Below are 57,671 nucleotides of genomic sequence, written 5' to 3'. Positions count from 1 at the left end.
TTACAAACTGGAACGGAGACGACCCCGTAGCTTCCAAGAACCTGGCGGAGTCCTACGGGCTTGAGGTCAATTTCGTAAAGGTCGGAAAGCCTGCGGATAATATAGGTATAATTAATGGCTGGATTGAAGCCACAGACGGGGAATACAGCTACACTGGTGTGGTCAAAAACTATAAAGGTGAAAGCTCAAACGTTGAAATAGAGACAGGAAGAGGAATTTCGGGAAATACTTCAAAGTCTTTCACTCTTTCTGTTCCAGCAGGCGGTACGAACCAGTTCACACTGGCAAACCTGAACCCAGGAATTACCACGATCAGTCTCAACGTTAAGGATGACCTGTCCGTTGATAATAAGGTTTACATCTCAATTCCGGATACCTCCGGGCAGCAGGTCCTCTATGTCACGGATAATGGGAAACTACCTTCAAAAACAGCGCTTTCCCTGCTCCCCAACAGTGACCTGAAAATCCGGGATTCCGTGCCGGCTTCTCTTGACAACTATACGCTTGTCGTGCTCGCCCAGAAAGAAACTCCGATTTCCAACGGTTCGGTGGATAATATTGAAAATTACGTGCGAAACGGGGGAAATGCGGTTTTCATTGCAAGTGAAGCCCTTGAACCCAATAAAACCGAGGTCGACCTTGTTAAGCTCCTGCCTATAAAACCTCTCGGAGTTGAGGTAGCAGAAGACGGGCTCGAGGTTGAAGAAGTCCTTCAGAGCAGCATTACGGAGGACGTGAAAACCGATGAGATCTCGGTCCGCAAATACCTGAACGCAACTGAGAGAACAGGTTCCACAACTCTCGTAGCTACGGAAGACGGGATTCCCATGCTCAGCTACTGGCAGGTAGGAAAAGGCACTATCTTCTATATGGGGCTTAACGACGAGCTCGGGGACGGGGCCTGGAACAATTTCCACAACCTGCCTGAGTACCCTGTGTTCTGGATAAAACTCGTTGAATGGCTCGGAGGCATAGGGGATATTTCGGAATATAACCTTGAAACCGGAACCCTGACTTCCCTGGCAAAGACCGAAGAAGTCCAGACGCCTTCAAAGACCCTGACAACAAACCGTTTGCTCTTTGACGAGGTCGGGATATACAGGATTTCGGACAAGGAAATTGCAGTCAACCTCTATGATGACCGGGAATCGAATACTACAGTAGATGCCTCGGAACTTATCAGCCAGGCAGTTGAAAATGACGGGTCAAGGCTTGTCCGGTCTGATACCTATACTGCAAAAAACGATATTACCAACTATCTTATAGTAGTCATGTTCCTGCTTATGCTGCTTGAAATCCTGATCATCCGCGGGAGGGGTGAACTGTGAACGTAGCCCTTGAGAGTCCTGAGATGCTCCTCCTCATTATTCCCGTGATTATTGCGGGTTTTTATCTCCTGCGGAAGACGAAAACAAAACTTGTGGAATGGAGAATGCTTGTTGCTTTCCTCCTTGTCCTTGCTCTTGCTGCCCCCTATACAACGGTTACCCAGACCATCAGTGAGGAAGACCCTTCACTTGTGCTTGTTCTGGACAGGACCGAAAGTATGAACCTTTTCCCCGAAGATACGGGGACCGGGCTGTATGAAGCCCTTACTGCCGATACTCCTACCACTCTCGTGCAGCTGACCGGAGAGAAGACCTCACTCGGGGATGCCGTGGTCCAGTATTCCGGGCTTGGCAACCAGATCGTGCTTGTTACCGATGGGAACAATAACGACGGAAAGGACCTTGAGGAAGCCCTGAGGTTTGCAAGGGACGCTGATACTCCAGTCTATCTTGTCCAGCCCGAGCTTGAGACAAACGATCTCAGCGTCGAGGTGCTCGGGGACAAGACCGTGGTCGTGGACAACCAGAACGAGTTTGAGATCGTCGTCCGCCAGGCTTCGGAACAGAGTGTCAGCTATTTACTTGAAGTTTCTGTGGATGGAATAGTCACACCCGAGCGGTTTTCGCAGGATACTCGGAATAATACCATTCTAATTAACCAAACATTTACCACGCTCGGAGCCCACAATCTGAGTGTAAAGATCACTCCGTCCGGCGAGGACTTCAATAAATCAAATAACGAATTTTACAAGTCTTTTTACGTAATCCCCAAGCCAAAAATCACACTTGTTACCGCGGACTCCAGTTCTCCTCTCGCCAGTATCCTGAGAAACCTCTACGAGGTTTCGGTTGTAAATGACTATCCCGGAGCAGGGAATATTACGGACAGCAAGGCGCTTGTGCTTGACGACCAGATCATAGGCAATTTTTCCGAGGCTGAGATGAAGGAAATCAAAAATTATGTCAGCAACGGGGGAGGGCTTATTGTCGTCGGAGGAGATAAGGCCTATAACTATGGAAAATACCTTAATTCTTCCCTGGAAGATGTCCTGCCTGTAGTTTCAAAACCCTCAGAATTTAAAGGAGGAAGAAAGCTGGTCCTGGTTCTTGATATCTCTCCAAGCACGGCTGCTCACGGTACTCTGGGAGATATCCTGTCAAATGCCATCTTTATCCTCAGGAATGATAACCTGAAAGATGCAAATGTTGGAATAATCGCATTCGGAAGTGTTGGATATGATGTTTCGGAAGGGTTTTTGTACATGGGGCTCCCGCAGAACCTTGCCCTTCTGGAAGATAAAATCGAGCAGCTGATCCCCAGCGAAGAGTCAGAAACCTCTCTGGACCAGGGGCTTGCTGTCACAAAGGAGATGCTGGAAGGCGAAGACGGTGAGCTTGATGCTATTATTATCTCTGACGGAGGGATTGAGGACTCGTATGACGCAAGCCTGGAGGCCGCAAAAGAACTGCAGGATATGGGCGTAAACCTGTACTTTGTCCATATCCGCTCTTCTGCTCCTTCCCAGGCCGATCAGACCAGAACCCTTTATGCTGAGAAGCTGATGCAGGAGCTGGGACTTCAAAACAATTATCTGCATATCGATATGGAGGAGCGGGCAAATATCGTGTTTGAAGATACGGTTGCGACTCCTGAGGACGAAGGAGAGGAACCGGAGGACCCCGGTACCTACATGCTTCTTGAGTACTCTCCCGACCACTTTATCACAAAGAGTGTAAACCTTACCACCAATATCACAGGATATAACCAGGTTACACCAAAAGCCGGGGCTGAACGCCTGGTCATTACGGTTACGGGGCAGCCTGTGCTTACCACCTGGCGCTTCGGGCTCGGGCGCGTTGCAGCTTTTTCCACGGATAACGGAGACGGAAATACTCGCTGGGCTTCTGCTCTTTACAACGGGTCAAACAGCAGACTTATTTCAGGCATGGCTAACTGGGCAATAGGAAACCCACAGGCAGAAGAAGGAGCTGTCGTTGAAGCTCTGGATACATGGCTTGGTACCCCTTCCGACCTCACCCTGATAATGTACGACGAAGGAATCCCTCAGCTCAAACTGGACGGAACCCAGATTGATCTTGCCCTTACGGGCAGGAACACTTATGAAGCAAGTGTAAACCCGGATGAAATAGGGATTCATGATATTTCCGGCTACCCGCTCGCGGTAAACTATCCGCTTGAGTACCGTGACGTCGGGCTCAATAATGATATTAAACCTCTGATCCTTTCCACCGGGGGAGAAATTTATACCGAAAAGGAGGCGAGAGCCTTTCTGCTGAAGGACGCAAGGCAGAATTCCGAAAGGGAAGCAACCGAGCCTGTGAGTCTGAAAGTTTATGTGCTTCTTGCAGCTCTTCTCCTTTACCTCGGAGAAGTCCTGGTAAGACGCATAAGGGAAATGAGAAAGCTTAAACAGGCCCAGGGTGAAACCGGAACAGAAGAGGCAGGTGCCTGATTCGGCCTGCCACTTTTTTCTTTTTTAGTTACCTTACCCCCTTCTTTCCCCGTGTTTCCGTTTATCCTTCTATTTTTTTTGCTGCTAATTTTTCAACTTCATTGTCCCTACTTCATTGCCTCTTTTTCTGTCTGCCCGTCCTCAGTTTGTTGACATTTTTAGCTCAAATGCCGGCTGCTGGCTTAAGCTCTGGCTTCTAACCCGTAAAACCTTACTCGCTTTATCGTGTCGTTCTTGTTCCCGCTCGACGCAGGAGAGCGGTCTTTCCCAAATAGACGAAAAGAACAAAGAAGGAATAAAAGCTAGCAAATAACAAAATTTTTCCGGGTTTTAAATACGGTTTCCGGGGTCAATAAAGGCATTTCTCCAACCGGCAGCTGGCTAGAATATTTTGTGGCGCAGCGAATATTGAAAGATACTTTTTTATGTCCCGGGACAGATCAGCCGATTGACGGAGCACCTTTTCTTGATTTATTACATATACATCAATAAAAACAGGGTCACCTGCCCGAAAAAACCGGAAAAAATCGGGATCACGAGGTTATCGTCTATCTGGTTTACTGCGGTTTCCGAAAGGGTTGCAAAAAAAGCCATGATAAGAGCCACAAAGGGATCTCCGACTATAAATAGTCCAATCAGCAGGTCAATAATGAATTCGGAAGCTGAACCTTCGAGGGATTTATCATTTTTAAAGACCTGTTTGAAAATTCTTTTTTTCCCGTAGAATTTTCCTATCAGGGCTGCAGCCAGATCTCCGAAAGTGGTCATAAGGACTGCGGCATAGGCGATTTCTTTGCTGAAGATGGAGATTGCTGCAATTGCGCCTAGGGCGAAGTAGATATGCCCTCCGCAGCTATCGGCTTCGTGTTCCCTGTACATCATATAGAAAAAGGGAATTTTCATGCCTTGCTCGAGCCGGAAGTATTCAAGGATGAGGACGGTTACAAGGAAAAGCATGAGCACCCAGAGGATCGTCTCTTTCCCGTAAAATTCGTAGATCAGTACTATCAGGATTGAAACCAGATGTACACTTTTTCTGAGGACTTCAAAGATGGCGTCTCTGGAGGGCATAGTATAAGTTTTTGCGAGAATTAAATATAAATTTATACTGGTTCAGGCACTGTGTTGGGGTTCAGCAGTCTCCCCTATCCATTTTTGTACAATTTCGGCGTCCTTGATCACTTTAAGGCTCATGAGCCCGCCTACTATAAGGTTCAGGTGGTAGGTCAGGGCTCTCCAGGCAAGCACGGTAATTCCCAGAATGGAAGAATCTACAAAAATAGAGAAGATGGATGCTGCTCCAAGTTCGGCAACTCCGCTTGCACCGGGAGTTGCGGGTATTACCATTATAACAGCCAGAAGTACCTGGGCTGCAAAGGCGGTGATGATCGAAGGAGTTCTCGAAAGGCCCATAAGGATCAGGATGAGCAGTGAAAAGTCTACGATCCAGAAGATAAAGGTATAGAGGATTCCCCAGAGCAGCCCTTTTTTTCCTTCCGAAATAAAGATCCGGACACTGTCATGAAAATAGTCTATTTCCCTGTCGATCTGTTCCAGAAGGTGTAAAACTGCAGCATCTGTTTTTTTACCTATGTAAGGGGCAAGCCGGTCTGTCAGCTTACGCATTAAGTATTTTACTTTTTCGGGTTTCCAGACCCCATAAACAAAACAGAAGAGAAGTACAAAGACCAGGGAATTTGCTGCTAAAAAAGCTGCATCAAATTCATAATTCGAAACAATGTCCCCAAGGATATAAAGGGCAAAAGGCAGGCAGGAAAAGATGAATAGGGCGTCAAGCAGGCGTTCTCCTACAATTATTGCAGTAGCTCTGCCCAGAGGAATTTTGTTCCTGTTCAGGCTGTGGATCCTTAAAAACTCGCCGCCTGCAGAAGAAGGGGTAATTCCTGCTACAAAAGTGCTTGAAATGACTATCTCTGTCACCTTCAGGACACCTATCCTGTGCCCCAGGGCTTTACAGAGAACCCGGGTCCGCAGCCCCCAGATTAAGTATGAAAAGATGTGGAGAAGGGCAGCTGCCAGAATGTACTCCGGCCTGATCCTTTTCAGAGCTTCAACGGTCTCCGAGTCAAAAGTCAGATATGTAACCAGAGCAATTGATACTGCGCTAATTACCAGCGACCCAAGGAGCCATTTTTTATACATGGTCATTTAAATCTCTGAATTTTTTTATTTACTGGGTGTGTTTATTATATTTAAGGAAACCTCTTTATCCAATATATAATGAACGGCACAAGAAAAGTTTGTTAGGTCGGATTAAACTGTTTTTGCATTTTTGAACATCTTTTTAAGAGTCTTCCAGCCCTTATAAGATCTTTACTTATTCTTAACAGATATGTACTTATTAAATGGCTTTGAGATGATGTCCGGACAAAAACCCTGTTGGGAGCAATAAAGGCTTAGAACCCATTAAGCCGGAGAATCCATAAGAATAGAAAAAGCAAAAATTCAGACCTCATTGAAAATTCGGATTGGCGTTGAAAACTTAATTTTTATAGGAAACTCGTATTTCCAGGTCACGAATTTCTTTTATTTGAGTCCGGAAGAATCCGGAACATCCATTCTGACAGGGAGTTATGCGATTGACCCGGAATACGAGTTTCGATCTAATATTCCATATGCAGATTTATTCCATATGCAGATTTCTGGTTCTTCGCTATTTCATGCGGGTAAAGCTTTTTTAACCCTTTTCAGGAGCCTTCATTCGTAGTATCATAGGCCGGGTTGACGACAATTTCTTTTATACTGGAATTCTTTTCAATCACGACTTCAGGCCAAATTTTTACTCCCGAATGTACGGTCGAATTGTTCCCTATCACGACTTCATGTCCGATTACTGTCCCGTTCTCAAGGTTGCACTCTTCTCCTACAGAGGTTTCATCTGCAACTACGGCTCCGGAGATGTTGGAGTTTTTACCTATGGATACTCCATCAAAAAGGTAAGAAGAGAGAATCTTTGAATTATTTTCAATAGTGCAGTTTGCTCCTATCACACTGTAAGGCCCGATAAGGACGTTATCGCCGATGACGGTGTTTTCCCCTATGACAATGGGCCCGACGAGTGAAGAATTCGAACCTATTGATACATTGTTTCCTATGGACAGGGGGCCTCGTATTCTTGCGTTCCTTGTTGTGAAGTTTCCTTCGATTGTGGTTCCGGGAAGAGCGTCAAGCATCCAGCGCTGGGCCTGCCTGTAAGCCGCCGAACTCCCTACATCAGTCCATTTTCCCCGGACAAGCATGCCGTTAATTCTCTTATCTGCTGCTAACAGGGCAGGGAAAAGGTCTTTTGCAAAATCATACTTTTTATTTTCAGGGATCCAGTTGAAGATTTCAGGGTCACAGATGTAAATGCCTGTGCTTGCAAGATTGCTGAAAATCTGTCCGGATTTGGGTTTTTCCAGAAAGCGGTGGATCCGGTTGTTTATATCCATATCGGCAATCCCGAATTCCCTCGGGTCGTCAATGGAAAGGAGGCCTATAGTTATCAGGGCTTCGTTTGCTTCATGGAAGCGGTACATTTCCCTCAGGTCGAGGTTAAGGACATGGTCTCCCCCAAGCACGATGAAAGGCTCGTTTTTCAGGTACTCTTCAGCATTTTTTACCCCGCCAGCTGTCCCCAGCTTCTCTTTCTCATACACGTAATTGATGTGTACCCCAAACATATGCCCGTCTCCAAGCTGTTCTTCTATGCGTTCTCCCATATATCCGAGGGTCATGACTATTTCATTGAACCCTTCCCTTGAAAGGTGCTCTATCAGGTGCCGGACTGATGGTTTATTGAGGATCGGTATACTCGGTTTCGGGTGCTTGAAGGTCAGCGGCCTGAGCCTTGTTCCTGCGCCTCCGCACATGATACATGCTTTCATATTTTCCCAAATGTTATTCATAGATATATGGTTAACGATCTGTTCTTCCGCTTTCAAAGCTTATTGATAACGGTTATTCCTGAATAATATTTCCTGTCTTCTACTTTTGTTTCAGGTTAATATCCTCTCGCTTTTCTACTTTATTTGAGGGTAACATCTTCTTTTCTTTCCACTTTTATCTCTTTCTCTCCCTCATACTCGGAGATGATACCTGTTATGCTGATGATGTCCCCCTCATTGATCAGGTCGTTCAGGGCTTCAGCCCCCACTGTATTCGGAATAAACACGCTCAGAACCTCGGAGTCAAAGTCCACTTCCAGAAGCAGGTGATCTCCTGTATAAGTAATTCTTTTGCTCAGGACTTCTGCTTCAAGATAAACTTTTTCCCCGACTCCGGACTCGTGGGTGTACTGCAGGGCTTTTCCTCCTGAAGCCTGCCCAGCCCCTGCCGTTTCCTGTCCGAAGAACAGGTATGCTGTCGAAAGCGAGAAAAATGCCATTACAAGCAGCACTACCACGACTTTCTCTTCCTTTTCCATTCCCAACTCCTTCAAATTTTGGTTCCTGAAATTAACTTTTAATGAATTTCATTAAAGATTAATTTATCTCCGGTTAAGTTCAAAGGACTGGTTAAGTTCAAAGGATCAGGTTAAGTTCAAAGGACCGGTTAAGTTCAAAGGATCAGGTTAAGTTTGAAGGTTGGGTAACAATGGAAACAAGTTTTATTTCCAGGGTCAGGGTTTTGCTTGCAAGCTCATGATTGAAGTCAAGGAGCGCGTAAGTTTCCGTTGAATCAAGTACTTTGACTTCCCTCCCTCCGGGAGTTATTATTTTTTTTCCCGCTTCCGGAGGCTCCTTGAGTTCAAGCCTTGCAAGAGGAATTTTCTGAACCAGATAATCCTTATATTCTCCGTAAGCCTCTTCAGGTGCGATTTTAAGAGTTTTTTCTTCTCCTTCGCGCATCCCAAGAACCCCGGCATCGATACCTTTTATCACCTGCCGGGCATCCGCCCTGAAAAAGAAAGGCCTGTATTCCTTTTCCTCACTGTGGATTCCGGCTTCAAGAGCTTTCTCTTTTAAGGTGGTATCGAAAACTGTTCCGTCATCAAGTTTTCCTGTGTAATCGATAAGGAGATAATCTCCCTTTTCCACGGTACGAGAGTTCTCCATTGTTCCTTCTCCTGTTATTCTTTTTCTTTAACGTTCTTCCGGTAGTCCTGAGTCTTTTCCCGGCTGCCGGTGGGCTGTTTTTTTTGCTGCTTCTTTTTAATGATATATAAACCGGGTTTTAAGCCGGTTTAACTTCCTCAAACTTCACTGTATTGAGATAATCTTTATATCGAATACAAGAGTCTTGCCTGCTAGTTGGTGGTTGAAATCCAGGGTAGCATGTGTCTCATTTACATCAATAACTTTAAACTGACCATATGGGCTTGGGAATGTCTGCCCTATTTCAGGCGGTTCCGAAAGCCCCAGCCCATCAAGAGGGACTGCCAGGACCAGAGTTTCGTTGTACTCCCCGTACGCTTCTTCAGGGGGGATGGTAACGGTTTTTTCTTCTCCTACTTTCATCCCGATTACTGCATTATCAAAACCCTCGATAACCTGGCCCGCACCTACTGTAAAGGTTAAGGGGACATAGTTTCTATTTTCTGTGTATATGCCCGCCTCTTTTGCTGTTTCTTCTACAGAAGTATCAAATACAGTACCGTTTTCAAGCTTTCCGGTGTAGTCCACTTGAACGATATTTCCGGTTTCCACAACATTTTCGTTTCCACTGTCCGCGCATCCGCTTACGAAAAGGATGCTTCCGAGGAGCAGAATGCATATTATTAAAGTTTCCCCCCTCCCTGCCCTCATTTCTTATGCCTCCAATGATACGACTTTTATTTTGAATATAAGAGTCTTGCCAGCAAGCTCATGGTTGAAGTCCACTATGAAGTTTTCCTTACCTACTTCAGTGATCTTGCCTCGAAGCCCGTTTTCCGTAGCAAGTTGCATCCCGATTTCGGGGGTAAAATTGACAGCATTTCGTGGGAGTTCCCTTACAAACTCTTCCATGTATTCTCCGTATGCTTCCTCTGGCGGGATTTCAAGAGTTTTTTCTTCCCCTACTTTCATCCCGACCACGCCCTCATCAAAGCCTTTAATCATCTGCCCCGCTCCCACGGTGAATGTCAGAGGTTTGTAGTCTCTCATCTCGTTGTATATCCCTGCCTCATTGGCTGCTTCTTTTTCCGAGGTGTCGAAAACTGTACCATCCTCCAGTTTTCCAACATAATCAACGGAAATAGTATCTCCGTTTTCGACTGTTTTGTCTAAGTTTTTAATTGTCTCTTCAGTCATAACGATCAATATGACAAAATGTGAGCATGTTAGATAAACGTACTGATAAAAAAGGCGCCAGAAACCGGTTAAATTGATTCTCGGTAATGAAAAATACAGGAATCTTTAAACCTTATTTTTTAAGTTTTGATTCCGAATTTCAATTTATCCTGGCTCTCTTTTTCAGCTTTTTCCCTTTCTCCACTCACTATTTTGTTACATTTCATTTTCTTTAAGTTCCTTCTGGTATTCAAAATATGAATAAACAACAGTAAACCCGGCAACCGAAATTACTGGTATGAGGATGAAATAAATTGCAAGTTCCGGAAAAAATCCCGCAGATTGCAGTTATCCCTGCTATCCCTAATTGAATCTTGCTTTTCATCCTTCTTTACCCTTTAAATGTATCTCTATGGCGAGAATATTTTTCAAGCTTCAGTTTTTCTGTTTCTGGAATCCTTATCCTGCATATGGATTATTTTTCCCGGACTTCATTCTAAACCCGCCAATCAGTGCTGCAATCCCGCCTATAACAAGGGAAATCCCATATATCCAGGGCAGGACAACGGCACCTGCCAGGGGGTTAACCAGCAGGAGTATCCCGATGACGATTGTCAGGACCCCGAGGATCGCCATTCCTATTCCTCTTCCTTTGAGGGCCCAGAAAAGTTTGATTGCCCCATATACAATACTCAGGATCCCCAGTATGACTACGAAAAGTGCCAGAATTACGAAAGGACTGTACGGGTACACAAATACCAGAATTCCGATAAGAATACCCATGACACCGGAAAGCAGTTTCCAGCCCATGTCCTCTCTGTCTACCAGCAGTGAAATGATTGAAATAACTCCTCCCAGAAACCAGAAGATTCCGAGTATCTGAACCAGTGTTATGGTTGTTGCTACAGGTGAGAATAAAAGAAATAAACCAATGATGACGGAAATAATCCCTTCAAAAACAACCAGCCACCAGGGGATCTGCAGTACCTCATACTCCACGACACGGTATTCTGTATCTGCCCGTTCCATATATTTGCCTCCAGAGTTGCTTTGAATCTCAAACCTGATGCTGTTGGCTACCCGATAAAAATTACAGGTATCGAAGATATGTCAGGCTTAAGTATGGAGTCCTGTCCAGCTTAATTCCAAAGCTTTGTCATAACTGAAGCACGAATTTTTTCCGGCTTAAGTCTGAATTTTTGTCCAAAATTAATTCTGAAGTTTCCCGACTCTTCAATACGCCCCCACTCAGGTAAGAAGAGCAATCTTTACTATGTGTTATATATCAAGTATTATATAAATTATTGATTATTTCTTTATTTTCTAATGTTTCTTGCCATATGCAGGTCCAAAACGGATCCTGCTCATAGCTTCCGAATTTTTCGAATTTCCCTGCGATCTCTATCTTTAATCTCTATCTCTAGTTTCTCCAGATACTGAAAAGTGGGGCTCAACCAGTTCGAAAACAGTTATTAACCTAACTTTACTAGAACTGACAATTATACAAACTGTTAATATGATCAAATTTATCGTCCATGCTTTAGAAGAGCTTAAATTTATTGTCTGTTTGTTCTTCTGTTTTTTCAGGACTTTGAGTTGTCATTAAAGTACAAATTCATCAAAATCTGGAACTATACCTTTTTGGCGTATTTTCTTATTCGCAGGAACAAATAACGACACAGTGGGGACTTTCCTCACCTGTGCCAGTCTTCATCTTCGGGCTTTGCTCCCACAACATTATAAGCGGAAAAACCTGTACTTCGCAGGCAGATCGAACTACGCGGCATGCCAGAGAGTTCGGGTTCGGCGTTCAGAAGGTTAGATCCCTTCTTCCCAAGATATCACCTTCTCATGATGGAAATGTATACCTGAAGTAATTGTTGGAGCTTGAATAACGAGGGAGCTACTTAAATGGGCTCCGTAAAATCAAAATCAGGGAACTTTTGTTCCCATTCATCTTCTTTTTTATCCTTTCTGCAGCCGCGAAAATATTCTCTGGATCCGGCAGTAAATTACGCTCTAAACTTGTTTGATGGTCCTCAGAAGCTTATATATGGATGGGATGTAGAGTTTTTATAGGGTCATAGAAACCCTGCGATAAAGGAGTGTGACTGACAATGGGTGAAATAGATATTAGTGAGATCGATCCAGCGTGTAGAAGTGCACCAACTAAGACGATGAAAGAGGATGGAGTAACAAAAATACTTCATAGTATTGATTCCTTTGTAGCAACCGGGATAGTACCAAAGGAATGGAAACCAAATCTCACTTTTGAAGATGAAATCGTCTGGAAAGGATGGCTCTATACCCTCCAGTACGAGGAAAACAAAAATGGTGAGATAACTAAACACTATGTTTGTCTGTATCCTAATGACTGAGGCTCTTTAGAGCCTCTAAAAAATCTGGTGTAAGGGAAATGAACATGCCAAAAGTACAGTCAAATCCAGAAACATCCCAAGTTGAGTTCCATTTTTCTACTTGCTGACTCTAACACATTGTGGAGCGATGAATATTTTGCTTCTACTATCGGAAATGTGAGTAAACAAACAACAATGGAGAAAAAACCGATAACAGTAATTAGCGACAAACAATAATAAGAGACACTGTGTGTTTGGGAAAAATTATATCGGATATGAAGAGATATTAGTTTTATGATATAACATTAAACCAATTAACTAAAATTAGGAATGTGGGCTAAAGAATAAAGCAATAAAATAACATTAAGTATTAAAAATATTATATATGAGAGATGCATAGTATAAATTGCGTTCTCATCAAACACCCCACAAACACCTACTTCAAAACCTACTTCAAAACCTACTCCACAATAAAGAGACGAATACAAAGCTCTCAACCCAAAACTCAAATACCTCAAACATCTTCCCAAACAAAAAAAATCTCTTAGTACCGTTCGGAACTTCCAGATATTTTCAGATGGGAACGCAAACTCATTTTAAAAACAAAACCGATTTTTAAAATTTTTTCACGTCCCTTTTCGTACTCCTTTCACAAGACCTCGATGTTTACAAACAGTCCAGAGTGCTCATTCTAATAAAATTCAATGCATATATCCATTTTTATTTAACCGGCACCTGATTCTTATATTTTTTATGTTCTTAAGGAATACGGAACAGCTGTTTTAAAAATTCGTTTAATCTCTCCATTTGAACCCCCTCTGTTGAAGTCTAAAAAGATTTTGAGTGAAATTGAATGAAAACCGGGCCTATCCACTTACAGACAACAGTTTACGGACAGCAGTTGTAACGGTTAGCGAGGAGTAGCATTTAATGAGGCGGATAAATTTATCAGGTTAAAAGAAGGGGACGCCGAACAGGAAAAAAACAAAGCCGAACTGCAGTGTGTTCACATTACGGCAATAATAAATTGAAAGAATATTGGAGGGAAAACCCAGAGGTTGCAAGCATCCGGAGTCCAGAGAAGGGGTCAAAGAATAATATTCCCGCTAATGAAATTACGTTTTGTTATACCTCTTCCTCCTCAGATTTCTAAACGATACTAAAACTAAAATTCATTAAAAATCAATATATTAGTCAATAATTATATTAAGTAATATCTTTTTTTTTAAAAAGATAAATATATATATATTTCTATAAATTGTTTTTTAAAGTGGAGGAGTCCACACACGAGTTATACAAATTCCGTGATTATACCTGTAATATAATGTTATATCAATAAACCAATAGATACACGGATATACTTATATTAGTTGTTGAAAATATTAAATACAGTTAGTGCATAGTATAAATTGCGTTCTCACCATAACGCCAAACCAGCAAACACCTATTCAAACCTACTTCAATATCTACTCCGAAAAAAACTACCCCACAATTAAAGAGATAGTATAAAACTCACTGCCTATGAGTCAAGTACCCCAAAAATCTTCCCAAATAAATAGCATCTCTTATAATATTCGGAACTTTCAGGATTCAGGTGGGAACGCAATCTTTTCTTCAAAAAAATAGTAATTCAGGACTTTTTGCTTATTTGTACCTTTATAAACAGGATACTATTTTGATTATTTATACCTTTATTAGCAGGACCTTTTCGATTATTCAGAAGTTTTCTTATTATTCAACACCTTTTTGAGAATTCAAGCTTCCTTTATTATTTTGAAAAAACTGGAAAGATACGGGCTTATCTTTCCAGAATCCTTATAGCTATCTCTTTTGTCCATCCAGAGCTTAATTTCCGGACCGGGAACGTTCCCCGGAAGCCTGAACTGGCCTTTCAACGGACCTTCCAACCGGCGACTCAGCTGATTTTTCTATCGGGCTCCCTGCCAAATCATCAGGTGAACCTGCAGCTGAACTCCCTGTCTGGACAGAGGAAGTTCCGAGTATTTTTCTGGTTCTGATGGCTGCAAGCAAAAATCCGTATGTGAGAGGGCCTATAATAACCCCTATCGGGCCGAGAACAAAGACCGGAGCTGCAAAGGCAACAAGAGTAATTGCCGGATGGATGGCAGCCCTGTTTCTGGCAAACCTTGGTCTCATGATAAAGTCAGGGATAATGCTCAGGAAGATGATTCCCAGGAAAATCAAAGCTCCTGCCGTAAAAAAGTCCTCTATGAGGACATAGTAAAGGGCAAGGAGACCGTAGACCGTGCCTGCACCTACAACCGGCAGGAGAGCCATTATGAAAGTTAGAATTCCCCAGATTAGAGAATAGGGCACTCCGAGGGCCCAGTAAAGGATTCCCCCGATTATACCGGTCATGAGACAGGTCAGGAAATAAACTATGAAGAGGTTATGGTAAATGTGATTGAGCTCCCCGAGAAATATGACCCCCACTTTCCTGTCCGGAAAGAGATTTGGAAGTTCGGTTGCAATAGTTTCGCTTTCTACAAGCAGGTAATAGGTCAGGACAACGATTACTATCAGCTCTATAATCAGGATAGAAAGGACGGTTGAGATCTGGAAGATGTTACTCTGAATTTGGGGTACATAATCCGTGACCAGGGAATTTAAGTATGCGCCGATGCTTTCAGTCAGTTTTCCGGGATGGGTCTGGATCAGAGGCTCAAAAAGCCCTACTATCCGCCTTAGATCCATATTTGCAAACCCGTTAAAGGTATTGGGAATTTCCAGAATTCTTGAAATTTCATTCATCAAAGCCTTCACTATCATAACACCGGAGGCCACTGTGATAAGAAAGATTGCACCAAGCGGGATCAGGGCACAGATCTGCTTGTTCTTTACGAACCTGATGCAAAAGAAGTACACAGGATGAATAATGTAAGCAAAAAGAGCGCTGAGAATAAGGACATAAAAAAAAGCGGAGGTGATATATAATGTATATAAAGACACCAGTGTAATTATAACTGCATAGAGAACCTTAACAGGGTCATAATTTTTCATATAATAAGATATTGAGGAAGTAGATAAATAACTTACCATCAATATAAATAAACTTATCTCTATGGAAAAATTAAATTTGTTTGCTTAAGTACATTGGAGTATATTTTGAGAGGAATAGTGAGAGGAATAGTTGAGAGAAATAGTGACCAGATCAAATTCGTGAACGAAAACTTGGTTGGAAAAAACAAAAATTAAAAACAAAAAGGTAGAGTATTTTAAAATTATTAATAAAGTATTAAAAAGAGAATTTAGTTACAGAGATATGACCTCTGCCTTCTGCCGTTTGAAAATTGCAGTTACTGTTCCTTCATCATCAATATCATCTTTAATCAGAATCAATTCCCAGCCTTCGTTCCCGATTTTTTCAAGGTCGTTCATCATTTGTGGCATATGCACACCATGAATCCTGCGAGAATCATATTCCCATAAATGTATCATTCAATACCCCTCCTAACAATAAAGAGAAACTTTGTGATGTAAATTATTGCAATAAAACTATAAATAACCAGAACAAAAAGAAAAAAACAATCGGGTTTCTGTGTAAACAGAGCCATCTCCGAACCTTAGACAGAGGAATCCAAGTTTCTTTTTAAGATCAATGTTTTTCATATTTACTTTGAGCTATTATTCCCCGTCACATTTATTTTTAGCTATTATTCCCCGAATCACGCAGTTCCGGGACTGCAGACCGAAAAAGGATTCCATTCTCGTATTTTATCCTCCGGATCCTCTCACGTGCCATGAAATCCAAAACAAGTTCGATATCCTCGGGATATCTGGCATTGGGATATAATGGAGTAAGAGGCTGGGAGTTTTGCCCTGCGACATAGAACATATCCTCCCCGAAATAGGCGATGTAGTCCAGCTGATACTTTTCGAATACGAGGCGAATGAATTTTTTTGAAAGAGGAGACTTTGCAAATTCAAAGTCCCCGTCGGTCATTTCAATGCCTGCTTCGTACATGTACAGGGATTGGCAGGATAGGATATAAATTCCGGGGAAAAGACCTTTCCTTTGAATTCCAGAGAGAAGATTTCATCTGCCCGAAGTTTTTGGCATCCTGACTCCGGGGATCAGGCCAATCAGTCTGCCCATGCGCCTGTAGCGTTCGAGCAGGTCCTGTTCCTGTCGGATGTCTTCAAGTTTTTCAAAAAAATACTGGTTTTCAGGCAGATAGGGAACCTGAGCCCTGAGGACGTTGAGCAGAGAATCAAGCTGCCTGTACAGCTCTTTTCGGTCTTTATCAATATCCTGGAAACCCCATTCTCTGACCTTTTGGCTTACCATACATGTAATCTTTTCCGTGGGAGTACCCTTTGCCTGAAGGCAGGCTGTCCTTGCTCGATACCGGATTCCGGAAAGAGTTTCTTTCAGCTTCTGTTCCAGAACTACATTTCCAATCCTGGGATACTCTTTTTTCATGGACTTCTGTACAAGAATAAAGTCTTCTTCCAGAGCATCCAGCATCCCTGAAGCCCTGTCAAAAACCGCTATACATTTCTCAAGCAGTTTTTTCTGGGCTAGCAGGTCTCCGGGAGTCAGATTTCCTGCAGCTTGAAGAAGCCCTGCAAGCTCTTCCAGAATTTCCAGAAGCTCCTGATTTTCTTCCAGATCCCTTATCTCATGAACCGCCTTTGAGAAATACCTCCCACTTTCGAGACTTGCAGTTCTCTCCGGGCTATCGCTAAAAAGTATTCGCAGAAGGCTCTCGTAAAATGGGGAATAGAGCTCGGGAAGGGACGTATCAACAAGAGTTTCAGCAGCTTCTTTAAAGTATTTGACAGCTTCCTTGAACCCGAAAAGATAAGCAGCTTCGTTTTCCGCCCTGAGTGCTCTCCAGAGGGAAGCTCTCCCAAGGGAACGGAGAGCATATCTGCGGACATAGACATAGGGACTATCGATAAGAGCCTGCAGGTCTCTCCAGGCTCGGGTTTTATCAGGCACATGGAAGAAAGCAGGCCCAAGTGCTCGAGTTGCAGCTCTCTGCACGAAACTGTCGCTATGATTTGAAAGCCTTATTAGATCACTCCAGACTCTCCCTTTGTCCGGAACATCTGCAAATCCGGAAGCAATGGCAAGTACTGCCCCTTTCCGGACTTCCCGGTCTTCAACGGAGCTTAGCCGCAAAAGATCGTTCCATGCCCTCTGCTTGTTATCTGTGTATATAAATGCAACGGGGAGAAGCTCTGCTGCTCTTTTCCGGAGCTGGGAGTCCTGACTTTCACTGAGTTTGACAAGGTCAAAAAAAACTCCGGACTTTTCTTCAACCTCTGGGAAGACATGAGAAATCAGCTCTGTGGCCCTCTTTCTAACATCTGTGTCTCTATCCCCTGACATTTTAAGAAGTTCGCTCCAGATATCCTGCACCCCGCCCGCCTTCCGGGAATAAATAGCCAGCAGAGATTCGATAGCCCCTCTGCGCATCTGCGGGTCCGGGTCCTGGATAAGGCTTAACAACTTTTCAATCACTTCTTTTTTGTCTGGCAGGTAAGGGTATGCTCTGGCAAAGGACTCTGCTGCATCTTTTCGTACATATCTATCTCTGTCTCCCGTCAGTTTCAGAAGGTTAAAAGCAGGCTCTCTAGTTTCTGTTTCCCTGCCCTGCTTACTTTCGATCTCCCTTCTTCCTCTCGCCTCTATTTCACCCTTTGCTTCTCTTTCTTCTCCTTTTCCAGGAAAGAAAGCCCCTAGAGAATTGGCGGCATCCCTTCGTACAAAGGCAGCTTTTTCCGAAGCCAGCTTGTAGAAACCAGCAGGTTTGCTTTTCTCTTCTTCTCCCCCCAGCTCTGTCTTTTTTATCTCATGCTTCCACTTCTCTGCCCCTTCCTCTTTCTCTTCAATCTCTCCTTCTTTATTTTCCTCTTCTTCCACTTCATTTGTCTCATACTTATAAAAGAACTGAGGGTAGACAGAAGCAAGCGTCTTGACAACTCTCCTGAGTACATAACTATCTTTCTTTTCAGTCAGCTGCACAAGGTCCGAATATGCCTGATTTTTGTCGGACACATGGGGAAAAACCTTACTGAGGGTATCAGCTGCAGCCCGCCTGACATATTCGTCTTCATTCCCTGTGAGTTTGAGAAGTTCTTCCCAGACCGAGTCTTTATCTTTCAGACCCGGAAACACAGCTGAAAGCGTATCTGCGGCCGTATCCCTGACGTAGTCGTCCCTTGCCCCGGTAAGCCTCAGGAAATCAGCCCAGACTAGTATGCTGTCTGGCATCTCAGGAAATACGGAAACAAGAGTATCTACTGCCTGCTTTCGCACAGCTCCGCTCTCATCGCCGGTTAGCCTGAAAAGATCTCCCCATGCCACTTTTTTATCAGGAACCGAAGAAAAGACCGAAGGTAGAGCGAGCAGAATTTCCTTTTGCATGGCCTGGTCCGCGGTTTTTCCTGCCAGTTCCAGCACCTCTTCCCAGGCTTCATCTTTCTTTTCCTCTGGTAGAACCGGAAAAACCTCTTCGATAGACTTTGCAGCCAGTGCCCTGACCGTTGAGTCCGCGGACGCATCTGCCAATTCCAATAATTCGTCCCAGGAGTCGTTTTTCTTATCCTCAGGAATCTCAGGAAAAACCATGCTTAAAAAAGAAGCTGCCTTTTCCCGCACATAAGAGTCATCCGAAACAGTCATCTCAAGCAGATCTTTCCAGGCCTGTTCCTTATTCGGAAGCTCCGGGAGCACATCAGGGAGCCGTCGGACAATCCCCCTGCTCACATCTTCCATACTTGATTTTGATTTTACCAGCCCGGCCAGATCGTTCCATGCCCGGGTTTTGTCAGGCATAAGCGGAAAAACAGCAATTAGAGCATTTACCCCCCTTTTCATTACCCTTTCCGAAGGATAAGCCGTAAGGTTTACAAACCTCTCCCAGGTAAGTTCCCTGTCCGGCACATTGGGGAAAACCATCTCAAGCGAATTGATAGCCTCTTCCCTGACCTCACTGTCCCTGTCAGAACAAAGCCTCAACAGGTCTTCAAATGCCTGCTTCCGCTCAGGAAAAACCTCAAAGAGAATCCCCAACTGTTTTGCAGCCTTTTTCCTCTCATCCGAAACCTGACTGAAAGTCTTATCATGTATACCTGGCTGGTCGCTCAAAAATTTTCACCAACTGCTGCTCTAATCCCCTTCTATTTGCTGTATTGAGTTTAGCAGGTTTGTTTCATATAAGTATTGATTTTGGATTTTCTTTAGAAAAATATTGAAGATACGGTTCGGCAACCAGGGAAAAGAAAGCACCTTTAGAGCTTCAAATACTCGAATATCCGGATCAAAACATATAACTTCTTATTTAATTCCAAATATCCTTTATATTATAACTTAAATTATGTAGACAGGACTATAAAAAACTGTTAAAATTCAGAATTAAATCTTAAAAAAGGGGAGTCTGGAAATGGAAAACTCCTACCTCAACCTGGTATTATTTTCGGAAAAAAGAAAAAACATTCTTCTGTTATTGAAAGAAGGCCCAAAAAGTCTTGAAGAACTAAGAAATTCTCTCAATGCCAGCCCGACCTCAGTTCAGCCTCAGATCAAAATGCTTAAAGGCAGGGACATCCTGTGCGGGACAAGGAAAAAGTATGAGTTAACCCTTTTGGGAAATATAATAGCTGAAAATATGCAGAATCTTGTCAATACCATGGAGACCCTCGAGGATAAATATGATTTCTGGGCCAACCACAAGCTCGACGGAATCCCCTTATATTTATTAAAGAGGATAGGGGAACTGAAGCAAAGTACCTTTACCAAGCCTCTTGATGAAAGCAGCATGTTTTCTCCCCACACCGAATTTGTGGAAAATATCGCAAAATCAAAATTTGTAAAAGGCATCTCACCTTTTATCCATCCTCTGTACCCGAAAATGTTCCTGCAATTTGCAGAAAAAGGTATTGATGTCTCTCTGGTTGTGACAGAAGCCGTTCTGGGAAGGATGAAAACCGAATTCATGCCTGAAATGGAAAAGTTCCTTGCCTTTGAAAATACCCGTCTCTTTGTCTACGATAAAGAACTGCAACTCTCATCCGCAGTAACAGATGGCTTTCTCTCGCTAGGTCTCTTTTACAACAGCGGCGCCTACGACCATATAAACGACATTATATGCTTCGACCCCGAAGCCCTCCGATGGGGAGAAGACCTCTATGCTTACTATGAAGGATTGTCCAGAGAAGTAAAAGAAATTTGAATGAATAAATGTTTGAGGCTCAGAAACCTAAAAAAATAGGAACAAAAAGAATAAAAATTTAAAGAAAAGTAGGAAATCAAAAAAATAAAAGTATAGTTCTCTCACTTATTATACTCAGGGTATTCAACTTTTCCCATGAAAAGGATACAGTTTGTTCTCCTGTCCTCTATGAAGAACATGAACGGATGGTCGGCTTTGAATTCCTTTGGTTTGGCTTCCCATGAGATGTTCATGCCCATACACATCTCCTCCATTGTTGCTGCGGCAGCTTCCGTACCTTCCTCTTTTACATCTATAAAAGTTTGATGAATCACTCTGGAAATTGCTAACGGACTGTCACTAATTCCTGAAAAGTCCGCCTGCCCGAAGGCGTCCACGATACCCATTTCGATGAGGGAGTTAGAGAGCTCTGTTTTAGTCTCAAATTTGAATTTAGGAATCGAAGTCTTTACTTCCTCTACCAATTTCATGTCGTTTTTAAGTTCCGTGTAATCGTTTAGCGTGAATTCTGTTTCAAACTTTTCAAGATTGTTGCTTTTTGGAAGCACGACATACATGGATAAATCATTGCCTTTATAAGGCAATTCTATAATTTTCGCCTTTGAGTTTTCTCCATAATTGAATCTGTTACATATGTACATCGTGTCCACAGAGACTTCTTCCCCTTTTGTCGGATAAAATGGTTTTTTGTCTGTCAGTTCCTTATCAAATTCATATACCCATTTTCCGTTAAAGTAAACTGCATTTGTAATAATTATCCTCGTAGTATCCGTTATCGAATTTTCCGGGACAAGATCCTTAATTCTATCATTGGTTCTGGCTTCGACCCATTCATTTATTGTATTTCTGGAAGCCTCCGGTTTTCCCACAAAGTCCAGATTAGTTACTTCTCCGTCATAGTATTTTTTTACATTGCGGATATATGCTTCTTTTACAGGATACCCTTCCTGTACCCAGAGCGCATTTGCAGTTTGAAGCTCATAATCGCTATTTGCGGAATTTATCTTGTCATTTATTCTTTCCATACGGACTTTCAAAACTGTTTTATTGGAGGGGAAATAGAAGACGTTTGAGATCTGCTCTTTTGTGGTATCCTCAGCCCCCTCATAACAGATTGACATAGCAGTGGATATGCTGTGCGGTGAAAAAAAGATATTTTCATGCTCTCCGGTTTCCAGCTGTGTCAGCTGTGAATACATGTCAAAAGCAAAGGCGTTGTTTGCAACTGCAATATCATAATCTCCAACTGAGTCCGCATTTATCGTACTTTCTTCAATTACAGCCGCGTTTTCTTCAACTGCAACCATGTTTTCAATGCAGCCTGTGAACAGTAATGTTAGAGTAAAGATAAGAAAAACAAGATTTTTTTTGTTCATGTCTTATAATATCGTAAACTGCTTACAAAAATTTATTTATATATAAAAGAAAAGTCTCTTTTTTTAGATTTGTTTTTTCATAAGTGGATTTATAGATAGATTCATCGACAGGTCATAGCAGGTTCTCAATGAAACTTCAAACAAAGTATTTATCTGTCATTATATTTATTCCAGTACGGATGTTAAACTTGTTCTTATTATGTTTCGGTACTAAACCATGAAGAAAGAACATAATATTTTGTTAAATAGAAGGAAGAAACAATGCGGCAACAGAATGCAACAAAAAATCAACTGGCACAGGAAGTAGCAGATATTATCGAACCTGTAATCCCCTATCTGGTCATCGGGTCTAAAAAAGCAACTGAAGAAGCCCGTAAAAAAGCAGGCCCCGACGTCTGGACAGTTAATAAAAAGCTGTGGGAAATACTGTGCTCGAGAGAAAATCCGGAGTTAAAAGAAGCCGCAGGAGACATGGTTATTGCCCCCTCCGACCCGGAAGTAAAACAGATTTTTGTTCGGGAGATTCTGAACTCGTTTGAAAAGGACCCGGATCTCGAAATAGAAATTTCATCTTTTATTGAAACCGAGGCAATGAAGAAGCTGGAGGCTAAAGCAAGTTCGGACAGGATTTCCTTACAAAACTCAAATGATAAAGTCAGAGTGCTGGAAGAATTTAGTGAGCTGCTTGAAAAATTGATAGCAAAAAACAGTTGTGTAGATAACATCAGTGATGGCAGTGGAGTCAGTACCGTCAGTGCTGACAGTACCTGGGATTCGGAGCCTTCAGAATGCGGGACGGGAAAAGAAGAAATTCTGGAAAAAACCCTTGACTTTTCCTGTCAGATCCAGTACGGGGATCTGAGATCCCGGGCACTTTCCCTTGTTGTGCCATATCTGGAAGGCCCAAAAAAGGGAGAGTACATAAAAAAAGTCCTTTATTCTGCCTCAAATATTCATGATGACTCCGAAAGAGCCATGGTCTTTGCTCCATTTTCCCCTCAGATAGGGGGTCCGGGAAAAGAAGAGATTATTGAAGATATCTTTGACTTCTCTCCTCATATTCAATACGATGATGCAAAATTCGAGATACTTTCCCTGATTGTCCCTCATCTGGACAATACCACAAATGAAGCCCTGCTGGAAAAAGCCCTCGAAATGGCAGCCGGAATTCAATCCGAGTTTCTGAGAGTCCAGGCTTTTTCGATGCTTATATCCTGCCTGAGCGGGCAAAGAAAAGAGGAAATCATAGAAGAAGCCCTTCAGCTAGCATCCAATCTTAAGGATAAAGACATGAGGCCGCAGGCCCTTTTGTTTGTTATACCACATCTGGACGAAGCAAGAAAAAAAGAAATTCTGGAAAAAGCCCGTGAGATCGCATACGGGATTGAGTCAGAATCTCGGAGGATACAGGCTCTTTCTTCGCTTGTGCCTTATCCAGAAGAACCTGAAAAAGAAGAAGTCATGGAGAAAAAACTCAGTTCAGGGCCTGTAGCAAAATAACTTTATCGATTCCCGCTAGCAGGACCGAAAACCGGATTAAATTTCATATTTCGGACTAAATTCCATACTTGATAGAGATTAACTATTAATAATCAGATAGTAATATTATTTGAATAATATTAAATTAACATATATTTAGATTTATATGTTAATTTAAACTTCTTTATTTATTAGTTCTTGTCAAATTTCTTTTGCATATTCCGTCAACTGGAATGGTCAAATTACACATGGGGGTTGAAGAACGAAAGTGAAATTGATAGTTTCTCTGTTAGCGATATATCTGGTTTTTTCTCTCGGATTGGCTCAAGCACAGAATGAAGAGAGCGATTGTAAACCTCTAAAATTTATCAATGTTACACCTGACGCTTTTGAGTGCATGAAGAAAAAAATTCAGGACTACGGCATCGATGTCCCGCCGGGAAATGAAGGGGAAATGTCTGAAAAGGGAGTTACCGGGAGCTTCGAATGGGACGGAAAGTCCGTTCTTACCATCACAATTAAGGAAAAACCCTTCTGGGTCAGCTGTGAGACTGCAGATGAGAGAGTGATATTATTCGTAGACGAATGTAAAGGAAAGTGAAGGAAAAACTTGAAGGGAAGTGGAAATTTCCCTGATTTTTCCGAATAATTAAGAAAAAAGGAGATCGGGATCAAAAAAGTATCAAGCTTATTCTCTTATCCCTTTCTTTCCTTTCTCTGTCTTTATTTCTCAAGCAAAACCTCTGCCGTTTTATAATCTCTGCCTTTCTTCCAGCAATCGCAGTCCCTGTCGTTTCTACTTCTGATTTTCAGTTTAACTGCATTTTTAAGTTCAACTCATTTTTAAGTTCAACTGAGCAAGTCCTGTTTCAGTAACTTTTTCCACGGAAGGCTCCATAACCCTCCAGTTTCCTCATAATTCGGATATCCCACTTTTCCCATGAAATGGATACAGTTTGTCTTTCTGTCCTCTATGAAAAACATTGTAGCACCTTCAGCTCCCTCATAACAGATCGCCATGGCAGCAGATATACTATATGGCGAAAAGAAGATGTTATTTTTCTCTCTGCTTTCAAGCTGCACCAGCTTTGAATACATGTTAAAAGCAAAAGCATTGTTTGCAGCTGCGACGTCTTAGTATTCAACTGAGTCCGGATTAATCGTATTTACAGGAGTTATAGCCGTATCTTCAAGGCAGCCTGAGCATATCCTCCGGAGCCTGTTGCTTGTCCGGAAAGGAGTCAGAATGTTGAGTCAGAATGTTATTAGATGGTGCAAGGAATTCAGAGCGAAGTGATAAGGGTGATTAATCCCGGGGATGGGACAATTGAACAAAATGGAAAAAAATAGTAATAAATAAAAAGAAATTCTGAAAATTGAGCACTTTAATTTCATTATGTGTTTATATTTTATATAGAGTTATCTATATTCTTTCCTGCAGTTGCCAGCTGGGGAATTCCATTGTGTTTAAGGCGGTTGTAGACGGGCTGGGTTGGAGCGAGCCATATATGTCCTGTGCCTTCAAATGTCTGGAGCAGGCCTTCTCCACTCGTCATGGAACCGAATAACTGTTTGCTTGACCGTTGAACACTGTAGGCTACCGAACCCGAACGGAGAAGGGCAAAATTCCCATCAACCTGAATTCTTTCGTTATCAAGTTTGTACTTAAGCACTTCTTCCATCGGAATTGGGATTTCAAGAACCACGGTGCCTGTACCGGTAATTTGTGTCTGGAACCAGCCTTCTCCTCCCAGTAACCCGGATGACAGATTTTTCTGTGATGCTACCCCGATTTCCATTCCCTCTTCACAGCAGTAAAAAATCCCTTTGTCCACGACTATTGACTCGTTTTCCAGGTTCATGAGAACGTAGTGACTAAAAGAAGGCTCAAGAAAGATTTCTCCTGTTCCTTTGTATAAGGGTTTAAAGGTAGACTCGTTGGTGAGCTTGCTTTTGATAAGCTTTTTAGCAAGTCCGCCAACCCCTCCTATACCTGAAGCGCATTCAATATGCCCTTTGTGGAAATAGAGAGCCCCTGACTCGGTAATAAGACCGCTATCTTCAAGGGTTACCTTAACCATCTTCAGGGACATCCCTGCATTTTTTATATAAAATAGGTCCTCTGCGAGGGCTGCATCTTTGCTTCCTTTAAGGTGATTACACTCAAGAATTTCGACTTTGAAACCGCCTTTCTCAATGGAATCGAGAATATTTACGTTTGAGTAGAATTTTTCATCCATCAGTAAACCTCTTTAATAATTTCACCATATTAATCTATTTAATATACATATTAATTCTACTTATAAAATTATGGTAGGTTGTATAGTGGATGAAAGAAGGGATCATCACATCCGATATCTTTGATGAGGAGGTTATTGACGGGAAGAGGATAAGGTATGTGCCTTTATGGTACTGGTTACCTGAAGAAGATTAATTTTTTGTTTCAGCCCTTTTACAATGGATTTATTCTTCAGTTCCCGGCGCATTGTGCAGTTTGAGGATACTAGAGGAAAAGGATACACCACAGGAGTGACCGGGGAGGATGAGGGGCTGCATCGGTTGTGTAACTGGTGAATTGGAGAAATTGGTGTTTTTATTTGGATTGCTTTCCAGGTACCGGGGCTTTCACCGGCCACAGAGCGCAGCGGAGTGAATAGCTTTTTCCTAAATAAAGAAGAAAAAGAGATTGGATTCAAAAACAACCAACTGAATTATCTTTTCTTCCCACCCCCCGTCTCTCCTCCTTTATCCTCTCAAACAAAACCTCTGCCGTCTCATAGTCCCCGCCTTCTTTTCTTGCAATCCCAACCTCTGTTTCAACAAGTTCGCCTGAAAATGCTTTTGCAAGAGCGGACTGCCTTAGTTTTTCTGTATTTTCTCTTGCCGCCGTAACTTTTGCTTCAATAGAATAGTCGGCAAAGTGCATGTAAACGCTTCAAAACATCCATTAATACGACTGCAGGATTTAAGAGGCAGTATGATGCATTTCTTCTGCAAAGCTTATGGAAAATGAGGTTTCTTCAAAAGTAACGAAGGTTCCACCATACTGGACATTGTGACGAGAGACACGCATCTTATCGAAGATGTTTATGAGTTTTAGAAGGTAAGGTCTTCATTATATAGATGTTTAAGTGCGATGCCACGACAGGAGGAATGTCTCCGTTCTGTGTGGCCTTTTGAAAATAGTAAAGCCCTAGCACTATGAAATGCGCTGTAGTATGCAGCCAGTTGCACCATCTCATACTCTTCAATTTCCAGGTTTTTTTGTGCTGAATGCAGAAAACGCTCTGCTGTCGATAATGATACGGGTACCCTTCCCCTGGTTCGGGAATCCCGCTTGATCAATTTTTCGGCTTCACAATCCTTCAAGTTCATAGTTCTGCAATCAATCTTTTCCATATCTACGGGGTGCTCCCTGTAATTATTTAATATAATGAGTGATTATTCAGTTTATTGAATGATTATGGACATGATTCAACTTAAGGTATTTTTAATCAATAGTATTTTTAATCAATAGTATTTTTAATCAATAGTATTTTTAATCAATAGTATTTTTAATCAATAGTATTTTTAATCAATAGTATTTTTAATACATCATCGCCTTAATATATTATCAGTTTTTAGTAAAGTATCATCATTCAAGCTAAGTTATTTTCAGTTTAATGATTCAGGGTGAGTGCTTATAATGAAAGAATCTGTTCGAAAACTTGGGCTCATAGGGGCCGGCCTGTGGGCAATGACCGAAGAAAGAGTAAATGAGCTCGTAAAAGACCTGGTCGACAAAGGGGATATCAGCAAGGAAGAAGGAAAAAAAGTTGTTCAGGATGTGCTTGAAGAGAGCAGGAAGCAGAGGTTTGACCTCGAGAAGAAAATATCTGACAAGATGCAGGAAACCATCTCAAAGGCCGATGTTTTTACCAGAAAAGATATGCATGAACTTGAATCAAGGTTAGAGATTCTTGAAGAAGAACTCCAGAAAATTAAAAATAAGGAAAAGATGTTCTTCAAATAAAAATTTTTTTCAAAATTTTGTTTGCATCACTACTTCTTTTCTCTCTGGTTGAATCCATCAGTTCGTTGTAATCAGCAAGTTTTGCTTCAAGTTCTGCAGTCTCAACACCGGTTTCGTATTATTCCAGGTGCCACGTGCCGAATTTGCCGCAATTGAGAGTTCTTCAACATCTGCTGCATTTCCAATAGCTTCTTTTTCTTCCTAAAGCTGGCGTATCCGTTCATCAATGGAGGTAATTCTGGCTTCAGTACCATTGCCGTTTGACTGCTCAAGGATATACCGCATTTTTTCAAGATTGGTTTTTATATAATCAATGCTTGAGTTGAGATACGTCCTTACATTGTCCAGGTCTTCTTCATCGTAATTTCCGGACCTTAGTTTGGCTCTGATCTGTAGGAAAGACAGGAATTCAGAAACTTTTTCATCAAGCTCTTTTGTAACCTCTCATAATGTTGAACACCAGCTCGGAGGATGGCTTCCTCCTCCATTAAAACGTTCAAAAACCACTTAATTAATTGGCTAATTTCATCTTCCTGTCTCCTGTAGGCTTTATCCTGAGATTGTAATTTTCTGTCCTGATAAAGTCTTTACTGTCCATAACCCCACTTTCAACCAGGCTGACAACTCCAGATCTACGAGAGACCTGAAAGGCTCCTGAAGGTAATATGCTAAGTTTTTTTTGCTTGGTGTCATTGCATGCAAAAAGCCTACATAAGCATCCGACCTACAGAATTAATGATTCTCAGGCGCTCAGATTCAAGTAGAGGGTAGTTCTAATTGAGCACATTCATACTAAGAGAAACATTATTTACAAAACATCCCCAACCTTACTAACATGAACTTCGGGTTTTTGATTTTCCCAGACCTGGAAGAACTTGACCTTGTCGGCCCCTGGGAAATAATATCGCTCTGGAGCAAATTTGCTCAGGGACCTGAGAAGTGCCTCATGGTTGCTGAAAATCCCGCCCCCGTGATCTGTAGCAAGGGAATGTACGTAAATCCTCACGTCACCTTTGCAGATTGTCCTCCACTTGATTTCCTTCTTGTGCCGGGCGGCGAAGGCACACAGAGAGAAATTGATAATCCGTCTCTTATCGAATTCGTTGCCGGGCAGGCTGATAACTGCAAATCTGTAATGTCGGTCTGTACCGGCACATTTATCCTTCACCGCGCCGGGCTGCTCTCAAACAAACGAGCTACTACCCACTGGGCTTCCCTGCAGAAGCTGCGGGAATTGGGGGATGTGGAGGTAATAGAAGAAAGAATCGTACGGGATGGAAAAGTCTGGACCTCGGCGGGCATTTCTGCCGGCATCGATCTGGCACTTGCATTTGTTGAATATATGACTGACGAAAAAACAGCGGGCAAAATTCAACTTGGAGCTGAGTATTACCCGTCGGACAGGTCATACGGAATGATGCACAAAATCCCGCAGGCTCCTGAGTATTTGAAGAAAAGGGACTGAAACGTCCCTTCAAAAATTCAAAAAAATTAAATAAATCTAAGAATTTCAAAGATTCCAGGTTCCAGATCTTATTTCCACACAACTTCAAGGGGCTTCCTGCGAGGGATTCCGTATACTTTGTACTTCGGATTGCCAAACATCATTGCATAGGCAAACTTTCGTCCTGGGGGCAGGCTGAGTTCCTTCTGGAGAGGTTCGTAGAACATGGAAGCTGCCGCAACAAAGCCCGCCCAGCATGTCCCTATCCCGAATGCCGGTGCAGCTAGGTCGAAATGGGTGAGGGCGATGATGGCGTCTACAGGTGCAATGGGACTTTCTTCTGGAATGTGGGCGAAAAGCATGTGCGGAGCGTCCCGGCAGATAACATCGTATCCCTGCTCCCATGCCGCAATAAGTGCAGGTACGTACCCGCTCATAGGGTGGGGAGTGTTCACAAGGGTCTTCATCCATTCGATGGTAAGCCTGGCAATCTTTTTTACTTCTTCAGGATCATGGACAACCAGCCACTGCACCGGTTGTCCGTTGGTTCCGGATGCAGCGTAACGGGCAATATCGAGGACTTCAAGGATTTTCTCCTTTGGCACGGGCTCACTGGTAAAATACCGGACAGACCTGCGTTTCTTTAGGTAAAGTGCTATGTCCTCCTGAGAGATATTGCCTGCACCGGCAGGTAGGGGAACCTTTTCATCAGGACGGAGGTTCAAAATGAGAGCTTCGGAAGGGCAAAAAACCTCGCAGTGTCCACAGTAGAGACAGCGTAAAGCATTTGTTTCCTGCACTTGAGGGAGATTAGCCTCGTCAGCCGAATCGATAATACCTGACGGGCACACCTTTGCACAAATGCCGCACCGTGTGCAGCGATCCTGATCAACGATAATTTGAGCCATTATATCAAATCCTATTAAAGGTGAATATATAATCAGCCGGACTTATTACTTTTCTTTGTTTCTTTCGCTTGTGAAGTTTCATTCATTCGATTACCGCATGGGCAAAGAAATAAAGATTGCATCCTTCCTTATATCTATTCATTCCATGGAAGTATCATTTTTTATATTCTTCAGCAGTCACTTTTTGAATTCAGGAAAATCTCCTCTCAAGAAAAAACGTCTCGATCGTTCCCCCCTTAATACCAAACTAGGAGCCCTGTCGTTATGTATAATTCAGGATATTCGTTCCACTTACAGTGCACAAGTTTTCTTTACTGATCTTCGCTCGATCATGTAATACAGATTGTGAATAATCTGTTTATACAGCAAACTGACATAAGAAGGAAGGTAAAACAAACCTTCTGAAGTATCATAGCCGCATATGGAAGATTTTTATCCTCCCTTTCTCATCAGTGTAATCCATGAATTGTCTAACGGATAAACTCAATGAGGGATCTCGTGGAATACCTCTGAATAAAGGAAATTGATCTACAACAGTAATACGGTCATCCCATGCTACCATTTCGCTTGCATCTTCCAGCGGACATTTGCAGGTGAAGCCAAAGAAGAAATCACTCATTGCTTCGCCTTTTTCCTGTGCACTGAGCTGGTCCCACCAAGTTTCGAAATCATCCAACTCTGCACTTTGCGGCCTGGTCGATGTTGTCAGAGCGCCGATCATCATATCTTTTTGAGCCTGTGGGAAAAACATCTTCCACGCGTTCTCAAATGCCTTTATGTACTCCGCTTGCATTGCATCCCTTTTTTCAGGCTCATCATCGTTCCATCCTACGCCATAGGCTCCGCAGCTTTCATCAACGTCAATACTCGATTCTGATTCGGCTTCAAAAACGATTTCGCAACCCGGAAAACGATCTGCCAGCAAAGAAAAGAACTGGCGTACTTCTGTTTCTCCAAAGTAGCGGAAGAGTCCGCCAGCAATCATAAATAAGCCATTTTCAGTGTTAATGTCCTGACACCAGCTAGGATCAAGAAAAGATTTTGCAATGCACGTTGATCTATCCGTTTCCGGAAGCAACTGTTTTCTGACTTCAATGAGTTCGGGAAGGTCCAGGTCGTACCAGCGAATGGTGCCGTTGTCAACGCGGTAAAATTCCGTTTCGAATCCGGCACCAAGATTAATTACCGATACTTGAGGGTGCTCTTTGATGTAAGCCTTTACCTTGTTGTCCAATTGCATTGCGCGTGCCGCATTGGCAAACAATGTAAAGTCAGCACCTGATTTCTCAAGTAAGGAAAAACAGCAATCAATTTTTTCGACGAGTTCAACGGCTTTTACGTCATTGAATAATGAGGCATGGTCTTTACTTAGCTTCGCTCGACTATACAATGTCACGACTATACAATGTCACTAAAGAAGTTAGCGGCATGCCGCTTAAGTTAACCTTTATCTTGGTCTGTTGCAAATCTATCATTCCTCCATTTTGGCATCCTTGAATACATATCCTCACTTTTCTCTCCGGTATTCATGAGCATGTGGTATACAAGATCGCCAATTTCCAGGTAGAGTTGCTGCATAGTAACTCCATGAGTTTCCATGAATTTTCTTAGAAAGGGACTTATGTTCGCGATACCGTCGGTAATAAAGGTGCTTACAACCACCGCAACAGCTGGATTCACATCAGGTCTATAAGTCCCGTCCTCGATGTAGAACTTTATTGCCAGAAATATACTCTCGTAGATCTCTTCAGTAAACTCAATTATCTCTTTTGCATCGCAACTCATACTATTTGCATCCGATAGATCGAACCTTCCTGACCGGAAATAAATACAGGCTCTGGCGTAGTCAGGGTATTCCTGAATAAACTTAATGGATGCCATGCTCAGTTCACCGAACTTGATATCACTAGCCTGCGCACTTTTTTGTTCCTCTGTGATCATAGCGCGGAGAATTTTGATTCCACGATTTACGACAGCAAAAAAAAGCGACTCTTTATCTTTGAAGTAATAATACAATGCAGGCTTACTTAACTCAACTTCACCTGCAATCTCGTCCATTGATACATTATCGTAACCTCGTGAAAAGAAAAGTTTTTCAGCAGCATTAACGATGTCCTCACGTCTCTGCTCTTTTTCTCGCTGCCTTCGTTCTGCTAGTGCCATTTTTACATCACCTTGCTCCCTTGAGATTAATAAACCCGTAAATTTACTGATAGTAGGTAATTTACTCAAGGTCTACTTTTTACTACGAGTCAAATGATGATAATTTTTCCTGTACTTGATTGTTGTTTCATCGGGCTGGAAAGCCATGAAATCGACAAAACCTACAGACTGTCCATTTGGTAGGGAGGTCTCATCAAGTTGAACCACACTTTGAGCATTTATTGAAATATCCAGGTCTGGAGTCGAGATTTCAAGTTTGGAAGGCCTTTTAACAGTACGGTCCTTTATTATCGTGTTCACCCATTCTTCTTCATCGACACTAACCTGGTCCCCGAAGTATTCTGAGATTATTTTACCTTTATGTTTGTTTATAAGGGTCAGGTGCTTGTATGTGTAATTCTCATAGCCGTCATCAATGCTTCTTACACCGTAGAAAATTGTCTGGTATTTATCCGTTGTAACTTCCGATCAGCTCCACCCATGCATTTCCATTTGCCATGTAGCTTGGTCAGGGGTATAGGGGATCATGTGGTCGAAGTACCCGTTAGTCTGCATAACCCTGTATTCCTTGCCGTCAAGCACCACACTGCCTCCGAGCTTTCCGTAAGCGTATTCATATGTGGTAAAATTCACAGGCTCTATGGCACTATCGACCGTTTTTTCGACACGAGGCTTGAAAAACAAATTTAGCGCGAAATAATTTCGGGATAAAACACTGAGATTCTCATCAAAGGCAAATATAATCGTAAGATATCTCATAACAGAATCCATAACTATCTACTTAGCATGAACCTTGCCAAGGAAAACCGGAAAAAGAAACATAGAAGAAAATGGTGTAGATACGAACGTGAACACAGCATGTCTGCTGCACACATCGATTGGCATGAAAACCCTCTGTTAGGGCTGCAAGTCTGTGCCATTCTTGATGATTCATCAAGAATGATAATTGCAGGAGGAGAGTACGTTCATTGCAACACGGAGAACACCATTACAGTGATCGATGAACTCGTCAGAGAGTACGGGGACATATGCCCTTTAAGAGAGCTCATTATGGATCATGGAAGTGAATTTGGAGCTCACAGAATCAATAAGGATGGTTCATGGGATAGTGACTTTAAAAGATGCATTGAAGAACTTGGAATCAAACCAATACTTGCAAGGGTAAGACATCCTCAGACAAACGGAAAATAGAGGAATGGTTCGATACATATCAAAGGTTTAGAGGAGAATTTGAATCATTCGAAGAATTCGTACAGTGGTATAACAAGAGGCCTCATGGAGCTTTGAAACTTGAACAGTTAGAATCGCCACAGGAAGCATTCTGGAATAGATTACCAGTTGAGGCAAAGTTCAGAATAGGAGTGAGATTGTTTGGGTGGTGAAAACATGGACAAAAGGAAAAAAGTTTCAAAGCGAAATTATTTCAGGACAAAACATGCAATTCGCGGGTAAAATCCTATTGATGCAAGGATTGAAACTTATAATTCCTCAGTCATGCCTGCCAAAGTTGCATAATTTTCTGCTACCTGGTCCAGTGGGTTACCGTCCCTGAAACACTGTTTGTCAAGTTGTTTTTCGGGATTGCCTCCGGACCAGATGCGCCAGCTGTCGTTGTCGATGACATCGGCGATTACGATCCTATTATTATCAAGTCGCCTACCTACCTCGATCTTCAAATCCACAAGCTCCATTGGGCCATATGTGGTCATGATCTTGCGCCATGCATCTTCAAGGGCAAGGAACGTAGGCAGCATGATCGCTTGCACTATGTAATCAAGCTCTTCCTGGCTGCATGCAGGTTTCATTGACAAGATGGGCTTTGACTTGGAAAGCTCTTTTTTAGATGGATAGAGAAGCCACTGGTTCTTATCTACCTTAATGTAAGGATCCGTATATACTCCCTCCTGCCAGATTCCATTATGCAAAAATTGTTCCCTTGCTGCTTCCTCATCAATTTGATAAGGTTTATCGGTTACAGGAAAACCCACAACTGACAATTTATGAAAAATTTCCCAGACAGGCTCATCGAACCGGTAAGCTGTACCTTCTTGATTTCCATACTCCGGATGACGCTGCAAATATGAGCCCCATGCATAGCGGCGTACAACCAGTTCAAGAGGAAGCATTTCACACTGGGAGCACAGCAGCGTGTTGGGTGAGGTGCGTTCGATAAATGCAGTCGGCAGCCCCTTCCTGTTCAACAGAGAAAGGATATTGGCTGCCTGAGTTGTCTTGTGGATACCTATACCTGCGATTGTCTCACGCCTGGCAGCATCGCCTCCGGTGAGGACGTCCCGGGTCTCCAGAAAAACTGTGTTTTTCCTGGGGCCAGGCAGTATGACTTTAGTCTTACCCTGGGATATGATCATAAACTACGTGATTGCATGCACTTTATAAAAGGTTATTGGAAAGAAAAGAATTGATATGCCTTTATCGAGCGTCTTGATCTTAAGAAACAAAACATCTGATCGGATACCGGGAGGCCTGAATGGTCTATGGCGCAGACAGGGCATAAAGCGGCACAGTGGCCGCATGAAAAAAACTCAATTTATTCGATCACTGCGTGAGCGAAGAATAAAAGATCGCATACTTCCCTATCTTTATTTATCCCATGGAAGTACATTTTCCTGTACTCCTCAGCAGTCACGTTCTGAACTCCGGAAAATCCCCGTTCGACAAGAAAAGCCTCGACCATTCCTTCCCTGATCCCGAACTGATGGGGTTCTCCCTGTTGTTTCGTATAATTCCGGATGTTTTTCCCCGCTTCCGGTTCGCATGTCCCGTCAACAACGGACTCAGGGTAGTAATCAAACAGGATAGCATTGCCTTTTCCCGAATTTTTTGCGATAAAAGATAATGTCTCATCAACGGCCTCAGGAGGAATATATATAATGAGCCCTTCCAGAAGGAAAAGAGTTTTCAGCGACCTGTCGTATCCCTGCGCAGCAAGCTTTTCGCCAAAGTTGTCGGTTTCGAAATCAACCGGCACATAGATAACGTGATCCGGCAGGGAACCAAAGATTTCTTTGACCTTTTATATTTTTACACTCTGAGTATCTTAGTGGTCCACTTCGAAAACCCTGACTTTCCCTTTCAGCCCTTCAATCCTGTACGCCCTGGTATCATATCCCGCGCCAAGGATGACCAGTTGACGAAGCTCTTCATCGACTGCTGCCCTGACAAAATCGTCAAAGTATCTGACTCTGGCCCGAATAGAATTGCCGAGACCCGGGAAAAGACGCTCCATCTGCTCCACTGCTGCTTTTGCCTGTTCGGGATATTTTGCTGCATATTCCAGGATTGCAGGGTTGACAAAATGAACGGCATACGGATCATAAAATATCCGTTCTTCTTCGGACTTATTTGATTCATCGACTCGGTGGAGGGTAATTCCCTCAGCCATTTTACTGGGTCCTTTTCTCTTTGTGTGCGTTTCATTTGAATTCGTGGAAATTTCCGGTCCTTGCACTGTCTGCTCACCTCTTCTCACATAAACATCAGAAAGATCTAAGCAGGCTGTTTTTTATTCGGTTGTTTTTGATTTACCTGACCACCGCATAGGCAAACGAGATTACGCTACTAACTACACGGCTCTCGTTTTTACCGTGAAAATATGCCTTTTTATAGTCCTCACTGGCCATGTTCAGGATTCTGGAAAATACTCTTTCGGAAAGAAATGTTTCGACTTCCCCGTCTCTGATAAGGAACTTAAGGGGTTCCCCTCGTTTTTTAGTGAAATTTCGGATGTTTTTGCCCGCATCCGGTGCAGTTTCTCCGGCATTTACAGATCCGAGGGTACCATAGTCGAAAATAACGGTACTTCCCTTGCCTGAATTCTGCGCGATAAAAGACAGTATCTTATCCACAGTCTCAGGCCGGAGATACATTACCAGCCCTCCCATGACAAAAAGGATCCTTCCGGTCCGGTTGTATCCACCTTCGGCAAGGCGCTGACCAAGCTTATCAAATTCCAGGTCGAGATAAACGTATGCGACGTGGCCGGGGAGAGAACCGAAGATCTCCCTGACCTTCTCTATTTTCACACGCTGGGTGTCAGGGTGGTCCACCTCGAAAACTTTGATGTTTTTTAGCCCTTCAGTCCTGTAGGCACGGGTGTCGTAACCTGCAACTGTAAAACTTATAGTGAATTCCGTCCCATTATTCCTTTTCAGTTCAAGTTCTTCATTTAGTTGGTCGACAAGAGCAGTTACAAGCTGAAGCCCAAGACTATCGAGATCTTCAATATCGAGATTTCCAGCAATCTCCACGCCGTTATCCGAGACGGATAGAATGAAAGTGATACTATAGTCCTTTTTTTACTGGAAATTGTTCCAATTCTGTTTTCATAATTCCTTTCAGGCTCTTTTTCTTTAAAGGCAAAGCATTATTTTTACTCATTGTTACAATCACTCACAGGAAAAGCGGTAGTTTAGTTTAGAATAACATATAATTAAACTTAGATGTTAATTACTAGTAGGTTATAATAATTATAGGTATCTTTGGCAATAATAGATAAAATATGATTTGTAATCTATTATGTGTCTTAAAATAATTAAGTTATCTTAAATTACGACATGCTTAACATTAAACTAAAAAGCCAAGTTATTTAGACTAAAATTATAAAATAATTTTTATTATCTTGCGTATTGAAATCATAACCCTTAGGATATCAAAAAGAAAATAAAGGAAAAAAGAAAGTTCCTTCAAACAGGAACTCCAGAAATCTTATTCACCGCCTTCTCAGGGCTTATTCGGGAGAAGAGGAGGATATACCCGGATCAGTTACCATATACTCGTAGAATGCGCTTCCCATTTCAAGATTTTTCCTGTACTTGATTGTTGCTTCATCGGGCTGGAAAGCCATGAAATCGACAAATCCTACAGGCTGCCCGCTTGGTAGGGAGGTTTCATCAAGTTGAACCACACTTTGAGCATTCATGGAAATTTCCAGGCCGGGAGTCGAGATTTCAAGTTTTGAAGGTCTTTTCACGGTACGGTCCTTTACTTCAACGTACTCCCAGTTTTTTTCATCGACGTTGACCTGGTCTCCGAAGTATTCTGCTATTATCCTACCTGTATGTTTGTTTATAAGTGTCAAATGCTTGTATGTGTAATTCTCATAGCCGTCATCCATGCTTCTTACACCGTAGAAAATTGTCTGGTATTTATCCGTTGTAACTTCCGACCAGCTCCACCCATGCATTTCCATTTGCCATGTAGCTTGGTCATGGGTATAGGGGATCATGTGGTCGAAGTACCCGTTAGTCTGCATAACCCTGTATTCCTTGCCGTCAATCACCACACTGCCTCTGAGCTTTCCGTAAGCGTATTCATATGTGGTGAAATTCACAGGCTCTATGGCACTATCGACTGTTTTTTTGACACGAGGCTTGAAAAACAAATTTAGTTGCATATTATCAAAGGAGTAATTCAGCATGTATCCTCTGGCTCCTGATCCATAAAATCTCTTTAAGCCATCAGGATAAGTGAAGTTAAGGTAAGGCACATGAAACTCGATGTAATTTTCAATACTGGACCTTGGCACAAGTGTCCGGGTAAAATTGTGAGTAGCGTTTTCTTCATAGGGATAAAGCCCGTAGAATGTAGACAAGTATGACAAATTGGTGCCTGAGGCATCTTTGAGTTCCGGAGACTCCTGATGAGCCATTACGATAAAGAAAGCAAGTTTCTTCTTTTCTCCATCCTTTGCAACAAGCTTCATATCCCCATTCTGATACCACCATTCCGACATAAAGGTAGCATTGAAATCGGTATCATTGTGCCCTCCTTCAGTGTAGTCCAAAAATGCTACATTTTTTGAGTTTTTGCTGCTCGACTCCGCGTCTGCCATACTTGCGGTGCAGAGTGTAAGAAGCAATAAAATCATCATTTTCAAGTATTTTGGGTTCAAATAACTCTCTCCTATTTGATTAACTCATATTCAGTAAGCTATTTTCCTAAATTTCAATACTTTCCAAAATAGAGCATACTTTTCATATAATATTACAATTTTACATGTAAAAAATCTTTCTCTATTAATACGTCTCTCTATGTTATGTTCAATCTTAAATCTGTGAGTTTTGTGGTTTGAAAACTAATCAAAAAAGATCATGTTTCGAGTTGTCTGGCAAGAAAACAGTCCTGAGGTCTGATATTCTGGATCCTCTGGCGCTCTAACCGGAAGTGAGAAAAGGATAGTTACAGGTAAGAAAAGGATAGTTACAGGTAAGAAAAGGATAGTTATAGAACAGTCTGTATTTTTTCAAAAATGAATTAATGATACAAATCTTAAATAAGAAGTTATTTACATCTTTTTTATAAATATATCATTACAAGATAAGAACGTCGTAATATCAATATTTATCTGCTCAGATTTTACTCATAGAAGCTGGTAATATTTAATTGTATGAATGAATCGCAGTATTGGAGAAGTGTTCCTCCCAGCAGAGATCATGTGCAAAGGATAATTTGATGGATATTATATACTTGGAAATTAAAATGGAGAAAATGTATAATTATCTGTGTTTCACCTGCAGGAGGATAAACGTGTGTCTATCTCTGGATTCGATATAAGTGACCAGAAAAATAAGGAAAAACTTCGGGATGGCGAAGAACTTTACAGAGTGCTCTTCGAGAACAGCAATGATGCCGTTCTTCTCACTTCTCCTGATGGAACAGTTTATGCGGCTAATTCCGAAGCCTGCCGGATTTTCGGGATGACCGAGGAGGAAATCATACGGGCTGGGAGATCCGGAGTTGTAGACACATCCGACCCAGGATTCAAGCTCATCCTTGAAAGAGCCAGAACCGGAAAGTTCAAAGGGGAGCTCAATTTTAGGAGGAAAGATGGTACTATCTTTCCTGGAAAGTTATCAACTACGTTTTTCTCCGATAAGGATGGTCAGGTGAAAATGGTCATGATTATCAGGGACATCACAGAGCGCAAGCTGATTGCAGAAGAGATGCGGAAAAGTGAAGAGCGTTACCGGATGCTGTTCACAAATATGACAGATGCCTTCTTCCTTGCAGAAGTAATTTACGATAAGGACGGTACGCCCTGTGATTATCGTTTCCTTGAGCTTAATCCTGCTTATGAGCTTTATACTGGCTTAAAGAAGGAACAGTTATTAGGTAAGACGGTACTTGAAGTGTTTCCTGATGTTGATCCTGTAGGGCTAAGGGAATATGGGAATATGGCACTTTCTGATGTACCGACTTATTATGAAGTCAAGAGTATGGAGGTCAAAGACAGGTCTCTTGATGTCTATGTGTTTAGCCCTGAAAATGGAAAGCTTGCGTTGATTTTCAAAGATATCACTAAAAAAAGGGAGACGAAAGAAGCTCCCGGAAAGACCCACGATAATTTAGAAGAAAAAATTATAGAGCGAACGGCAGAGCTTGAGAAGGCTTACAGTTATTTGAAAGAAAGTGAAGAAAGTCTTGCTGAAGCTCAACAAATGGCTCATATTGGAAACTGGAACTGGAACATTGTAACTAATAAGTTACTCTGGTCTGATGAATTATATCGCATTTTTGGACTTAAGCCTAAGGAATTTGAAGTGAATTATGACCTGTTTTTAACTTATGTGCACCCAAATGACCTTAACTACGTAGATAAAGCCTTTAAAAAAGCCTTAATTGGTGAACCCTTTGACATTAATTATAGAATCATCCTAACTGCCGGGTCTGAGCGTGCAGTCCATGCAAAAACTGAAATTATTTTCGATGAGAATAACACACCTATCCGAATGAGAGGAACGGTTCAGGATATTACCAATCGCAAACAGATGGAAAAGGCATTGCGCGAAAGTGAAGAAAAATATCGTAACATCGTTGAGACAGCAAATGAAGGCATATTCTTGATGGATGCTGAATTCAATATTACTTACGCTAATAAGAGAACTGCGGAGCTAATGAGGTACGCTCAGGAAGAAATTATTGGTAGACAGGTAATGGATTTTATTTGTGAAGAGAGCAAACCTACCGCTAGAAGGAATCTGGAAAAAAGGCGTGACGGTATTAGCGAAATCTATGAATTGAAGTTAATGTGCAAGGACGGCTCACTCTTTTGGGCATTTATAAGCGCTAAACCGTTATTTAATAAGGATGGTGATTTCACCGGCTCTCTTTGTATGTTCACTGATGTCACCAAAAGAAAAGAAGTTGAGACAAAGCTTAAGGAAACTCTTGACAATTTGGAAAACTTAGTAAAAGTACGTACGGAAGAGCTTGAAATAGCTTTTACTTCATTGAAAGAAAGTGAAAGAGGGCTTGCCGAAGCTCAGCAAATGGCTCATATTGGGAACTGGAACTGGGATATTGTAAATAATAAATTGCTCTGGTCTGATGAGTTATATCGTATTTTTGGACTTAAACCTGAAGAACTTGAAGTGACTTATGACCTGTTTTTAACTTATGTGCACCCAAATGACCGGGACTACGTGAATGGTGCCTTTAAAAAAGCTTTAAACGGGGAACCCTTCAACATTAATTATATAATCGTCCTGGCTGACGGGTCTGAGCGGGCAGTCCATGCAAAAACTGAAGTTATTTTTGATGAAAGTAACATCCCTATTCGAATGAGGGGAACAGTTCAGGATATTACTGAACGTAAAAGAGCGGAAGAACAACTCCGTGAAAGTGAGGAAAAGTACCGCAACATCGTTGAGACAGCAAATGAAGGTATATTCTTGATGGATTCTGAATTTAAGATTACTTTTGCTAATAAAAGAACTATAGAGCTGATGGGGTACACTCATGAAGAAACTATCGGTAGACCGGTAATGGATTTTATTTGTGAAGAAAGCAAGCCTATCGCCGGAAGGAACCTGGAAAAAAGGCGATGTGGTGTCAGTGAGGGCTATGAATTGAAGTTAATGTGTAAGGACGGTTCACTTTTTTGGGCACTTATAAACGCGAAGCCGTTATTTGATAAAGACGATGATTTCATTGGTTCACTGTGCATGTACACCGATATCACCAAACGAAAAGAAGCTGAGGAAGCCCTGGTAAATATTGAGAGTGCTCGTAAAAAAGAGATTCACCATCGCATTAAGAATAATTTGCAAGTAATCTCATCCCTGCTGGATTTACAGGCTGAAAAGTTCAAAGACAGAGAGGATATTAGGGATTCGGAAGTTCTTGAAGCCTTCAGGGAAAGCCAGGATCGTGTAATTTCAATGGCTCTTATCCATGAAGAATTGCATAGAAATGAAGGGCTTGATAAACTTAATTTTTCACAGTATATTAAGGAACTTGCGGATAATCTCTTCCTTACATATAGTCTTGGAAATGACGGCACCAGATTTTATAAAGATATAGAAGAAAACATTTTCTTCGACATGGACACTTCGGTTCCATTAGGCATTATCATCAATGAACTTATTTCAAACTCTCTCAAATACGCATTTCAGGGAAGAAATCATGGAGAAATCCAAGTTAAATTGCATAGAGCAGAGGATAGAAAATACGGAATAGAGGAACGTAATAGTACCGCTTATGTTCTGTTTGTCTCAGACAACGGCATTGGCGTTCCCAAAGATCTGGATATTGAAGATCTTGATAGTCTAGGACTTCAGCTTGTAATTTCTCTTGTTGAACAGTTGAACGGAGAACTTGAGCTAAAAAGGAATAATGGAACAGAGTTCACTATAAGGTTTACAGTAACAGAAAAGAAGTAACAGAAAAGAATAATCAAGCATCAGTTCCAGCTCAACAATAACTAATTCAATAAGCAACTATCCAAAAAATCAATAATACATATTGTAAAATGTGATAGGAGTATGCCGATATGCGCTTCCCTCATTCTGCGCATAAATCTTCATTAATTGAGATCCTTGTATTAATTCTCAAACTCTTTTATCTCACTTCATCACGGTAATCCGCACAAGTGCGATTGCTGTCGCCGGTGTCATGGCACAGGTGATGCTTGCTATAGATGATGTAATGCTTGAAAAAGCTCTGCTTATTCGATTACTGCATGGGCAAAAGAACAAAGGGGTGGGAGAAACCCACCTTTTAAAAAGTTAAACACGTGTACCTTAAACACGTGTACCGTTCCAGTTTCCGGACCAGTCTCCCTCAGAACCGTATTTCCACTTCCCGCTGAATGATTTACAGTCATCGGCCATGGAAAACTCAAAGGTTCCTTCGGCTTTGCCCGAAGAGTAAGACCAGTTCCCTACAAGCTTTTTGTCAGAGGCAATAGCCTGAATACCCTGATCCTGATAGGGCAGGTTGCCAGTGTATATTCCTGTAACACTGTTGCCTGTCTGCTCCAGGTCCATGAACCCATGGTTAGTATCCCAGATACCACTCCAGCTGCAAGCCTCTTCCTCAGGCTTTTCCATGATATTAACGTTCACTAAAAACGATCCTGTCTCATTTGTGCCCAGATAGTGGAACGAATCCGGAGAGTCAAAGACAAGGGCCGATCCGGAAAATCTAGACCACGGATTTAGTTTTCTGGTCCCGTCTACCACGATGAATTGCGCCTTTCCTCCATCATTAGCGGTATAGACCACTTTGCCGTCCGGGCTGAATACCGGACCGTACAGTATTCCCTGATGATGCCGATCATGAAGATACTGCTCCATTTCCTTTCCGTCGGCCACGACAAATTGCATATCTTTACCGTCTCGGGTGTCTCTGGCTGCATATGCCAGATGTTTGCTGTCAGGGCTAAAAGTAAGGCCCCGGACAGCCGAGTAGTTACTGCCCTCATTCCCGTCCAGCACCACATGCCAGCCGTCATCTTTGAGGGCAGCGTAAGCTGTGTGATTCGAATCCGGGCTGAATATCGGCTCTCTCACATCACTGTAGTTCTTCTTTCCTTCAATCCCGTCAAGCACTACAAAATAACCTTCTTCCTCGCTCTTTGCCCGGTAAGCCACATGCCGGCTGTCCGGGCTGAAAACGACTTCTCCAATCCCACGATACTCTTTTCCATATACTTCATCAACAACTATCCTGTGAGGGTCATAAAAAGAGGAGCCATTTTGCATCTCGAAGGCAAATCTCTGGCTGTCAGGGCTGAAGTATAAACCATATATAGCTCCATTATTTCCCAGTTCCAGGATTTTGTTATTTAGTACTGTGTAGACCGGAGAACCTTTGTAGAGATTATGGCTGGAGTAGGCCCATCTATTGCTGTCAGGGCTGAAAACAAAGCCTCCACCGTTAGGCTTTAGCTCCTTACCGTCCAGAATAATATAAGAAGAATCAAACCCTCCATCTTCGTCGATAGCATATGCCAGATGTTTGCTGTCCGGACTAAATCTGGGAACACCGGCAGCATGGTATAGATTTTCCTTCCCGTCTACAACTACTGCTGTTTGATTTCCGCTTAGAGCCAGGTATGTAACCCGCTTGCTGTCCGGGCTGAAGATAACGGTAGTCAACATACCATCGTACTGCTTACCCTCTGAATCATCAACGACCGCAATCCATTTGCCATCGGTTCTGGCAAAATAAGCTACTCGTGTACTGTCCGGGCTGAAAACAATATCTCTGATAAAATCATAGCTTTTCCCTTCGGTTTTACCCTCCGGACCGGCAACAATTAACGAAACACCCTTTTCGCTCTGATTCACGTATGCAACCCTGGTGCTGTCAGGGCTTATGACGTTGTTCCACGTGTTGTCGGTTATCTTCTGCCCTGAGAAAAGCAGTGTCCATGAGTCATTTCCATCGGCTATTTCTTCCGATGCGGCCTGGCAGCTTGCTACTGAAATCAACAAGAGTAAAGTTCCTAATAAAACGTACTTAACCTTCATAGATTAACCCCCACTTTCAAGCAATATCACGTACAAATATATATAGGACAGGATATATAAAAAACAGTCTATTTTGACGATATATATCAGTATATTTATACTAATATTGATCAAGATCAATAATTTTGAGCTAAGAAAACAGATTAACTATTTTCATCCTCTCCGAATAATTTGAAAAAACAGAAGTTTTTTCCTTTGTGCTGCGAAGTCCCGGACATTTTTTGCTTCCAGTTTGCATGTCCGTTCCGAACTCAAAATTTGTCTCTTAATGAAGAAAAATTAAATAGGCTTCGAGATTCAAACTCTTAGGAGGGTTATGAAAATGGATGATAAAGGGGATATAAATGTGGATGCTGAAATGGATGCTGAAAAAATTCTGGCGATCTTCAGGTTTTCAACCCTGGAAAAAAATATGATTTCAAGTTTTGGAATCCAGGGAGATCTGTTTCTTCCTTTTCTGCTTTCGCTGAAATCGGGGGGCTCGTGGAGTTACGCCGCCGAAGAGGCAAAAAGCATTGCAGTAAAGGACGTGATCACCTATTACGATGAAGATAACATGGCCGGCTATACTCTGGAAAAGATATACCTCTTTATCGATCCCGAAATCATAAAAGAGGAAGGAGTAGTCTTCAGGCTGGAAAAATGTGGGGAAAGGGAAGAAAGAGAACTGGTCGAACGGCCCTACCGCATAACCCTCCGGGCAAAAAGGGTGATATTTGCAGAGGTAAATCCGGGCCTGAAGGAGATCAGAATCAGGGAACTGCACAAAAAAACGATATTATTGAAAGGCACCCCGGCATATAGTGCAGCTCATGAGCTGGAACATCTTGAAAAGGGTGAGGTAAAAGGAACTCCTATATGGAAGTTTGAATATGTTAAAGACCAGTAAAAATAACAGAAGGAGATTAAGGGGACATCAAAAGTACAGGACCTGCACGGGTGGATTTTTGTTCCCAATTCTTTAAAATCGCAATAAAAGTAGCTCAATAGTAGTCAGTTCTGGTTATCTGAGCTTCTGATCCCCCGGTGAATTTTATCTTTAACAAGATAGAAGAGGCCTCCGTAGGAGAAAGCTGTGAGTATCGGGAATATAAAGAGTCCTCCTTTTGCTGTCTCGATCGCAGTTATTCCAATTATGTACCAGGGAATTAAGTATTCATGTGTTTTTTCGCTTCATGTTTCACATGGAATATTAAGAAAAGAAGTCAATGTTTTATAATACAAATCTACATACTAATATAATCCTGTCTTTTTTTCATTCTTGCTAAAATACTATCCTTCTTCCAATTTAGCTTTTCTTTGATTTTATTCAACCAATCCGGCTCATTATCCAGTATCTCGCTTGTGGAATGAATGATTCTTGTATAGCTATACAAATCAATAAATCTTCTGAACACAGGTAAAAGTGCTAGCATATTACTTGAGATCTCAAACTCTGTACAATAACCATTCAAAAATATTTTTCTGGCTACGGCAACTCTTTCCTCATCCATGAATTCTGCTAAAGAATCGAATACCTGCTCTATATCCAGAGCAAACCAGTGATATACTCCATCTTCAAAATCAATAACGTTACATGTCTCAGTTTTCACGTCATAAAAAACATTATCCGGCTCAAAATCGTAATGTACTAATCCAAAATTTTTCTGGTTTTTCGGAAGTGTTTCAAGAAGGTTTTTTACTTCTATGTATTCGTTCATCGCGGCAGTCTGTGCACCATATAAACCAAGTTCTTTTTCTATCCATTCCAGAACATCTTCATAAGTCCACTTTTTTACGGATGGTCTGAAATCTGAAGCCAGCCTGTGAAAAGTTCCCAGTGTCTTGCCATATACAAAAATGATATTGTCATTTAAGTCTGTATCTTCTATCGGAACTCCTTCTACTCTTTCAAATACACTTGCAAAATACATCCCCCACTCAGTTTTGATAATTTCGATCAGTTCATCGTTCAGTGAAGGCAATGGTTTTAATGCAGGAAAATTATGTTCTCTCAAATATTGAATAAACTCTATTTCTCCATATTCGTTATCTTTCATTTTTTCTTCAACAGGTGCCAAACGCAGGAAGCAAACATTATCATTATTCCTAAAGGGATAGATTGCATTCGATGAAATCCTAAAATATGGAAGTAATTCCTCTGCATTGTTTATCTCAGTTTTCCATTTTCTAATTCCTTCCACTGCCAGACTCTTGTTAAAAAATAAATATTTTAATTTTAACATAAGTTCAACCTATTTTTCATAATTTCTTCTGTTTAACTCTATCTGGTTCATTATACACAGATTTCAAAATTCACCAATCATTTTGCTGCTGTCTTATCTCTTCCGCTTTTTGGGAAGGGCCACCAGACAAGCTGGCGGAGGCGCCTATTACCTGTAGATTAAAAAACGGTTTTCCGGGGTCAAATAATATAAACCGATTGATCAAGGGTCATCAGATTACTTCTGCCTGATTATATTCTTGACCCGCCTGTCCCATTCCGTGGACTCGAAAAGCTCCTTCAGTTCCGGTGAATCGTCAATAAAGCAGAAGCCCCAGTAAACCGCAGGCAAAAACTCTCTTTTCCATTGGTCTTTCTTCTTTTTGTCAAGGAACTGGTAGGTCTCGGAAGATGAGAGGCGGCTTACGAAGCCGAGAACCTTGACGAGGTCAGGAATGGTCTTCTGGGCAGAGCCTATTTTCAAGCATTTAAGCCGGTTGCTGTCTATCTTTTTCATATCGGGTTCAAAGCCCAGGGTCTTAAGAATTTTATTTTTCTCGGGCATCGAAATGCGTTTTCCTGCATATTTCAGAGAATTCAGAGCCTGAAGTTTGAGGAGCCATTCGACTTCTCCGAAGACCTTGGGCTTGTGCTGCCTTGAAACATCCCCTAATCTGCGGTCTTCGTAGGCTTCCCTCTTGAGTTTATTTACCAGGTCACAGAGTGTGGAGAGCTCTTCGGCATCTCTCTGTTCCCGGACCCTGAATCTCAGGGCTCCTCGCATAAGTTCCCGTTTTTCTCGTTCAAAGGCACCTATGTCCTTTTCCTCGGTGATGGCGAGAAGGCGCGAGAAATATTTTGCCCTTAGAGCGGTCGGGGGGAGTCGGACAGGGACTTCTACTGCCCGTGCACCCTTTCTTCCCTTTCCCCTTCCCTTCTTTAAATTACTGAGGTCTACCTTGCTGATTTCGATTTTTCCTTCTTCAATTGCCAGGGCTGCATCTCCCTCGGAAAAAAGCTCTTCGAGGCGAATTTCAGGCTGGAGCATCTGCACCTGATCAACCTTTTCCCCGTTAAAAACCCCTTCTCCGAAACGCTGATAGAGTGAATCGATGCTGTCCGCGATCTCAAAAATTTTCCCCCTGTTCTTCCCGGAAACCGGGGAAAGCCTCGTAACCCTTCCCACCTGCTGTTCAAAGAGCCGCATGCTCAGGGTCGGGCGCAGCAGGATCAGAGTTTCAAGGCCCGGAAAGTCAAAGCCTTCAATCAGCATCCCGACCGTGCACAGGACGTAAGGCGGCTTTTTTATGTCCCTGAAAGCTGCAAGCAGGGCACTCTGTTCGTCCTTGGGCAGTTCGGAAGTTATGAAAGCAGCATCTTTGAACTCTCCTTCGGGAGTGTAATTGTCAAAATCGAGAGGTAAAACAGGGTCAGAGGCCTTTTCCAGCATTGAGGCAGAAATTTCTCCGTTGAAAACCGAGGCTGTGAGTTTGGCATGGAAAGCGTTGATTTCCTCTCCGTCCGCCCCGGCTCCGTAGACACGCTTCCGGACAGGGGCGCAGAAGACAAGGGTCTTTGCATTCTTCTGCTTTACCATCGAATCGTAGACATCTTTTGCGAGCTGGGTTCTGCGGACTACTTTTTTCAATTTGTCTGCGGTACTGCAGTCAAGGAAAAGGTCCTGCTTATCAAGTTCTTCCAACCCTTTTTCAAAGTCAAAGATCTCAAAGATATCTTCCGAACTTTCGGCAATCGTATACTTAAGGGGAGCGAGTTCTTCGTCCAGAATACACTCTGGAAGGGTCTTTGCGTAGACCTCACGCATATCTCCGGCGATCTCGTCTACGAATTTGACATTTCCGACCACGCCCTGGAAAGGAGTTGCAGTCATGCCCAGGATTTTTGTCCGTTCTCCGAACTCATTGAGAAAGTCATTTCCCCTGTTGTTGATGAAATTATGGATCTCGTCCACGATTGTAAGATCGGTATGTTTGAGAATCAGGTCTTTGATCTCGGCTCCCTGCTTTCCGAGTACTGTCTGCAGGGAGGCAAAAAGCACAAAACCTTTACCCTTTCCCTTTCCTATTACTTTCAAAATTTTAGCAAGTTCTTTTCTATCCGCCTTATTCTCGGAAGAGAGAAGAGCGCTATTGGGAAAGAGAGGTTGGTTTTTCTTCCTGTCATAATAAGTCTGGCTAAGAAGAGGGTTATTTTTTGAGACCAGGAAAAGCACGAGTTTTCCGTCGTCATAATATTTTTTCATTATATGCTTCGAAAGAAAAGTCTTGCCCCAGCCCGTAGGAACCTTGATGTAGCCTCTCTGATCGGTTTCGAAGTACTTCAGTATATCCTCAAAGATTTTCTTCTTATCTTCCCTCAAGGGCTCGAGCTCGACGGTTTCCATATCGGCTGCTGCTTCATTTGAAATTGTCATCAGTAAGCGATCCTTAAACTTTTAACTAGATAAATTTTTTAATGCCATCTCAAAACCAGAAAGTACCTTTCAAAGAGGTTTTTGGGAAAGCGGCATAGTCCATGCAACAGGATATTGCATGCAACTGTAAGCATTATAAGAAGTAACTCCCCGTAACTTACAAACAACCTGTAAAAAACTTCAGTCCAGGAAACTTCAAGCGGTATCTCTCAGCTAAATAGCGGAAAAGAATAAACCTCGAACTGCTTTTATTTAAAAGGAATCCCTTTTCATAATAAGAATTACGTCAATATATATGTTATGCCAATAAGCCAAAGGGAAAGGGCAAATAAGAAGTTTATATATCCTTCAGCCCTCTCCGATAACTTGTGTAAAAACTTAGAAGAATTTTGGCCTTGCGGAAAGATACTTTGCAAGGGGTAGTTTCCTGTAAGGTTTGCCAGCTATTTCGCCTCTGACGCGCGTATTGAGTTCTTCCGGAGTTATCTGCACTTTTAAAGGCTTATTCTGTTCGGACTCAGCCCGGACAGTTACATTAATCGTGCCTTCCTCTATTTCCTTATCGCCAATGACCACCACATACGGCACCCATTCTCTGCCCGCTTCCCTTACTTTCTTTCCTATGGACAGGTCGCGGTCGTCGATGTCAACCCTGCAGTCAAGTTTCTGCGAGACCTCTTCGGCAAAGGTGATATGTTTTTCGGAAATCGGCACAATCCGGACCTGGGTGGGTGAAAGCCAGACAGGCAGCATCGGGACTTTTCCTTCTTCGGTTTCCATTGCAGCCTTTTCAAGGAGGGCATAGATACAGCGCTCGATTGCCCCGCTCGGGGAGCAGTGGAGAACGGTAGGTCTTTCCAGTTTGCCGTCAGCGTTCACATAAGAGATATCATACCTTTCGGCATTTTCCACATCGATCTGGACCGTAGAGAGGGCGCTTGCCTTGGCAAGGGCGTCTACGAAGTTAAACTCGAATTTGAGCACGAAGTAGAAGAAACGGGTGTCCCACATCTCCACAAGCACGGGCTTGTTTACGGTTTTTGCCATGTTTACTACAAGCTCTTTATTCGACTCGTAGAAGTCCCTGGTGAAACGGATGGCAACCTCATAATCATTGATATGGATTCCTATGTTTTCAAGCACATCGATGCAGAGGTCGTACTGTTCCTTGAACTGGCTTACAGCCTGGTCCATGTCCTCGCAAAGGGTGTGCATATCCGGCATGGTAAAGGCCCTGAGCCTCCTTAGGCCCACGAGTTCCCCGCGCTGTTCTTTTCTGAAACTGTAGCGGGTCATTTCGATCATCCTGAGAGGCAGGTTCTTGTAGGAGATCGTCATGTCGTGGTTCATAAGGAACTGCCCGAAACAGGCTGCAAAGCGCAGGAACATCTGCCTTTTGTCCGATTCGATAGAGTACTGTCTTGCAGGGAACCTGTCAAGGTATTTCTTGAGGGTCGGATGGTTCATGTCGTACATCAGGGGAGTTTCGACTTCCATTGCCCCGAAATCGGTTGCGACATCAAGCACGTAGTTTTCAAGGAGGGACTTTACAAGCCTTCCCTTGGGGTAATAGCGCATATTCCCTGAGTCCGACCCTGGCTCGTAGTCTGCAAGCTCAAGCCTCCGCATGAGTTCAACGTGAGGAGGAGCCCGCTCAACCGCCCTGCTCTTGGAGATTTCATAATTTACAAACTGCTGGAGTTTGGGATAGGGGGTGAGGTCAAAGTTTTCGATTTCATGGAGTTCCCCTTCCGGAGTAAGGATGCGCCAGTAAGACCTGGCAGTACCTTCGGCCTTCAGGGCTTCGGAAACGACTTCTTCTTTTTCTCCGGATGCTTCGGGTTTTGCTGCCGCTTTTGTCGTACCTTCGGGGCGGATGCTCCGGGAAAGTTCGGAAAGAGGATGACCCTTGCAGCTTACGGTAAAAGCCTTGTACCAGCCAAAAGGAGACCTCTTGACTTCGTATTTTCCAGAAAGAGCGGTTTCAATGCCTTTTAAAACCTGCACCGCAATTTTCGGAGAGGAGAGGTCAGAACTCAGGTGAGCGTAAGGATAAAGCATTATGCGGTTTGTTTTGACCTGGGCTGCAACCTTCTCAATTTCGGAAGCGGCTTTTTCTATGGCTTCTTCCGGATTGGCTTCGTCCACGCTTTCTACAGCCGTAAAAACGGTGAGGGCTTCTTCTAGCCTGCCCGACTTTAAGGAATCTTCTATTTTTTCAGCAACTGGTGTTTGTTTTTTGGTTTCGTATTCAATGTAATCAGAGTGAATGAGCAATAACTGCATTCTATCACCTGTGTTTTCTAAACCAGATATGGGTTCCGAATTCACTTCGGTTCTTAATCAAACAGATCAAACAGTATCAGGGTCCGGTATTATGGCTATGACCTTGTATTATGACTTAATACTTGACCTGATTTAAGGACTGTTTGAGGCCTGTACCCGTCAGTAGATCCTGATTAAAGGATGTAAGGAAGAATATATGACAGTCCTAACATCCTGCAATGATATAAAGCAATCCCTTTCGCCTCATTGAAAGCTATTTTTCTCGTCAGTCCTGCAGGCTTTTGCCGGATCTTTGAGGTATACGTCAGCTTGCGCTACCAGTTCTGGATGGACCTGTTCCTGATAAACCCTGTATGCCGCAACGAGAGCTCCCAGCAGGATGGGAGCCGCAAAAAAACCTGCAACACCTCCTACAAAAGCTCCTCCCAGGAAGGCGAGCATGAGTAGCATCGGGTGGATCTTTGACTTCAGGCTGGTAAGGAAAGGCCTGAGGATCAGTTCGGGAGGTCCGTAAATTACAAGGGATGAGACCACAAAAAAAAGTGCTGCGCTTTGAGACCCCTGTTCGAAATAACGGATCAAAGCCATGGGCACGAGCACCATATACCCTGCAAAAAGGGGAATAACCGATGCTATGAAGATAAGGGTTGCAAGTGCCAGAACATGGGGAAATCCGAAAGCATGAAAAACGAATACCGAAGTCACGCTTACTATGAGGGCAGAGTAGGCGTTGCCTATGAAGACCCCCTTCAGGATCATGTCCAGATGAGCAGCATAACGGTTCGCAATGCTCTGGTAATCTGAAGGTATAATGCCAATAAAAGCACAGTAAAGCCTGTCCCCGTCGGCAAGCAGGAAATAACAGAAAAAAATCGAAACTATGAAATTAATAACAAAAAGGCCTATGCTCCGGGCATATGAGATCAACCCCACGCTCCCGACAGCAGGGAGCAGAGAGGTAAAAAGGTTCCAGATAGCATTATTTATCCTATCAACGTAAGTAGTCGGAATTTCCAGCCCGTGTATAAAATCTAAAATTCCACTCATGACCGAAGTTTGGTTTTCAATAATCCAGGAGATCTGGTTTAGGATCTCAACAACTCCGGCTCCTACAATGAATACTATGGGAATGAAAATAAAAAGACTGGCTATCATGGCTCCGATTTTCCTGTACTTTCCAAACTTCACCTGGACAGGTCTTGCAATATAAGCAAAGACTATTCCAAGTACGATTCCGTCTGCAAGGGGCAGCAGGATCAGGAAAGCAAAGAACAGAAGCACAGCTACTGCAAGGGCTACGCCGATTTTCCAGCGGCTCTCAATGAGCTGGCTTACTCCGTCAGGTGGGTAATTAAATCTCATTCTTCAGTTCCGTTATGATAAATAGATGATAGTAATTCTAACTGGTATTCAATTTACAATTTAATTTAGCAATTTAATTTAGCAATTCAATTTAGCAATTCAATTTAGCAATATAATTTAGTAACTCAGTCAGTCAAGTTAATTAATGATTCAAGCTGGTAATTCAGGTTAGTAATTAAGCTTCTAATTCAATCAGTTGCTTGGAAGCACAGGTAATCAAATTCAGAAACCAGAAACAAAAATATCAAATGATTCTGGCTGTTAACATTGTTTAACTCAAAGTTAGATCTAAACGTAATCTGATTCAAACAGAGTCAAACGTAATCTGATTCAAACAGAGTCAAACGTAATCTGATTCAAACAGAGTCGATTCATTATCTTAAAGTTTAGTCAGTTTGTTGAGAGCCTTATCGGGTGAATAACAGGATAATCAGGTATTGTCGGGAAGTTCCCGGATGTTTTACCTGAAAAGGCAGGGTAAGATTTCAACTATAATATGGAAATATAATTAGGAACTATTTAAAAATTTCATTGAATTCTAAATATAATCACAAATTTAGATATAAAGGTTTAATTTTGGTCACATCTGTTTTTAAATAGTCGCTACTGGTGTTTGCCCGACAGTAATCCGCTGGTTTTTGATACTTCATTTTTCCATCCAGGTTGAAGATTGCTTATCGATAGCTTAAAAACGAGGGTCTAAGCCGCGCAGGAAGTGGCCGGTACCATTCAAACCTTTAGTTTTTCATCCAGCCCCGGAACAATTTTTTCAAAATACCTGGTTACCACACAGGACTCCGTACATTTTCCACACCTAATACAGGTTTCACTTACATGAGGCTTTCCGTCCTTAATTTTGATCGCACCGACCGGACAGGCTTTTTCACAGATTCCGCAACCTGTACAGCGGGAAAGCCTTACGAACTGTTTTGCAGTCTCTTTAAAAAGGCTGACTGCTTTTTCCTTTGTTTCCGAGCTTACGAGCAGGTTTCCATTTGAGAAATACTTCACGGTCCCGTTTTTGGTTCTGACAAACAGCATGCCCAGCTCTTCCGCATAAACAGCTTTTCCCAGCACGTTGATGAATTCCGCAGCTTCTTTTTCCCTGATCCCCTTAACTCCTGCCTCAACAGAAAAGCCTCCTGCTTTGCAGGGGGAAATTCCTCCCACAACCTCAATTTCAAAGGCTTCGGCTCTTTCTTCTGCAAGAACCGAAATTCCAAGCTCCTCTGCAAGCCTCAACATTTTCGGGGGCAGCTCCTTCCAGCGCCAGAACCCGTGTTCCACAAACTTTTCCGAAAGCCCGCGATTTTTCGTCCACTCGAGCAGGAAGGCGTTCCACCGGTCATGCATCTCGGGGTGCAGCACTTTTACCCGCGCATATTCGGCAGCAAGGGCGGAAGGACAGAGCCAGCAGCCAACCCTTTCAAAGCCCTGGTCGTAAAGGGGATTGTAGGAAAGCCCCCTCCAGTGGATGTAGATCCAGACTTCAAGTGCTCTCCAGTCCCGGATGGGAAAAATGTTGAGCTGCGCAGGCACAAAGGGGTTTGTCTCACTTGCCGCAATCCTTGCCCTGGAAAAGGACTCATGCTTTCGTTTCCCATCTATTGTCAGGTAGGCAATTTTGTTCCCTTGCTTCTGCCCTCCCTTCTCTTCGGGCAGGGCACATGCGTCTTTTCCCGTTTTCAGGTCTCCTGCCGAAGCAAGCTTGCAGACCTTGCAGCACCAGCGGAAGTCCTTTGCAGGAGGCCCGAATTTTTCCACCTGGTCCCAGAAAGCGGAGCCTGAACTCATTTCTTCAAGCGGGACCTTCATTTCGCGGCATAAGTCCCGGGCAAACTCCACAGTTTCCGGAAATTCGATTCCCGTATTCAGGAAAAAAGCCTTAAACTCCCTCTGCTTGAGGGCAGCCCCTGTAAGGTCGAGCACCACAAGACTGTCTTTTCCCCCGCTGAAAGATACATACACAGGCAGATCCCGGTACTCATTTCTGGAAACAATCCCCCGGATGGTATTGATGGCATTTTTTCCCAGGACCTGCAGGTGTTTTTTGTTCGCTTCTATGCATGCCCTCAAATCCGGGGTTTCGGGATGCAGGGAGACTTCACTTTTGTCAACCTTTCTGACCCTGAGGACTTTTGTGCCGGTTTCGGGTTTTTCCGGGTTCAGGGCTGCAAAATCCACGCCGCCAATGTAAGAAACTCCGTATCCGCTCAGGTTGCCTGCAGTCACGAGGACAAAATTCCCTGCTTTAATGTTTCCTGCAAAAGATTCTATAAGCCCGGATTCCACATTTTTCCCGTTAAGATGCCGGTTTGTTTTCTTGAGCTCGACTTTTCTGCCTTCAGCCAACTTGAGGAGGATCTTTGCCCCCTGAAGGGAAGGTTCAAAGCTGTAGTCCATCTTTGAAAGTTCAAAGCGTAACACTCCGAAGATGAAACCATCTACAAGAACCTCATCGGTTTTGTCTTCTCCGGGGATTTTGTTAAGGAGCACAAGCCGGTTTCCCAGAGGATCGCAGCCGAAGGCTGAAATTAACTGATCTGCCAGGACTTCGCGCTCGTAAGGAGAACAGAACCTGACGTCTGCCGGCTGGGCAAGGTATACTATCTCACCTTTTCCGCCACAGAGCCCGCACTTTTCTCCTATAAGAGGCAGGTTGCATTTCCTGCACCAGAAAATATAGTCATCTTCATACTCAAAACGCGGAGAGGATTTTTCTTTAAAACTCCGTTTTTCTTTAAAATCCCGGGTCTTGTGTTCTGTCCTTTTTTCCCTGGAATGCTGCCCTTTTCTGTTAGAACCGTTTCTTTTTTGGTTTTGTGAAGTGGAATTCTGGTATCTTTCTTTTTTCTGCTGCATGGAAGCCCTGACCGGTGATTCGAAGAAATGGTTAAGTATTATATCGTTAAGTTTTCAGCAAGGATGCGTTTATCGATATATTAATATTTTGAAAGAAAGGAAATCCGATATAAGAAAAAAATATATTACTTTCAAAATTTCATTTAAAAGAACTTGAATCTCATTGACATGACTAAAACGGTGTAATATGACTAAAATCTTATATTTTTATTGTTATTTAAGTCCGGTATATGAATCACAAATATATTAAACTTCCTGAGAAGACATAAAAATTCCTGCAAAGGTAAACCTCTTATTCGAATGTGATAAGCCATGAAGTACGACGTTGTTGTGGTAGGAGCCGGCCCTGTGGGCTCCACCGCCGCCCGCTATGCAGCAATGAATGGGGCAAAGGTCCTCCTGCTTGAAGAACACTCCTCTATAGGTTCTCCTGTCGGCTGTACAGGACTTCTGAGCACAAGAGCCGTGGAAGAGTGCGAACTCAGGCCCTCGGACGAATTCACGTTCAATTCCGTGCGCGGGGCTTTTGTGCACGCCCCTGACGGGCAGTGCCTTCCGATTGATGGAAAGAAGACAAAGGCGTACGTTGTTTCCCGGAAAAACTTTGACCGCAATCTTGCAATAATGGCTGTGGAAGAAGGAGTCGAGCTCTCCCTGAAAACAAGGGCTGTAGGACTCGAAAAAGAGAACTCAGATACAGGGGCCGGGGTGAAAGGAAATGGGAGTGGAAACGAAAACAGAAAGAACTACCCTGTAAAGCTCAAATTACTCAGTAACGGAAAGCCCGAAACCATATCCACATCCGTAGTTATCGGGACAGACGGGGTAAAAAGCCGGATAGCCAGTTATGCAGGACTTGGAAAACCTGCGCGCATACTCCCCGGCATTCAGATCGAAGCTCCCTATGCCTCGGATGACAGCGACTTTGTTGAACTGTTCCCGGGCTCTTCGGCCCCCGGGCTATTTGCCTGGACCGTACCTCTTAACGAAAAAGTCTCACGAATAGGGCTTGCGCTTGATCCTGTACTCGCCTGCAAAAGCGGGCCTGGAGAAAACTCTCCGCTTTTCTATCTTGAAAAACTCCTGTGTTCAAACCCTCACATAAAAGCAAGGTACTCAGGAGGCATGTTGGATTTTGTTTTGGGAGGGATTCCCGTCGGCCCTCAGGGAAGAACCTTTTCTGATGGCATCCTGCTTGCAGGAGATGCCGCCGGGCAGGCTAAACCAACGTCCGGAGGCGGCGTATATACCGGGGCTTTCGCAGCAAAAATTGCCGGAAAAATTGCAGCTGAAGCAGCCCTTGAGGGAGACAACTCTGCCCGCAGGCTCTCGGAATACGACCGGCTCTGGCGGAAGGGCCTGGCAAGAGAGCTCGAAATAGGCATGAAAATCCATGATTACATGGGAAAGCTGGAAGACAACCAGTTGAACGAACTCATAGGCTCGTTAAACACCCCCTCCATTCTAAATACGATCACGGAGTACGGGGACATGGATCACCCCTCTGTTCTTATGAGGAAACTGATATTTTCAGGAAACTCCCTCAGGCTCATGAAAGCCTTCGGAACATTTCTAAAGACCCTTTTTTAAGGGAATGATGTCCAGTGTAATACGAATGTTTCACTCAGGTGGACTAACCTTCCGATGAAAACAATAGGGTCTCTGGCCCGTGCAACACCAATAGCTGCATTATGTCTTCATTTTAAATGTGATTTTCAAAGGCGCAGGACGTTTAATAGAATGGGGATATGTGAGTATAAGCGTCACCGATAGGCCATTTCCAGTTCATTCAGCCGGTTTCTTTCGAAGTTCAGGATTTTCCTGATAACTATCTTTTTTGACCCGAGTGCAAGGGCCTCGTTTTCGGGATATTTTTCTCTTGCATACTCGTAAAGTTCCGGTACACTCATTGCATCGAGTTTCCTTTTGAGCTGGTTAAAGTCCTCCATAAGTTTACGATCCTCCGTAAAAGAAATCCGCTTAAACAAAAAGCGAAGTAATATTTATTATTTTCATGTGGTGGATTTATGTTTTTACGTGATGGTCAGTACATTCGTAAACTTTTTTGATGACTGGTTGCAGTTGCTGGCATGTCTTCATACTCCTAACAACGTGTCTTTTATATACTCATGTTCAGAAAAAATTGATAATGGCATCAGACATCACATCAACTTATCTAATTTTCTTTAAAAATATTTCCAAAATATTAATATGTCAATAACCTTATCATACATGTGATTATCGGAAGGGATTTCATAAAAATGAACTCTGCCAACCCGGAACTTTAGACAGCAAACTCAAAATATTGGGAATGGGATGAGAAAGAGCAGAGTAATCATTTAAGACAGGGCGCTTAAGTCCAGGCACTTAAAGGCGGGGGGTTATAACATTAACGTTATTCAGAGCAAATGCGAATCCGAAGAAAACTGGATGGAAGAATTTCTTTTAAACAACCCCAGCCCTGTTCTGAGGATAGAAAAAGAGGGAGTCATTCTCTACGCCAACAGAGCAGGAAAATTATTGCTTGAAGCATGGGGAAGTGGGGTCGGAGAAAAAATTTCCGAAAAAATACGGGAAACCGTTTGGAAAGTAGCTCTAAAGAAGAAGCCGCGATTCATGGAACTTGAAGCAGGCGAAAAAACATATTCAGCCACTTTCATTCCTTCCTCGGACGGAAAATATATAACTCTCCAGGCCCTGGATGTCACTTCTTCTAAAAAGGCTGAAAAAAAACTGTATTCCATAGACAGATATCACGAATCCCTTGTCCGGATTGCCGAACTCGCCCTCAAA

44 protein-coding genes and 3 pseudogenes (2 of these 47 running past the window's edge) are annotated in these 57,671 nt (G+C 42.8%); 13 read left to right on the top strand and 34 right to left on the bottom strand.

The features are described 5' to 3' along the window. Positions 1 to 1,328: the 3' portion of a vWA domain-containing protein gene (locus MSSIT_RS13885; RefSeq protein ID WP_048173117.1), read on the top strand. Its footprint begins 550 nt before the window's first position; the window shows 1,328 of its 1,878 coding nt (coding positions 551-1,878); the start codon falls outside the window, past its left edge; it ends in the stop codon at positions 1,326 to 1,328. Continuing rightward, positions 1,325 to 3,802 carry a VWA domain-containing protein gene (locus tag MSSIT_RS13880; protein ID WP_048173115.1) on the top strand — a complete coding sequence of 826 codons (2,478 nt, stop codon included), beginning with the start codon at positions 1,325 to 1,327 and terminating at the stop codon, positions 3,800 to 3,802. The genes MSSIT_RS13885 and MSSIT_RS13880 overlap by 4 nt, the downstream gene beginning before the upstream one ends. Positions 3,803 to 4,276: 474 nt before the next feature. Here the strand turns inward: MSSIT_RS13880 and MSSIT_RS13875 are convergent, their stop codons facing one another. The 8 genes from MSSIT_RS13875 to MSSIT_RS13840 form a co-directional block, all read right to left on the bottom strand. Further along, the gene (locus MSSIT_RS13875; RefSeq protein ID WP_048173114.1) at positions 4,277 to 4,873 is read right to left on the bottom strand and encodes a diacylglycerol/polyprenol kinase family protein; all 597 of its coding nucleotides are present in this window, start codon (positions 4,871 to 4,873) and stop codon (positions 4,277 to 4,279) included. 42 nt (positions 4,874 to 4,915) lie between these two features. Next, positions 4,916 to 5,971, bottom strand: coding sequence for a lysylphosphatidylglycerol synthase transmembrane domain-containing protein (locus MSSIT_RS13870; RefSeq protein ID WP_048173112.1), 1,056 nt, complete (start codon positions 5,969 to 5,971; stop codon positions 4,916 to 4,918). A gap of 539 nt (positions 5,972 to 6,510) precedes the next feature. Beyond that, positions 6,511 to 7,689, bottom strand: coding sequence for a sugar phosphate nucleotidyltransferase (locus tag MSSIT_RS13865; RefSeq protein WP_048174843.1), 1,179 nt, complete (start codon positions 7,687 to 7,689; stop codon positions 6,511 to 6,513). 140 nt (positions 7,690 to 7,829) lie between these two features. Next, the gene (locus MSSIT_RS13860) at positions 7,830 to 8,228 is read right to left on the bottom strand and encodes an OB-fold nucleic acid binding domain-containing protein (RefSeq protein WP_048173111.1); all 399 of its coding nucleotides are present in this window, start codon (positions 8,226 to 8,228) and stop codon (positions 7,830 to 7,832) included. A 142-nt stretch (positions 8,229 to 8,370) separates the two neighbouring features. After that, positions 8,371 to 8,859: an FKBP-type peptidyl-prolyl cis-trans isomerase gene (locus tag MSSIT_RS13855; protein WP_048173109.1), complete on the bottom strand. Its 489-nt coding sequence runs from the start codon at positions 8,857 to 8,859 to the stop codon at positions 8,371 to 8,373. Positions 8,860 to 9,003: 144 nt separating this feature from the next. Beyond that, complete coding sequence (locus MSSIT_RS13850; RefSeq protein WP_082089012.1) at positions 9,004 to 9,549, bottom strand: FKBP-type peptidyl-prolyl cis-trans isomerase; 546 nt, start codon at positions 9,547 to 9,549, stop codon at positions 9,004 to 9,006. A gap of 3 nt (positions 9,550 to 9,552) precedes the next feature. Beyond that, on the bottom strand, positions 9,553 to 10,035 hold the full coding sequence (locus MSSIT_RS13845; RefSeq protein ID WP_048173108.1) for an FKBP-type peptidyl-prolyl cis-trans isomerase: 483 nt from the start codon (positions 10,033 to 10,035) through the stop codon (positions 9,553 to 9,555). Positions 10,036 to 10,473: 438 nt separating this feature from the next. Further along, entirely contained in the window at positions 10,474 to 11,043 is a 570-nt protein-coding gene (locus tag MSSIT_RS13840) for an HdeD family acid-resistance protein (RefSeq protein ID WP_048173106.1), read from the bottom strand. Positions 11,044 to 12,131: 1,088 nt separating this feature from the next. On the opposite strand from MSSIT_RS13840, the gene MSSIT_RS13835 reads away from it, so the two are divergent. Continuing rightward, positions 12,132 to 12,392, top strand: a complete 261-nt coding sequence (locus MSSIT_RS13835; protein WP_048173104.1) for a hypothetical protein — start codon at positions 12,132 to 12,134, stop codon at positions 12,390 to 12,392. A 1,824-nt stretch (positions 12,393 to 14,216) separates the two neighbouring features. Here MSSIT_RS13835 and MSSIT_RS13830 read toward each other — a convergent pair. The 4 genes from MSSIT_RS13830 to MSSIT_RS13815 all read right to left on the bottom strand — a co-directional run bounded on the left by MSSIT_RS13830 (position 14,217) and on the right by MSSIT_RS13815 (position 19,491). Next, positions 14,217 to 15,392 (bottom strand): AI-2E family transporter, encoded by a 1,176-nt coding sequence (locus tag MSSIT_RS13830; protein WP_231589837.1) that lies wholly within the window; start codon positions 15,390 to 15,392, stop codon positions 14,217 to 14,219. Positions 15,393 to 15,644: 252 nt separating this feature from the next. Next, positions 15,645 to 15,830: a hypothetical protein gene (locus MSSIT_RS13825; protein WP_048173102.1), complete on the bottom strand. Its 186-nt coding sequence runs from the start codon at positions 15,828 to 15,830 to the stop codon at positions 15,645 to 15,647. A 208-nt stretch (positions 15,831 to 16,038) separates the two neighbouring features. Further along, positions 16,039 to 16,356, bottom strand: a complete 318-nt coding sequence (locus tag MSSIT_RS13820; protein ID WP_048173101.1) for a hypothetical protein — start codon at positions 16,354 to 16,356, stop codon at positions 16,039 to 16,041. A 72-nt stretch (positions 16,357 to 16,428) separates the two neighbouring features. Next, complete coding sequence (locus MSSIT_RS13815; RefSeq protein WP_048173099.1) at positions 16,429 to 19,491, bottom strand: HEAT repeat domain-containing protein; 3,063 nt, start codon at positions 19,489 to 19,491, stop codon at positions 16,429 to 16,431. A gap of 295 nt (positions 19,492 to 19,786) precedes the next feature. On the opposite strand from MSSIT_RS13815, the gene MSSIT_RS13810 reads away from it, so the two are divergent. Beyond that, on the top strand, positions 19,787 to 20,575 hold the full coding sequence (locus tag MSSIT_RS13810) for a helix-turn-helix transcriptional regulator (RefSeq protein WP_048173097.1): 789 nt from the start codon (positions 19,787 to 19,789) through the stop codon (positions 20,573 to 20,575). A 101-nt stretch (positions 20,576 to 20,676) separates the two neighbouring features. On the opposite strand, the gene MSSIT_RS13805 is transcribed toward MSSIT_RS13810, so the two are convergent. Beyond that, positions 20,677 to 21,951 (bottom strand): serpin family protein, encoded by a 1,275-nt coding sequence (locus tag MSSIT_RS13805; protein ID WP_048173095.1) that lies wholly within the window; start codon positions 21,949 to 21,951, stop codon positions 20,677 to 20,679. 261 nt (positions 21,952 to 22,212) lie between these two features. On the opposite strand from MSSIT_RS13805, the gene MSSIT_RS13800 reads away from it, so the two are divergent. Both MSSIT_RS13800 and MSSIT_RS13795 read left to right on the top strand, forming a co-directional pair. Next, positions 22,213 to 23,451: a hypothetical protein gene (locus MSSIT_RS13800; RefSeq protein WP_048173094.1), complete on the top strand. Its 1,239-nt coding sequence runs from the start codon at positions 22,213 to 22,215 to the stop codon at positions 23,449 to 23,451. A 247-nt stretch (positions 23,452 to 23,698) separates the two neighbouring features. Beyond that, a complete protein-coding gene (locus MSSIT_RS13795) occupies positions 23,699 to 24,031 on the top strand; it encodes a hypothetical protein (protein ID WP_231589836.1) in 333 nt (110 codons plus the stop codon). Between the two features lie 248 nt (positions 24,032 to 24,279). Here MSSIT_RS13795 and MSSIT_RS24970 read toward each other — a convergent pair. The 4 genes and pseudogenes from MSSIT_RS24970 to MSSIT_RS25755 all read right to left on the bottom strand — a co-directional run. After that, positions 24,280 to 24,540 (bottom strand): annotated as a pseudogene (locus tag MSSIT_RS24970) (serpin family protein); the annotation flags it as partial. A 299-nt stretch (positions 24,541 to 24,839) separates the two neighbouring features. Next, entirely contained in the window at positions 24,840 to 25,670 is an 831-nt protein-coding gene (locus MSSIT_RS13785; RefSeq protein ID WP_048173089.1) for an AIM24 family protein, read from the bottom strand. Between the two features lie 452 nt (positions 25,671 to 26,122). Then, positions 26,123 to 26,356, bottom strand: a complete 234-nt coding sequence (locus MSSIT_RS13780) for a hypothetical protein (protein ID WP_048173088.1) — start codon at positions 26,354 to 26,356, stop codon at positions 26,123 to 26,125. Positions 26,357 to 26,526: 170 nt separating this feature from the next. Further along, positions 26,527 to 26,805 (bottom strand): HEPN domain-containing protein, encoded by a 279-nt coding sequence (locus tag MSSIT_RS25755; protein WP_390175987.1) that lies wholly within the window; start codon positions 26,803 to 26,805, stop codon positions 26,527 to 26,529. A 310-nt stretch (positions 26,806 to 27,115) separates the two neighbouring features. Between MSSIT_RS25755 and MSSIT_RS13770 the strand changes: the two genes are divergently transcribed. Beyond that, on the top strand, positions 27,116 to 27,442 hold the full coding sequence (locus MSSIT_RS13770; protein WP_048173086.1) for a phasin family protein: 327 nt from the start codon (positions 27,116 to 27,118) through the stop codon (positions 27,440 to 27,442). Between the two features lie 549 nt (positions 27,443 to 27,991). Here the strand turns inward: MSSIT_RS13770 and MSSIT_RS25575 are convergent. Beyond that, the gene (locus tag MSSIT_RS25575; RefSeq protein WP_261788840.1) at positions 27,992 to 28,135 is read right to left on the bottom strand and encodes a hypothetical protein; all 144 of its coding nucleotides are present in this window, start codon (positions 28,133 to 28,135) and stop codon (positions 27,992 to 27,994) included. Positions 28,136 to 28,277: 142 nt separating this feature from the next. Between MSSIT_RS25575 and MSSIT_RS13765 the strand changes: the two genes are divergently transcribed. Further along, entirely contained in the window at positions 28,278 to 28,907 is a 630-nt protein-coding gene (locus MSSIT_RS13765) for a DJ-1/PfpI family protein (RefSeq protein WP_048173085.1), read from the top strand. 68 nt (positions 28,908 to 28,975) lie between these two features. Here MSSIT_RS13765 and MSSIT_RS13760 read toward each other — a convergent pair whose 3' ends face one another. From MSSIT_RS13760 to MSSIT_RS24235, 5 genes are all read right to left on the bottom strand, one after another. Beyond that, positions 28,976 to 29,794, bottom strand: a complete 819-nt coding sequence (locus tag MSSIT_RS13760) for a nitroreductase family protein (protein ID WP_048173082.1) — start codon at positions 29,792 to 29,794, stop codon at positions 28,976 to 28,978. 409 nt (positions 29,795 to 30,203) lie between these two features. Beyond that, positions 30,204 to 31,190, bottom strand: coding sequence for a class I SAM-dependent methyltransferase (locus MSSIT_RS21380; RefSeq protein ID WP_231589835.1), 987 nt, complete (start codon positions 31,188 to 31,190; stop codon positions 30,204 to 30,206). A 44-nt stretch (positions 31,191 to 31,234) separates the two neighbouring features. Next, positions 31,235 to 31,957 carry a TetR/AcrR family transcriptional regulator gene (locus MSSIT_RS21375; protein ID WP_052721660.1) on the bottom strand — a complete coding sequence of 241 codons (723 nt, stop codon included), beginning with the start codon at positions 31,955 to 31,957 and terminating at the stop codon, positions 31,235 to 31,237. A 72-nt stretch (positions 31,958 to 32,029) separates the two neighbouring features. Next, a complete protein-coding gene (locus MSSIT_RS24240; RefSeq protein ID WP_052721659.1) occupies positions 32,030 to 32,257 on the bottom strand; it encodes a hypothetical protein in 228 nt (75 codons plus the stop codon). 168 nt (positions 32,258 to 32,425) lie between these two features. Continuing rightward, entirely contained in the window at positions 32,426 to 32,641 is a 216-nt protein-coding gene (locus MSSIT_RS24235) for a hypothetical protein (RefSeq protein ID WP_197080277.1), read from the bottom strand. 33 nt (positions 32,642 to 32,674) lie between these two features. On the opposite strand from MSSIT_RS24235, the pseudogene MSSIT_RS13740 reads away from it, so the two are divergent. Continuing rightward, positions 32,675 to 33,339 (top strand): annotated as a pseudogene (locus MSSIT_RS13740) (IS481 family transposase); the annotation flags it as partial. Positions 33,340 to 33,435: 96 nt separating this feature from the next. Here MSSIT_RS13740 and MSSIT_RS13735 read toward each other — a convergent pair. The 4 genes and pseudogenes from MSSIT_RS13735 to MSSIT_RS13720 form a co-directional block, all read right to left on the bottom strand. Then, a complete protein-coding gene (locus MSSIT_RS13735; protein WP_048173081.1) occupies positions 33,436 to 34,326 on the bottom strand; it encodes a phosphoribosylaminoimidazolesuccinocarboxamide synthase in 891 nt (296 codons plus the stop codon). Between the two features lie 179 nt (positions 34,327 to 34,505). Then, positions 34,506 to 35,426: pseudogene (locus MSSIT_RS13730) on the bottom strand (class I SAM-dependent methyltransferase). A gap of 73 nt (positions 35,427 to 35,499) precedes the next feature. Further along, positions 35,500 to 36,225 carry an SAM-dependent methyltransferase gene (locus MSSIT_RS13725; RefSeq protein WP_231589834.1) on the bottom strand — a complete coding sequence of 242 codons (726 nt, stop codon included), beginning with the start codon at positions 36,223 to 36,225 and terminating at the stop codon, positions 35,500 to 35,502. Positions 36,226 to 36,704: 479 nt separating this feature from the next. Next, complete coding sequence (locus MSSIT_RS13720) at positions 36,705 to 37,868, bottom strand: hypothetical protein (RefSeq protein ID WP_048173079.1); 1,164 nt, start codon at positions 37,866 to 37,868, stop codon at positions 36,705 to 36,707. 637 nt (positions 37,869 to 38,505) lie between these two features. Here MSSIT_RS13720 and MSSIT_RS21360 point away from each other — a divergent pair. After that, positions 38,506 to 41,637 carry a PAS domain S-box protein gene (locus MSSIT_RS21360; RefSeq protein ID WP_052721657.1) on the top strand — a complete coding sequence of 1,044 codons (3,132 nt, stop codon included), beginning with the start codon at positions 38,506 to 38,508 and terminating at the stop codon, positions 41,635 to 41,637. A gap of 360 nt (positions 41,638 to 41,997) precedes the next feature. Here the strand turns inward: MSSIT_RS21360 and MSSIT_RS13710 are convergent, their stop codons facing one another. Continuing rightward, on the bottom strand, positions 41,998 to 43,731 hold the full coding sequence (locus tag MSSIT_RS13710; protein WP_156158864.1) for a PD40 domain-containing protein: 1,734 nt from the start codon (positions 43,729 to 43,731) through the stop codon (positions 41,998 to 42,000). Between the two features lie 322 nt (positions 43,732 to 44,053). Here MSSIT_RS13710 and MSSIT_RS13705 point away from each other — a divergent pair, with 322 nt between their 5' ends. Beyond that, the gene (locus tag MSSIT_RS13705; protein ID WP_231589833.1) at positions 44,054 to 44,620 is read left to right on the top strand and encodes a putative ATP-dependent zinc protease; all 567 of its coding nucleotides are present in this window, start codon (positions 44,054 to 44,056) and stop codon (positions 44,618 to 44,620) included. Positions 44,621 to 44,957: 337 nt separating this feature from the next. Here the strand turns inward: MSSIT_RS13705 and MSSIT_RS13700 are convergent, their stop codons facing one another. The 5 genes from MSSIT_RS13700 to MSSIT_RS13680 form a co-directional block, all read right to left on the bottom strand. Continuing rightward, the gene (locus MSSIT_RS13700) at positions 44,958 to 45,956 is read right to left on the bottom strand and encodes a phosphotransferase enzyme family protein (RefSeq protein WP_048173075.1); all 999 of its coding nucleotides are present in this window, start codon (positions 45,954 to 45,956) and stop codon (positions 44,958 to 44,960) included. 216 nt (positions 45,957 to 46,172) lie between these two features. Continuing rightward, a complete protein-coding gene (locus MSSIT_RS13695; RefSeq protein WP_048173073.1) occupies positions 46,173 to 48,368 on the bottom strand; it encodes a DEAD/DEAH box helicase in 2,196 nt (731 codons plus the stop codon). Positions 48,369 to 48,746: 378 nt separating this feature from the next. Continuing rightward, complete coding sequence (locus MSSIT_RS13690) at positions 48,747 to 50,654, bottom strand: threonine--tRNA ligase (protein WP_048173071.1); 1,908 nt, start codon at positions 50,652 to 50,654, stop codon at positions 48,747 to 48,749. Positions 50,655 to 50,897: 243 nt separating this feature from the next. Then, positions 50,898 to 52,016 carry an AI-2E family transporter gene (locus MSSIT_RS13685; RefSeq protein ID WP_048173070.1) on the bottom strand — a complete coding sequence of 373 codons (1,119 nt, stop codon included), beginning with the start codon at positions 52,014 to 52,016 and terminating at the stop codon, positions 50,898 to 50,900. Positions 52,017 to 52,745: 729 nt separating this feature from the next. After that, a complete protein-coding gene (locus MSSIT_RS13680; protein ID WP_048173068.1) occupies positions 52,746 to 54,878 on the bottom strand; it encodes a phosphoadenosine phosphosulfate reductase domain-containing protein in 2,133 nt (710 codons plus the stop codon). A 312-nt stretch (positions 54,879 to 55,190) separates the two neighbouring features. Between MSSIT_RS13680 and MSSIT_RS13675 the strand changes: the two genes are divergently transcribed. Next, positions 55,191 to 56,468, top strand: a complete 1,278-nt coding sequence (locus MSSIT_RS13675) for a geranylgeranyl reductase family protein (protein WP_048173066.1) — start codon at positions 55,191 to 55,193, stop codon at positions 56,466 to 56,468. A 173-nt stretch (positions 56,469 to 56,641) separates the two neighbouring features. Here the strand turns inward: MSSIT_RS13675 and MSSIT_RS13670 are convergent, their stop codons facing one another. Next, entirely contained in the window at positions 56,642 to 56,827 is a 186-nt protein-coding gene (locus tag MSSIT_RS13670; RefSeq protein ID WP_048173064.1) for a hypothetical protein, read from the bottom strand. Positions 56,828 to 57,308: 481 nt separating this feature from the next. Here MSSIT_RS13670 and MSSIT_RS13665 point away from each other — a divergent pair, with 481 nt between their 5' ends. Next, positions 57,309 to 57,671, top strand: partial view of a PAS domain S-box protein gene (locus MSSIT_RS13665; protein WP_048173063.1) — the 5' portion only. It continues 2,286 nt past the right edge of the window; only the first 363 of its 2,649 coding nucleotides appear in the window; its start codon is at positions 57,309 to 57,311; the stop codon falls past the right edge of the window.

This window comes from Methanosarcina siciliae T4/M (assembly GCF_000970085.1).
Classification (GTDB): Archaea; Halobacteriota; Methanosarcinia; order Methanosarcinales; family Methanosarcinaceae; genus Methanosarcina; species Methanosarcina siciliae.
This window is presented reverse-complemented; position numbering and strand designations above follow the sequence as displayed.

Excerpts from the sequence above, each read along its gene's own strand:
- MSSIT_RS13875 (WP_048173114.1), bottom strand. The coding sequence starts at position 4,873 with ATGCCCTCCAGAGACGCCATCTTTGAAGTCCTCAGAAAAAGTGTACAT.
- MSSIT_RS13870 (WP_048173112.1), bottom strand. The coding sequence starts at position 5,971 with ATGACCATGTATAAAAAATGGCTCCTTGGGTCGCTGGTAATTAGCGCA.
- MSSIT_RS13865 (WP_048174843.1), bottom strand. The coding sequence starts at position 7,689 with ATGAAAGCATGTATCATGTGCGGAGGCGCAGGAACAAGGCTCAGGCCG.
- MSSIT_RS13860 (WP_048173111.1), bottom strand. The coding sequence starts at position 8,228 with ATGGAAAAGGAAGAGAAAGTCGTGGTAGTGCTGCTTGTAATGGCATTT.
- MSSIT_RS13855 (WP_048173109.1), bottom strand. The coding sequence starts at position 8,859 with ATGGAGAACTCTCGTACCGTGGAAAAGGGAGATTATCTCCTTATCGAT.
- MSSIT_RS13850 (WP_082089012.1), bottom strand. The coding sequence starts at position 9,549 with ATGAGGGCAGGGAGGGGGGAAACTTTAATAATATGCATTCTGCTCCTC.
- MSSIT_RS13845 (WP_048173108.1), bottom strand. The coding sequence starts at position 10,035 with ATGACTGAAGAGACAATTAAAAACTTAGACAAAACAGTCGAAAACGGA.
- MSSIT_RS13840 (WP_048173106.1), bottom strand. The coding sequence starts at position 11,043 with ATGGAACGGGCAGATACAGAATACCGTGTCGTGGAGTATGAGGTACTG.
- MSSIT_RS13835 (WP_048173104.1), top strand. The coding sequence starts at position 12,132 with ATGGGTGAAATAGATATTAGTGAGATCGATCCAGCGTGTAGAAGTGCA.
- MSSIT_RS13830 (WP_231589837.1), bottom strand. The coding sequence starts at position 15,392 with ATGAAAAATTATGACCCTGTTAAGGTTCTCTATGCAGTTATAATTACA.
- MSSIT_RS13825 (WP_048173102.1), bottom strand. The coding sequence starts at position 15,830 with ATGATACATTTATGGGAATATGATTCTCGCAGGATTCATGGTGTGCAT.
- MSSIT_RS13820 (WP_048173101.1), bottom strand. The coding sequence starts at position 16,356 with ATGTACGAAGCAGGCATTGAAATGACCGACGGGGACTTTGAATTTGCA.
- MSSIT_RS13810 (WP_048173097.1), top strand. The coding sequence starts at position 19,787 with ATGGAAAACTCCTACCTCAACCTGGTATTATTTTCGGAAAAAAGAAAA.
- MSSIT_RS13805 (WP_048173095.1), bottom strand. The coding sequence starts at position 21,951 with ATGAACAAAAAAAATCTTGTTTTTCTTATCTTTACTCTAACATTACTG.
- MSSIT_RS13800 (WP_048173094.1), top strand. The coding sequence starts at position 22,213 with ATGCGGCAACAGAATGCAACAAAAAATCAACTGGCACAGGAAGTAGCA.
- MSSIT_RS13785 (WP_048173089.1), bottom strand. The coding sequence starts at position 25,670 with ATGGATGAAAAATTCTACTCAAACGTAAATATTCTCGATTCCATTGAG.
- MSSIT_RS13780 (WP_048173088.1), bottom strand. The coding sequence starts at position 26,356 with ATGCACTTTGCCGACTATTCTATTGAAGCAAAAGTTACGGCGGCAAGA.
- MSSIT_RS25755 (WP_390175987.1), bottom strand. The coding sequence starts at position 26,805 with ATGAACTTGAAGGATTGTGAAGCCGAAAAATTGATCAAGCGGGATTCC.
- MSSIT_RS13770 (WP_048173086.1), top strand. The coding sequence starts at position 27,116 with ATGAAAGAATCTGTTCGAAAACTTGGGCTCATAGGGGCCGGCCTGTGG.
- MSSIT_RS25575 (WP_261788840.1), bottom strand. The coding sequence starts at position 28,135 with ATGACACCAAGCAAAAAAAACTTAGCATATTACCTTCAGGAGCCTTTC.
- MSSIT_RS13765 (WP_048173085.1), top strand. The coding sequence starts at position 28,278 with ATGAACTTCGGGTTTTTGATTTTCCCAGACCTGGAAGAACTTGACCTT.
- MSSIT_RS13760 (WP_048173082.1), bottom strand. The coding sequence starts at position 29,794 with ATGGCTCAAATTATCGTTGATCAGGATCGCTGCACACGGTGCGGCATT.
- MSSIT_RS21375 (WP_052721660.1), bottom strand. The coding sequence starts at position 31,957 with ATGGCACTAGCAGAACGAAGGCAGCGAGAAAAAGAGCAGAGACGTGAG.
- MSSIT_RS13735 (WP_048173081.1), bottom strand. The coding sequence starts at position 34,326 with ATGATCATATCCCAGGGTAAGACTAAAGTCATACTGCCTGGCCCCAGG.
- MSSIT_RS13710 (WP_156158864.1), bottom strand. The coding sequence starts at position 43,731 with ATGAAGGTTAAGTACGTTTTATTAGGAACTTTACTCTTGTTGATTTCA.
- MSSIT_RS13705 (WP_231589833.1), top strand. The coding sequence starts at position 44,054 with ATGGATGATAAAGGGGATATAAATGTGGATGCTGAAATGGATGCTGAA.
- MSSIT_RS13700 (WP_048173075.1), bottom strand. The coding sequence starts at position 45,956 with ATGTTAAAATTAAAATATTTATTTTTTAACAAGAGTCTGGCAGTGGAA.
- MSSIT_RS13695 (WP_048173073.1), bottom strand. The coding sequence starts at position 48,368 with ATGACAATTTCAAATGAAGCAGCAGCCGATATGGAAACCGTCGAGCTC.
- MSSIT_RS13690 (WP_048173071.1), bottom strand. The coding sequence starts at position 50,654 with ATGCAGTTATTGCTCATTCACTCTGATTACATTGAATACGAAACCAAA.
- MSSIT_RS13685 (WP_048173070.1), bottom strand. The coding sequence starts at position 52,016 with ATGAGATTTAATTACCCACCTGACGGAGTAAGCCAGCTCATTGAGAGC.
- MSSIT_RS13680 (WP_048173068.1), bottom strand. The coding sequence starts at position 54,878 with ATGCAGCAGAAAAAAGAAAGATACCAGAATTCCACTTCACAAAACCAA.
- MSSIT_RS13675 (WP_048173066.1), top strand. The coding sequence starts at position 55,191 with ATGAAGTACGACGTTGTTGTGGTAGGAGCCGGCCCTGTGGGCTCCACC.
- MSSIT_RS13670 (WP_048173064.1), bottom strand. The coding sequence starts at position 56,827 with ATGGAGGACTTTAACCAGCTCAAAAGGAAACTCGATGCAATGAGTGTA.